Origin of the sequence: Pseudorhodoplanes sp. (assembly GCF_046289595.1) — a bacterium.
Classification (GTDB): domain Bacteria; phylum Pseudomonadota; class Alphaproteobacteria; order Rhizobiales; family Xanthobacteraceae; genus Pseudorhodoplanes.
In genome coordinates, this window is sequence record NZ_JBKBVB010000028.1 from 1 (window position 1) to 41,013 (window position 41,013).

Annotated in this window: 38 protein-coding genes; 26 read left to right on the plus strand and 12 right to left on the minus strand. The window is 63.0% G+C overall.

Annotated elements, in window-relative coordinates; genetic code table 11:
* Positions 1-127 precede the first annotated feature (127 nt).
* Positions 128-1,612 carry a SulP family inorganic anion transporter gene (locus tag ACK41X_RS08240; protein WP_409721189.1) on the minus strand — a complete coding sequence of 495 codons (1,485 nt, stop codon included), beginning with the start codon at positions 1,610-1,612 and terminating at the stop codon, positions 128-130.
* A gap of 305 nt (positions 1,613-1,917) precedes the next feature.
* The gene (locus ACK41X_RS08245; protein ID WP_409721190.1) at positions 1,918-2,388 is read right to left on the minus strand and encodes a GFA family protein; all 471 of its coding nucleotides are present in this window, start codon (positions 2,386-2,388) and stop codon (positions 1,918-1,920) included.
* Positions 2,389-2,508: 120 nt separating this feature from the next.
* On the opposite strand from ACK41X_RS08245, the gene ACK41X_RS08250 reads away from it, so the two are divergent.
* From ACK41X_RS08250 to ACK41X_RS08260, 3 genes are all read left to right on the plus strand, one after another.
* On the plus strand, positions 2,509-3,396 hold the full coding sequence (locus ACK41X_RS08250; RefSeq protein WP_409721192.1) for a polysaccharide deacetylase family protein: 888 nt from the start codon (positions 2,509-2,511) through the stop codon (positions 3,394-3,396).
* A 12-nt stretch (positions 3,397-3,408) separates the two neighbouring features.
* Positions 3,409-3,741, plus strand: a complete 333-nt coding sequence (locus ACK41X_RS08255) for an antibiotic biosynthesis monooxygenase family protein (protein WP_409721194.1) — start codon at positions 3,409-3,411, stop codon at positions 3,739-3,741.
* 330 nt (positions 3,742-4,071) lie between these two features.
* Positions 4,072-5,067: an aspartate carbamoyltransferase gene (locus ACK41X_RS08260; protein WP_409721196.1), complete on the plus strand. Its 996-nt coding sequence runs from the start codon at positions 4,072-4,074 to the stop codon at positions 5,065-5,067.
* Between the two features lie 177 nt (positions 5,068-5,244).
* On the opposite strand, the gene ACK41X_RS08265 is transcribed toward ACK41X_RS08260, so the two are convergent.
* Positions 5,245-7,233 (minus strand): putative bifunctional diguanylate cyclase/phosphodiesterase, encoded by a 1,989-nt coding sequence (locus ACK41X_RS08265; protein ID WP_409721198.1) that lies wholly within the window; start codon positions 7,231-7,233, stop codon positions 5,245-5,247.
* A 232-nt stretch (positions 7,234-7,465) separates the two neighbouring features.
* On the minus strand, positions 7,466-8,740 hold the full coding sequence (locus ACK41X_RS08270; protein ID WP_409721200.1) for an MFS transporter: 1,275 nt from the start codon (positions 8,738-8,740) through the stop codon (positions 7,466-7,468).
* Positions 8,741-8,966: 226 nt separating this feature from the next.
* On the opposite strand from ACK41X_RS08270, the gene ACK41X_RS08275 reads away from it, so the two are divergent.
* Complete coding sequence (locus tag ACK41X_RS08275; RefSeq protein WP_409721203.1) at positions 8,967-10,034, plus strand: maleylacetate reductase; 1,068 nt, start codon at positions 8,967-8,969, stop codon at positions 10,032-10,034.
* A gap of 30 nt (positions 10,035-10,064) precedes the next feature.
* On the opposite strand, the gene ACK41X_RS08280 is transcribed toward ACK41X_RS08275, so the two are convergent.
* From ACK41X_RS08280 to ACK41X_RS08300, 5 genes are all read right to left on the minus strand, one after another.
* On the minus strand, positions 10,065-10,574 hold the full coding sequence (locus ACK41X_RS08280) for a TIGR02444 family protein (protein ID WP_409721205.1): 510 nt from the start codon (positions 10,572-10,574) through the stop codon (positions 10,065-10,067).
* A gap of 9 nt (positions 10,575-10,583) precedes the next feature.
* Complete coding sequence (locus ACK41X_RS08285; protein ID WP_409721207.1) at positions 10,584-11,195, minus strand: UbiX family flavin prenyltransferase; 612 nt, start codon at positions 11,193-11,195, stop codon at positions 10,584-10,586.
* Positions 11,196-11,305: 110 nt separating this feature from the next.
* The gene (locus tag ACK41X_RS08290) at positions 11,306-11,437 is read right to left on the minus strand and encodes a hypothetical protein (RefSeq protein ID WP_409721209.1); all 132 of its coding nucleotides are present in this window, start codon (positions 11,435-11,437) and stop codon (positions 11,306-11,308) included.
* A 116-nt stretch (positions 11,438-11,553) separates the two neighbouring features.
* Positions 11,554-12,165 carry a response regulator FixJ gene (gene fixJ, locus ACK41X_RS08295; RefSeq protein WP_409721211.1) on the minus strand — a complete coding sequence of 204 codons (612 nt, stop codon included), beginning with the start codon at positions 12,163-12,165 and terminating at the stop codon, positions 11,554-11,556.
* Positions 12,158-13,552 (minus strand): PAS domain S-box protein, encoded by a 1,395-nt coding sequence (locus ACK41X_RS08300; protein WP_409721214.1) that lies wholly within the window; start codon positions 13,550-13,552, stop codon positions 12,158-12,160. Before ACK41X_RS08300 ends, fixJ begins: the two co-directional genes overlap by 8 nt.
* Positions 13,553-13,775: 223 nt before the next feature.
* On the opposite strand from ACK41X_RS08300, the gene ACK41X_RS08305 reads away from it, so the two are divergent.
* A complete protein-coding gene (locus tag ACK41X_RS08305; RefSeq protein ID WP_409721216.1) occupies positions 13,776-14,456 on the plus strand; it encodes a helix-turn-helix domain-containing protein in 681 nt (226 codons plus the stop codon).
* A 21-nt stretch (positions 14,457-14,477) separates the two neighbouring features.
* Positions 14,478-14,867 (plus strand): hypothetical protein, encoded by a 390-nt coding sequence (locus ACK41X_RS08310; protein WP_409721218.1) that lies wholly within the window; start codon positions 14,478-14,480, stop codon positions 14,865-14,867.
* Positions 14,868-14,940: 73 nt separating this feature from the next.
* On the opposite strand, the gene ACK41X_RS08315 is transcribed toward ACK41X_RS08310, so the two are convergent.
* Together ACK41X_RS08315 and ACK41X_RS08320 are read right to left on the minus strand one after the other, a co-directional pair.
* A complete protein-coding gene (locus tag ACK41X_RS08315; RefSeq protein ID WP_409721221.1) occupies positions 14,941-15,279 on the minus strand; it encodes a c-type cytochrome in 339 nt (112 codons plus the stop codon).
* The gene (locus ACK41X_RS08320) at positions 15,270-15,647 is read right to left on the minus strand and encodes a DUF6455 family protein (RefSeq protein ID WP_409721224.1); all 378 of its coding nucleotides are present in this window, start codon (positions 15,645-15,647) and stop codon (positions 15,270-15,272) included. Before ACK41X_RS08320 ends, ACK41X_RS08315 begins: the two co-directional genes overlap by 10 nt.
* A 205-nt stretch (positions 15,648-15,852) precedes the next feature.
* Between ACK41X_RS08320 and ccoN the strand changes: the two genes are divergently transcribed.
* From ccoN to ACK41X_RS08420, 20 genes are all read left to right on the plus strand, one after another.
* Positions 15,853-17,520, plus strand: coding sequence for a cytochrome-c oxidase, cbb3-type subunit I (gene ccoN, locus ACK41X_RS08325; RefSeq protein WP_409721227.1), 1,668 nt, complete (start codon positions 15,853-15,855; stop codon positions 17,518-17,520).
* Between the two features lie 6 nt (positions 17,521-17,526).
* Positions 17,527-18,261, plus strand: a complete 735-nt coding sequence (gene ccoO, locus ACK41X_RS08330; RefSeq protein WP_409721230.1) for a cytochrome-c oxidase, cbb3-type subunit II — start codon at positions 17,527-17,529, stop codon at positions 18,259-18,261.
* 8 nt (positions 18,262-18,269) lie between these two features.
* The gene (locus ACK41X_RS08335) at positions 18,270-18,425 is read left to right on the plus strand and encodes a cbb3-type cytochrome c oxidase subunit 3 (RefSeq protein ID WP_409721233.1); all 156 of its coding nucleotides are present in this window, start codon (positions 18,270-18,272) and stop codon (positions 18,423-18,425) included.
* 4 nt (positions 18,426-18,429) lie between these two features.
* The gene (gene ccoP, locus ACK41X_RS08340) at positions 18,430-19,305 is read left to right on the plus strand and encodes a cytochrome-c oxidase, cbb3-type subunit III (protein ID WP_409721236.1); all 876 of its coding nucleotides are present in this window, start codon (positions 18,430-18,432) and stop codon (positions 19,303-19,305) included.
* A 6-nt stretch (positions 19,306-19,311) separates the two neighbouring features.
* Positions 19,312-20,829: a cytochrome c oxidase accessory protein CcoG gene (ccoG, locus tag ACK41X_RS08345; RefSeq protein ID WP_409721238.1), complete on the plus strand. Its 1,518-nt coding sequence runs from the start codon at positions 19,312-19,314 to the stop codon at positions 20,827-20,829.
* Complete coding sequence (locus ACK41X_RS08350; protein ID WP_409721241.1) at positions 20,826-21,329, plus strand: FixH family protein; 504 nt, start codon at positions 20,826-20,828, stop codon at positions 21,327-21,329. The genes ccoG and ACK41X_RS08350 overlap by 4 nt, the downstream gene beginning before the upstream one ends.
* Positions 21,326-23,572 carry a heavy metal translocating P-type ATPase gene (locus ACK41X_RS08355; protein WP_409721244.1) on the plus strand — a complete coding sequence of 749 codons (2,247 nt, stop codon included), beginning with the start codon at positions 21,326-21,328 and terminating at the stop codon, positions 23,570-23,572. Before ACK41X_RS08350 ends, ACK41X_RS08355 begins: the two co-directional genes overlap by 4 nt.
* Entirely contained in the window at positions 23,569-23,739 is a 171-nt protein-coding gene (ccoS, locus tag ACK41X_RS08360; RefSeq protein ID WP_409721247.1) for a cbb3-type cytochrome oxidase assembly protein CcoS, read from the plus strand. Before ACK41X_RS08355 ends, ccoS begins: the two co-directional genes overlap by 4 nt.
* Before the next feature lie 73 nt (positions 23,740-23,812).
* Positions 23,813-24,646: a universal stress protein gene (locus tag ACK41X_RS08365; protein ID WP_409721250.1), complete on the plus strand. Its 834-nt coding sequence runs from the start codon at positions 23,813-23,815 to the stop codon at positions 24,644-24,646.
* A gap of 12 nt (positions 24,647-24,658) precedes the next feature.
* Positions 24,659-26,002, plus strand: a complete 1,344-nt coding sequence (gene hemN, locus ACK41X_RS08370; RefSeq protein ID WP_409721253.1) for an oxygen-independent coproporphyrinogen III oxidase — start codon at positions 24,659-24,661, stop codon at positions 26,000-26,002.
* A 330-nt stretch (positions 26,003-26,332) separates the two neighbouring features.
* On the plus strand, positions 26,333-30,112 hold the full coding sequence (locus tag ACK41X_RS08375; protein WP_409721255.1) for an Ig-like domain-containing protein: 3,780 nt from the start codon (positions 26,333-26,335) through the stop codon (positions 30,110-30,112).
* An 82-nt stretch (positions 30,113-30,194) separates the two neighbouring features.
* Positions 30,195-30,602, plus strand: coding sequence for a hypothetical protein (locus tag ACK41X_RS08380; RefSeq protein ID WP_409721257.1), 408 nt, complete (start codon positions 30,195-30,197; stop codon positions 30,600-30,602).
* 148 nt (positions 30,603-30,750) lie between these two features.
* On the plus strand, positions 30,751-32,535 hold the full coding sequence (locus ACK41X_RS08385; protein WP_409721260.1) for a type I secretion system permease/ATPase: 1,785 nt from the start codon (positions 30,751-30,753) through the stop codon (positions 32,533-32,535).
* Entirely contained in the window at positions 32,532-33,833 is a 1,302-nt protein-coding gene (locus ACK41X_RS08390) for an HlyD family type I secretion periplasmic adaptor subunit (protein ID WP_409721262.1), read from the plus strand. The genes ACK41X_RS08385 and ACK41X_RS08390 overlap by 4 nt, the downstream gene beginning before the upstream one ends.
* Before the next feature lie 55 nt (positions 33,834-33,888).
* Positions 33,889-35,028, plus strand: a complete 1,140-nt coding sequence (locus ACK41X_RS08395; RefSeq protein WP_409721281.1) for a glycosyltransferase — start codon at positions 33,889-33,891, stop codon at positions 35,026-35,028.
* A gap of 11 nt (positions 35,029-35,039) precedes the next feature.
* The gene (gene hpnC / locus ACK41X_RS08400) at positions 35,040-35,924 is read left to right on the plus strand and encodes a squalene synthase HpnC (protein ID WP_409721264.1); all 885 of its coding nucleotides are present in this window, start codon (positions 35,040-35,042) and stop codon (positions 35,922-35,924) included.
* Entirely contained in the window at positions 35,921-36,754 is an 834-nt protein-coding gene (gene hpnD / locus ACK41X_RS08405) for a presqualene diphosphate synthase HpnD (protein WP_409721267.1), read from the plus strand. Before hpnC ends, hpnD begins: the two co-directional genes overlap by 4 nt.
* Positions 36,754-37,989 carry a hydroxysqualene dehydroxylase HpnE gene (gene hpnE / locus ACK41X_RS08410; RefSeq protein WP_409721270.1) on the plus strand — a complete coding sequence of 412 codons (1,236 nt, stop codon included), beginning with the start codon at positions 36,754-36,756 and terminating at the stop codon, positions 37,987-37,989. The genes hpnD and hpnE overlap by 1 nt, the downstream gene beginning before the upstream one ends.
* Positions 37,990-37,997: 8 nt before the next feature.
* On the plus strand, positions 37,998-39,953 hold the full coding sequence (gene shc / locus ACK41X_RS08415) for a squalene--hopene cyclase (protein WP_409721272.1): 1,956 nt from the start codon (positions 37,998-38,000) through the stop codon (positions 39,951-39,953).
* 10 nt (positions 39,954-39,963) lie between these two features.
* Positions 39,964-40,671: a phosphorylase gene (locus ACK41X_RS08420; protein WP_409721275.1), complete on the plus strand. Its 708-nt coding sequence runs from the start codon at positions 39,964-39,966 to the stop codon at positions 40,669-40,671.
* Here ACK41X_RS08420 and ACK41X_RS08425 read toward each other — a convergent pair.
* Positions 40,609-41,013 (minus strand): DUF3463 domain-containing protein (locus ACK41X_RS08425; protein ID WP_409721278.1); only part of this gene is annotated, 405 nt, incomplete at its 5' end. The genes ACK41X_RS08420 and ACK41X_RS08425 overlap by 63 nt on opposite strands.

Below are 41,013 nucleotides of genomic sequence, written 5' to 3' on the forward strand. Positions count from 1 at the left end.
GCGCGATGATCCGCCACTCCGCATCACTGAGATCGAAACGGGCCATGATCTCCTCCGTCAGGAGGTTGAATCACTTTACACCCGCTTCGGGAATCCCCTTTATGGGTACAGAACCTAGCCCCGCCAGTCAGTGTCCGGGCCGCGCCAGCGACGCACCCGGCTTGTCATGGATCGCCAGCCGCTCGATCAGCGTCGCAGTGGCCTCGTTGATCCCGATGATTTCCACCGGAATAGCGTGATGCCGGAATTTCAGCATCACCCGGTCGAGCGCGTTGATGCTGGTGATGTCCCAGAAATGTGAGGCGGTCAGGTCGATTACCACGCCTTTCAGATTTTCCTCACGGAAATCGAAAGCAGCATGGAAAGCTTCGGCGGTGGCGAAGAAAATCTGTCCGGTGACGCGATAGGTGCGCACGCCCCGCGCGTCGTCGCGCACCGACTCCACGCTGAAGAAGCGCGTCACCTTGTGGGCAAAGAACACGCCACTGAGCAAGACCCCGAATACGACGCCCTTGGCGAGGTCATGAGTCAGCACCACAACAATAACCGTCCCCAGCATGACGATGCTGGAACTTTTGGGATGCAGCAGCAGGTCACGGAAGGAGCGCCACTGGAAAGTGCTGATCGAGACCATGAGCATGACGGCAACCAGTGCCGCCATCGGGATCTGCGCCACATAGGGGCCGAGCGCCACGATCAGGAACAGCAGGAACACGCCCGACCAGAGCGTGGACAATCGTCCCCTGCCCCCGGACGTAACGTTGATGACGGATTGTCCGATCATGGCACAGCCGGCCATGCCGCCGAAAAAGCCCGACACCACATTGGCGGCGCCCTGGCCTGCGCATTCGCGATTCTTGTTCGACGTCGTGTCGGTCATTTCGTCGACGATCGAAGCCGTCATCAGGCTTTCCAGCAGACCCACCATGGCCAGCGTCAGTGAGTAAGGCAGGATGATCTGCAGCGTCTCGAGGGTCAGCGGCACCTGCGGCAGCGCGACCCAGGGCAATTCGCCCGGCAGCGCGCCCATGTCCCCTACGGTCCTGACGCCGAAGCCGAAATACATCGAGAGCGCGGTCAGGATCACGATGCAGACCAGCGGCGACGGCACCGCCTTGGTCAGATACGGAAACAGGTAGATGATCGCAAGACCGGCGGCGGTCAGCGCATAGACCGTCATGCCCTGGCCGATCAGCTCCGGCATCTGCGCAAGAAAGATCAGGATCGCCAGCGCATTGACGAAGCCGGTGATCACCGAACGCGATACGAAGCGCATCAGGTCGCCGAGCCGCAAGACGCTGGCGAGGATTTGCAAGATTCCGGTCAGGATGGTGGCGGCAAACAGATAGGCGACGCCGTGTTCCTTGACGAGCGTGACCATCAAAAGCGCCATCGCGCCGGTCGCAGCCGAAATCATCGCAGGCCGCGCGCCGGCAAAGGCGGTGACGACAGCGATGCAGAAGGACGCGTAGAGACCGACCTTGGGGTCGACGCCGGCGATAATCGAGAACGCGACCGCTTCGGGGATCAGCGCCAGCGCGACCACCGTTCCCGCAAGCAGTTCACGGGTCACGTTGGGAGCCCATTCGCTCCGCAGATGAGATACGATCATTGACGAAAAAGCCTTTCGGTCTCCTCGCGCCGGGCGCGGGAGTTTCACAAGCAACGACGACAGCAAGGGATATGGAGCTGCGTGCGGGAATTCGGGCGAGCAGCCGCAGCTATGGCGGGGTCAGCCGGAAGAAGCCGTAAATCTGGAAAAACATCATAATGCAACGACTAACACATCAATGTTGCATTGCAATAACAAAAAATATGGCATCGCAGCATGTGTTTTGTGCGCATCGCGCATCCACCTTCGTGCAACGCGCGCCGAGCCTTCCCCCCCCACCGGTTGGTCAGGAACAGGGCGAAGCATCAACCCGCGCGCATCGTCTCCCGATACGCGCTCCACGCTGCAATCAGCGCGTTCATGTCCGCCGGATGGCCCTCATGGATCACGGCGTCATCGGGAAGAGGCACCCAGGGTTGCGCGCTTCTGGTCCAAATGTGGCCAACCGGATGCAGCCAACTGGTATCGTCGAGCGTGCCGGGCTTAAGGATCGACACCTTGTCGTTGGCCAGCGGATGATTGACCGGGCGCACCCCGCAGGTCTCGCACATGTCGCCGGCAATGATGCGTCCGCTATCGGCGACGCGTTCCCATCGCCGCGGCGTGCCCTTGATGTAATCCAGGGCAGAACGCGGCACCATCACCGACATGCTGAAAGCCGAGGCCGACTGCCGCTGGCATTCCGTGCAGTGGCAGACATAGACCGACAGCGGCTCGGCGTGGATTTCGTAGCGCAGCGCGCCGCACTGGCAGCCTCCAGTCAGCGGGATTTTCATGCTTGCCTCGCGACCTTTTTGCAACGGTGGGTCGGCGGAACTCTCTCCCATTCGCGATTCCAAGACAGAGAATGCCGCATTAGGATGCGCCGCCCGGAACGAAGCTCAATGACGGAAAGCATGATCCCAAGTCAACGCGCCGATTACTCCGCCATCGTCGACCGCCCGCCGCTGAAACTGCCCGGCGGCGCCCGCATGGTGGTCTGGACCATCGTGAATCTGGAGGTCTGGGATATCGCCCGGCCGATGGCGCGGCAGGTGCTGCCGGCCCCGACCGGCCTGCCGATGCTGCCGGACGTGCCTAACTGGAGCTGGCACGAATACGGCATGCGGGTCGGGGTGTGGCGCTTCTTTGACCTTTACAAGCGGCTCGGCATCCGCCCGACCGTCTCGATCAACGCGCGGGTCTGCGAGGATTATGTCCGCGTCGCACAGGAATGCAAAGATCTCGGCTGGGAGTTCATGGGCCATGCCTACGACCAAGGGCCGATCCACAAGGTCGAGGACCAGCGCGCCATGATCTTCCGGTCCTGCGACATCATCGAAAAATTCACCGGCAAACGTCCGGTCGGCTGGCTCGGCCCGGGACTGACGCAGACGCTGGATACGCCGGAGAACCTGGCCGAAGCCGGCATCCGTTATATCGGCGACTGGGTCTATGACGATGAACCGACGGTGATCCGCACCGCGAAGGGTCCGCTCGTTACCCTGCCCTACACTGTCGAACTGAACGACATCCCGATGATGCTGGTGCAGCACCACGAAAGCGACCACCTCTACAAGCGCGCCGTCGAGAGTTTCGAGCGGCTCTACGCTGAGAGCCGGCATCGTGCGAAATTCATGGCAATCGCCATTCATCCCTATATCAGCGGCCAGCCCTTTCGCATCGGTCCGCTGGAGCGCATCTACGAGCACATCGCAAAGTTCGACGGTGTCCTGCACTGGAACGGCGAACAGATGCTCGACTGGTACGTGAAAGAGGCGAATGTGACATTCGCAGCAGGATGAGGAGCCCGAGGCATGTTCATCGCTATGAATCGCTTTCAAGTCAAAAAGGGTTCGGAACAGGACTTCGAGAAAGTCTGGCTCACCCGGGACACCCATCTCGGCGACGTCCCCGGCTTTGTCGAGTTTCATCTTGTTCGGGGACCGGAAGCAGAGGATCACACGCTTTATGCCTCCCACACGGTCTGGCGCGATCGCGAAGCCTTCGAGGACTGGACCCGCTCGGAGGCCTTTCGCAAGGCGCATGCGCGCGCCGGCAACGAGAGCACCGGCTCGCTCTATTTGTCGCACCCGAAGTTCGAAGGCTTCGAGGTGCGCCAGACTGTCAAGCCAGAACAGCGCGGTTGATTTGCGATGGCTGGTTCGCGGGGGCGTTATCTTTTTACCGCCCCGTACTGCTGCAACGCGAACCGCACTGCACAAAGATGAGCGTACCAACGCCTGCGGCGTTAAAGTTTAAATCTTTGGTTAACCGCAGACGCCGTGTAAGCAGTCGTCTATGCCATCGGAGACACGCTTTAACTCTATGCATTTGTTGAAAAATCCATCCAGTTAAAGAAGGTCTGCCTGAAGCAGGCGGTACCATCCGCGCAAAGCCGCATTTCGGCGCGGGAAATTTACTTGGCGCAAAAGATCGTTTAACAAATCCTTACCTCAAATGCGGTGAGGCTCGTACCAATGGCGTATCTATCTGTTGCGTCGCCGGCTCTCGTCCAGGGCCGGCGTGAACGAACTCGCTCGGGCCAGCTCCGGCATCTTCTCAGCGCCCGCGACCTTACGCTCGACGACGTCGACGAATTCTGCCAGGCGGCGGACGACTTCGAATCCGGCCATGCGCCGCGCCAGCAATTGATCGGGCGCACCGTCGCGCTCCTCTTCTTCCAGTCCAGCACACGCACAAGGCTTGGTTTCGAATCTGCCGCGGTCGCGCTCGGCGCGCATTGCATCGGTATGGAGGACATGTCGGCCTCGCGCACCAATTCCAGCATCGGCGAATCCATTGAGGATTGTGCGGCAGTGGTGTCGCGCCTCGCCGACGCCATCGTCGTCCGGCATCATGAATGCTCGGCGGCGGCGCGGATGGCCGCCACATCGATTGTGCCGGTGATCAATGCGGGCGATGGATGGAACGAGCATCCAAGCCAGGCGCTGATCGACATTCACGCGATGCGGCGCGGCCTTGGGACATTGCGCGGCAAGAGCATCGCCTTCGGCGGCGATCCGCGCGGCCGGGTGGTCCGGTCACTGATCCAGTTGCTGCGCTTCGAGGGACCGCGCGAGGTCGTGTTCTGCCCCCCGCCGCATTACCAGGTGCCGGACGATGTGGCCGCGGCGCTTTCCGAACATCAGATCCGGCTGCGTATCGTCGCCGATATCGACACGGCGCTGGCCGAATGCGACGCGGTGATGATGGCGCCCTACGACATGTCAGCGATCGGGGAGCCGCCGGCATCGGGCTATGTCTCGCCCCATTTCACGCCGAAGCACTTTGCTGTAACGGCGGAGAAGATCGAGCGGCTCGGTTCCAAGGCCCTGCTCTACCATCCGCTGCCGCGCTTCGACGAAATCGATCCGTCCTGCGACGGGCTTCCGAATGCGATGTATTTCGAGCAGGTGCGCCTATCGAAATTCATGCGCATGGCAGTGCTGGAGCGGCTGCTGAACGCCAATTGATCGGGCGCTTTTCGGTGAAGCCTTTCGGTCGAGGCGGCTGGTGTCCGCGTTTATTGCGTTTTCGAGCGAAGTGGGCACCGGTTCGCGTGAAGAAAACGCGCCAACGCAACAACTTAGAGTCTTTTCGCGATTCGAAGAAAAGCGAAAAGACTCTAGAAGACGCATCAAGCCTCTGAATTAGAGGGCCAATTTGCGGCGCGTCGCCACTTTACCGGTCGCCCGCGCCGCAACCTTGTAGGATGCCGGGAAAATCGGTTCCTGGATCAGCTTGCGCAGCTTGTGAGCCGGCAGCGGCTTGCTGAACAAGTATCCTTGGATTGCATTGATCCCGTAGCTGCGCAGCCTTTCCAGCTGCACCTCTGATTCCACACCCTCGGCAATGCACTCCATGCGCAAGTCCCGCGCGATCTGCGCCGTACCGGCGACGATTGCCGATGTGCGCGAGGATTCGGAGACTTTCTGCGAAAATTTGCGGTCGATCTTGATCTTGGAAAACGGAAAATCGTTCAGATAACCGAGCGAGGCGAACCCGGTCCCGAAGTCGTCGAGCGAGATGCCAATCTTCATACTGCGCAGCTCTTCGAGAATGCCAAGGGTCGCAGCGTTGTCCTCGAACAGCACAGACTCGGTGATTTCGAGATCGAGCCGGCTCGGCGGCAACCCCGATTCGGCAAGCGCGGCCCTGACACGGCGCACAATCTCGCGGCCGTGGCGAAACTGCACGGCCGAGAGATTCACTGAGAGTTTGATATCGGCGCTCCAATGCGTCGCCTCTGTGCAGGCTTTGGTCAGCACCCAGGAGCCGATCGGCACAATGAGCCCTGTGGTCTCCGCGATCGGAATGAAAACGTCGGGTGCAATCGAACCGAGCTCGGGATGGTTCCAGCGCAGCAGCGCCTCACAGCAGATTGCGCGGCCGGATCGCGGGTCGACGATCGGCTGATACACGATGTCGAGTTCTCCCCGCCCCAGCGCGCGCTGAAGATCGTGCTCCAGCGCCACGCGGCTTTCGTATTCGAGAGACAACTCGACAGTAAATTCCACGACCTGGCTACGGCCGCGCCGCTTGGCCTCGTAAAGCGCAAGATCGGCGTTGCGGAGCAGCGCATCCATGCTGCATTCGCGCCCGGCGATCGCACATCCGATACTGGCTCCGCAAATGCTCCGCGTCATCTCGATCGCAAAGGGATCGGAGAATTTCGCAAGGATGCTGCGGGAGACCGCACCCATATCTTTGGCTCGCGGTCCTGCGAGCATGACCAGAAATTCGTCGCCGCCGACCCGCGACACTTCATCGCCCGGACACAGCGCCGAGCGGATCCGTTCGGCCGCCTCCTTTAATACGGCGTCGCCGATGGGATGGCCGAGCGTATCGTTGATGTCCTTGAAGCGGTCGAGATCGATGGCGATCAGGCCCACCTCGTCTCTTGCCGGAGATGCAAATTTGGCTTCAAGCAGACTAAGGAAGGCTGCACGGTTCCATAGCCCGGTTAGGACGTCGCGCTGCGCCAGCGTCTCAATACGACGGAAGGCCTGATGGCGCGAGACGAGATTCTCGAACACACTGCGACAGATGACGATCGTACCGACATAAAGAGTGCCGATGAATATCGCGAGAACAAGATGAGCGACATCGCCCCGAAGCAGCAACGCAACCGTGAACGGCAGGCAGGTGAAGCTGACCTGGCCGATCGTGACGAGCGGACGACTGGCATTGCGCGATGATACGCCGGCGACGTAGCCGATAACGCAACAGCTGATGAGTATCTCGACATCGGTACCGGGGTGATTGGACACAGCATACGCGCCGGCAACGCCGACCAGGCCGGAGAACGACCAGGCGCCGGCCAGCGCGATCATTTCCCAACGCCGCAGGTCGGCATTGTCAAAAGGGTCGTGCTCGACGCGGTGATACAAACTCGCCGCAACGCTGCGGGCGATGCCGGTCAGTAGGAACAGTACGGCGATCAATGCAAAGGCAAGATCGCTGCTGAGCAGAGCGGCGACCGCAGTCACAGCCGTCGCAGCCGCGGTCGCAATAAAAAGCGGCTTTGCCGTGCTGGTCGCGCCATACAGAGCGCGCACCAGTTCGAAATGCAGAACCGGATCGGGGACCGAACCGTTCAGCCGTTCAGCAAAGCGAGATATGGCTTTTGCGAGCCTCATCAGCGAGGTGTCCGGTCAGGTCGGTTGCCCAGCTTGAATGCCCGCATTATTCCGGCAATTTGTTAAGGAACAGCCCTTTACGAGAGGTAAAATCTCGCTTTATGGCGTGCCGCGATCGCAGCGCGACATCGAGGGCGCTGCGGCAAGCTGGCCGCGAAGCTCATGCTCAATCAACCACGCAGCCGCACGCCACGGTTCCGACAACAGTCGCTTGTCGAGTGGCGATGCAGGGCTAGCGGCTGCCGAGGCGCCGGGCTGCCGCAAGCGCGGAGAGACTGATAAACGCTGCAAGCATGAGGTAAAATGCTGGGGCAAGCTTGGTGCCAGTCATCTCGATCAACCAGGCGTTGATAAACGGTGCAAAGCCGCCAAAGATTGCAACGCCAAAAGCGTAACTGATTGACAGCCCGGTCGTGCGCATTCGCGCCGGAAACAGCTCCGACATCATTGCAGCCAACGGCCCCATATACGCGGCCATCAGTACACCGATGATGCCCTGCACGATCAGAAGCGTCTGCAAGGTGGGGTCGGCTGCAAGCCATGAGAATAGCGGATAGACCAGCACCAGCATGATCGCCGCCGCAACGAAAGCGATCGGCAGCCGGCCGGTGCGATCCGACAACGCGCCAAAGACCGGAATCAGCAAGACCTGGATCACGCCGGTCAGCAGCCCGCCAAGAAATCCGCCCGACGCCGTAAGGCCGAGCTGCCGCGTCGCATAAGTCGGCATGAACAGCACCGTGTACATCGCAACGGTGCAGAGCACGACCGCGCCGAACGAAACAAGCATTCGCGTCTTGCTGTCGGACAGTGCTTCGCGCAGCGGCGACCGGCTGACCTGCATGCGCTGAAATTCCATCGTCTCGTCGACGTGGCGGCGAATGTAATAGGCGACCGGACCGATCAGGAGGCCGAAGATGAAGGGGAGGCGCCAGCCCCAGCTTTCCATCTGCGCAGCCGTCAATGTCGATGTCAGGGTGACGCCAACACCGGTGGCAAGCACCGTGGTGATGCCCTGGCTTGCAAATTGCCAGCTTGCGAAGAAGCCGCGCCGGGCCGGATTCTGCTCCGCCAGAAACGCGGTGGCGCTGCCGAATTCGCCGCCCGCCGAAAAGCCCTGGATCATGCGCGCGGCGACGATCAGAAGCGGCGCGAATATCCCGACAGCGGCATAAGTCGGCGCAACGGCGATGATAGCGGTTCCGACCATCATCAGGACAATGGTGAGTGTGAAAGCCGCCTTGCGTCCATGACGATCCGCATAGTTGCCAATCACGATCGCACCGAGCGGCCGCATTAAAAAGGTCACCCCGAATGTGGCAAAGGCCAGGAGCAGGGACACGGTCTCGTTCCCGGTCGGGAAAAACAGCTTCGCCAAGGTCGCGGCGAAAAAGCCGTAGATGACGAAATCGAACCACTCGAGCGCATTGCCAATCGAGGCCGCCGCCACCGCCCGCGTACGGCTCGCTTCGCCGGCGACCGGCTTGCTGAAAGTCGCAGCAGTCATGCCCAAAGTTCCCGTGCGCCCCCGGGAGAGCGCCTTGGCTAACAACCCATTGGTCGGTCGTAGCGGTAATGCGTCAACATTCGGCAAATGCTGGACGTGGAATGCTTAAGGATTCGGATATGGTTGCGAAACGCAAAATTTGCCGAGAGCCGGCTCAACAGAGCTTTCCGATAAGGCTTGCGAGTTGGTAGACAGAGCCTTGTCAGAACCAAACCTCGGGTAGGTCATGCAGCCGTTCGTTTACAACTCTCTCCCCTCCCGCGTGATTTTCGGCAGCGGCACCATCTCACGGTTGAAAGGCGAGATCGAACGTGCGGGCTGCAGCCGGGCCCTGCTGCTCAGCACGCCGGAACAGGCGGACGATCTTGCGCGGATCGCCGGGACGCTCGGGCCGCTTTGCGCCGGCACCTTCGCGGGGGCTGCGATGCATACGCCGGCCGATGTGACCGAGCGTGCGCTGCAAAAGGTTCGGGAATGCCGCGCCGACTGCACCGTCTCCTTCGGCGGCGGATCGTCGACCGGCCTTGGCAAAGCCATCGCATTGCGCACCGACCTGATGCAATTCGCGGTGCCGACCACTTATGCCGGCTCGGAAGTGACCCCGATCATCGGCGAGACCAAGGACGGCGTGAAGGTGACGCAGCGAACGCTGAAAGTGCTGCCGGAAGTCGTGATCTACGATGTCGATTTCACGCTCACGCTGCCGCCGCGCCTGACCGTGACATCCGGCACCAACGCCATCGCCCATGCCGTTGAGGCGCTGTATGCGGAGGACCGCAATCCTGTGATCTCGCTGATGGCGGAGCAGGCGATCGGCGCATTGGGCCGCGCCTTGCCTGCGATCATAGCCGATCCGCACAACAGGGAGGCGCGCGCCGATGCGCTCTATGGCGCCTGGCTGTGCGGCGTGTGTCTCGGATCGGTCGGCATGGCGCTGCACCACAAGCTCTGCCATGTGATCGGCGGCGCATTCGATCTGCCGCATGCCGATACGCACACGGTGATCCTGCCCTATGCCATGGCGTATAACGCCAAGGCCGCACCCGAAGCCGATGCCGCGATCGCCCGCGCGCTCGGCGGAGAGGACGGCACATCGGCCTTGGTCAATCTGGCATCGCGGCTCGGCAGCCCGCAAAGCCTGAAATCGCTCGGCATGCCCGAATCCGGCATCGATCGCGCTGCCGATCTCGCAGTTCAAAACCCGTACTGGAATCCGCGGCCGATTGAGCGCGGCGCCGTGCGCGCGCTGATCGCTGCGGCCTGGGCCGGCGACACGCCGACGCCGCTGGACTGAGCCGCGCGGCGCAGGCCGCAAACGGCGCCGTCAATCGGTTGCGGGCGCCGCGCCGCATGCGGCCAGCAGCGCGCAAAACTGAAACTGAGCCGGATCCGCGCTGCGCGCCGCAACGACGACGGCCACATTTTTGCCTGTGGCCGCTACAGAGCCTGATGCGCATCCGAATTCATCCGAAAGTCGATACAACAACGCCTGTTCGATCTGCTCGGCGGACAGCTCAATCTGCGCGATGCGCTTGCGCAGCGCCTGGACCTGCGGCTCTTCGATCTCGGGCATCTGCTTCAGCCTGCGCCGGACTGCGCGCAACGGCGTGACGATGTCGTCTGCCCAGCCCGCGACCGCCGCCTCGACCCGGGCAAGCCCGGTGCGATCGAGGGCGATGCCGCGTTCCGTCCCGAGCCACGCAGCGAATAGCAGCACATTGACATCAACGCCGAGGTTATCCTGGGCGGCGAGGCATTCCTCCGCAACCCCCGGCTCGGCATAGACCCGCAACGAAAACCGCCAGAACGGATTGTCGGTCTCCAGCGCGGCCATGGCGCAAACTCAATCGACGGATTCGGGCGTCTTGGAGGTCTTGGGCGCCTTGGCTGTCTTGCCGGTCCAGCGGCGCACGGTCCCCAGATCGATGTCGAAAAGATCGAGCGCGCGCCCGAGCGTATGATCGATCATCTCTCCGACGGATTGCGGACGCGCGTAGAAAGCAGGCACCGGCGGATAGACGATCGCGCCAGCCTCAGTCACCGCCGCCATGCTGCGGATATGACCGAGATGCAGCGGCGTTTCGCGTAGCATCAAAACGAGACGGCGCCGCTCCTTGAGACAGACATCGGCGGCGCGCGATACCAGATTGCTGGTCGCGCCGCTTGCGATTTCGGCCATGGTCTTGACCGAGCAAGGCGCCACGATCATGCCGAGGGTCCTGAACGATCCGCTGGAACAGGCGGCGCCGAGATCCTGCTCGGGATAGGTCACAGTGGCCAGCGCTTCGACCTCATCGATCGACAGGTCGGTTTCATAGGAGAGCGTCATGCGTGCGGCGCGCGAAACAATCAGATGCGTCTCGACGCCGGCCTCCCTCAGCAGTTGCAGCAGACGCACACCGAAGATTGCCCCGGACGCGCCGCTGATGCCGACCAGTAACCGCCTGTCCGTCAAAGGAACTCCTCGGGCCTGCACATGATGCGCTGGCATCCTCATATCGGGAGCGGTCGCGGGACTCAAGGAGGGGCGATTTTCGCGCCTTTGCCAACTTGCGCCGTGTGCGGTCAGGGCAGTTCCCGCTGCGCCTTACGGGTACCGGCCGTCACCGGCGGACGCCGGTAGGTCAGGACAAGATCGCACCTCAGGCAGGTAAAGGTATCGTAGCCGGCCATCGCGTCGGAGCGATCGGCCTGCATGGTAATCCTGCAACGGGGGCAGGGTCTTAGCGGCGGCAATTCCTGATTCATTGGCAAAAACTGGACTGTTCTGGGGAGCAGGCCTTGATCAGGATCAACTCACGCCGCGCCGGCACTCACGCGGGCTGAACCAGCAACACCATCCGGATGAGTTCCGAGAGGCTGCCTGCCTGCATCTTCGTCATGACGTTGGCACGGTAAACCTCAACGGTGCGCGGGCTGATGCCAAGGTCATGGGCTATGATCTTATTTGGCAATCCGGCCACGAGACCGTCCAAGACCTGACGCTCCCTCTGCGACAGGCTGTCCAGCCGCTCCTCGATTTCGTGGCGCTGACCGAGCCGCTCGCTCTCGGCGCGCCGCGCCTCCAGCGCGGAGCGCACCGCCTGTATCACGCGCTCGTCGTCGAACGGCTTTTCGAGGAAATCGACAGCGCCAGCCTTCATCGCCTCAACCGCAAGCTGGATGTCGCCGTGTCCCGTCATCACGATCACCGGAATAGCGCTCGACATGGCACGCAGCCGTCGCAAGAGATCAAGCCCGCTCATGTCGGGCATCCGCACGTCCGTGATAACGCAGCCCGCGATTTCGCGCACCGGTTGCTCGAGAAACTGAGTTGCCGACGGATAGCTGACAACATTGAGATTGGCGGTTCGCAGAAGAAACGAGAGCGAATCGCGGACTGCTTCGTCGTCATCGATGACATGAACGAAATCGGTTTCAGGCATCGCGCATCTCCCCATGGCCCGCGAGCTTGAGCGTCAGATGAAAGACGGTGCCGCCGCCGGGATTGGGTTGCGCCCAAAGCCGGCCGCCATGCGCCTCAATGATGGTTTTCGAAATCGACAGTCCGACCCCCATGCCATGCTTCTTGGTCGTTATGAAGGGCTGAAACAACTGCGGCAATATCTCCGGCGCAAGCCCGCTGCCAGTGTCCGATACGCTGACGCGCACCATACGCCCGTCATCGGCGGTCGATGAAATGACCAATTCCCGTTTCGGGCTTTCCGACATTGCCTCGATCGCGTTGCGGATCAGGTTGAGCACCACCTGCTGCACCTGCACCTTGTCGGCGAATACGGTATCGTTTCCGGTATCGAGATCGAAGCGCACCTTGACGCCCTGGTCCTTGGCGCCGACCAGCGCCAGCGCGCTGGCTTCCTCCAGCAGCTTGGAGAGGCTTTCCGCCTTGCGTTCGGATTCGCCGCGGGCCACAAACGTACGAAGCCGCGAAATGATCTGGCCTGCGCGCAGCGATTGTTCGCTCGCCTTGTCGAGCGCCTCCGCGGCAAGCGCGGTCGCATTGTCGGTCTTGCTGTCGAGGACGCGCCGCGCGCCCTTGAGATAATTTGAGATCGCCGAGAGCGGTTGGTTCAACTCATGCGCCAGCGTCGACGCCATTTCGCCCATCGCAGTCAGGCGCGAGATATGCACGAGCTCTGCCTGCAACTCCTGGAGCCGGGTCTCGGTCCTCTGTCTCTCGGTGAGGTCGCGGATAAAGCCGGTGAAAAACAGCTTGTCGTTCGACTTCATCTCGCCGACCGCAAGCTCCATCGGGAATGTCGAACCGTCCCTTCGTTCCCCGACCACGACCCGGCCGACGCCGATGATCCGGCGTTCGCCTGTTCTTAGATAGCGCTCGATATAACCGTCGTGCCCTTCGCGATAGGGCGAGGGCATCAGCATACTCACATTCTTGCCTAGAACGTCGGCAGACTTGTAGCCGAACAGCCGCTCTGCGGCGGCGCTGAATGACTGGATGATTCCCTTGGGATCGATCACGATCATCGCGTCCGGAATGGTGTCCAGGATCGACTTGAGGTGCGCCTCGCGCGCGACCAGATCGAGATTGGTTGCCTCCACCGCCTCCCGCGCACGCTGGATTCGCCCGCCAAGCCAAGCGAGGCCAAACCCGATGGCAAGAAACGCGGCCGCATCGGCAATACCGGTCCGCGAAGGACCTTCCCTGGACAAGCCGACCTCGACAGCAACAACAAGACAGGTGGCGACGCATCCGGGCAATGGCCCGGCCAAAGCACTGATCACCAGCACGGCCGGCACGAGGAACAGATAGACCGAACCGTTCGACAGCTCGGGAAGCAGCAGGGCCCGCATCGCCAAAAAACCGGCAAGAAGCGCGATAGCGCCCCCATATACCAGCCAGCGGTAAGACCTGTCGGCCGCCATTCCGCAGAATTTCCTATCTATTTCAGACAGTTGCCTGTAGCGACGCGCCGCAGGCGACGCACCTCCGGGATATCCCTTAGGTGAAATATCCGAATTTTCGCAAGCGTCGGCGGACCTTACCAAAGAAACCATAATGAAAGAGGAGCTCGCCATGCACATCCAAGCAGCTATGCCGTCGCAAAAGCTCAATCGCGCTCCAGCCTGCCATTATGCGCCCGACCAGGCGCAGACGCTTTTCGGGTCGGTTGAATTGACCGGCGCGCGGATGTCCTTCGCCAAGGACGTGGAAATTTTCGGCGAGAACGAACCGGCCGACTACGTTTACAAGGTTCTGTCCGGCACGGTCCGAGTGTACAAAATTCTTCAGGATGGCCGGCGTCAGATCGAGGGGTTTTATTTCCCCGGAGACGTGTTCGGCATCGAGCTTGGCTCTCACCATGCTTCTTCGGCCGAGGCGGTGACAGCATCGGCGATCGCGGTTGTCCGCCGATCCACTCTACTCGCGACGGCGGCGAAAGACGCCGATGTGTCGAACCGGCTGTGGGCGCATACCGCTTCCGAGCTGGAACAGGCGCGCCGGCATGCAATGCTGCTGGTCAAGACCGCGCAGGAGCGTGTCGCCTCGTTCCTAATCGACATTTCGAACAAGCTGGCCGGAGAAGCGGTTGAACTGCCGATGTCGCGCCAGGATATCGCCGACTATCTCGGCTTGACGATCGAGACGGTGTCGCGCACGCTGACGCAGTTTCAACAGACGTCGGCGATCGAGCTTGCGACTTCGCGCCGCATGATCCTGCGCAACCGTCAGGCGCTAATCAATCTCGATTCCTGACACGACGCCAAGGGAGCGGTCATGACTTTGGGATCACAACTCCCGCGCAGTTTTCGCAAGATCAGGCTCGAATTGGCAAGAGAAAAGGGCCATCCAGCGGGCAGTGCGGGCCGCGGCTACATTATTGTCGCTCCGCTGGATGCGGAGCGGCGCTTCGACGCCAAAACCTGGAAAGAGCATCGCGACGCCTGCCGCGTGGTGCGGTTCCGTTCCGGCGAAGACGACGACATCGGGCATCTCGTGCACCGGCCGGGCGGCAGCTGGGCGTTCCGCTACGACATCCGCGGCGACGAAGACGACGAAGCCGGATACCACTTCGAGCAGGAGCGATTCGAGATCGGTGAGTATGTGTCCGTCCGCGAGGCCGACGCGACCCATACCTATCGGGTCGTTTCGGTCGAGCCGATCTGAATTCTGGAACGATTACGGTATAAAAAAGCAGCGGCTACGCGGCCGCTGCTTTTTGACAACCGTGCGCGGCGCCTCAGCGCAGCGTATTCAGGAAAACGATGAAGTCGTTGACTTGGGCCGCATCGAAACGAAATTCCGGCATGCCGGGATGGCCGGTCACGATACCTTCGGCCAGCGCCTCCTGCAGATTTTCGACCGGATACATCTTGTGCAGGTCGCGGAACGGCGGCGCATCCTTCAGCGCACTCGGGCTGAGCTTGTCGATGGCATGGCAATTGGCGCAATGCGCGCGCGCAATGGCGGCGCCACGCTGGGCATTCTGCGCCGGAGCACTTTGCACCGGCAAACCTGCGTAAAGCAAAATCGCCCCGGCGAGAAACGCCGGGGCGGCGGCACGCACTGTCAATGGCATTTCGCCGAACCCAGGGCCTCGATGGTCATGCGGTTCGGACAATAGGCCGGCCAGCTCGCCGTCTTGGGGGCGTCGTCAAGCTCATGCGTGCATTGAGCCTTGCTATCGCAGAACGAGCAGCAGCGCTGCATGTCGCGCAGCACAGCCGGTTCGATCGTTTTCATGTCGATCCCGGCCTGTTCGAGCCGGCGATACAGCAGAGCCGCCGAATCGCCGGACTGCCTGGCGAGTTCCAGAACGTCGCCGAAGGACAAGCCGGCATCGTGAACGACGCGCTCAAGCTCCGATGTGCCGAGCGACCGCAATTCGGCGACAGCGGCCCTGCGTTTGCGATAGCGGCTCCATGCCTCGGCTATCGCGTGGAACATTCCTGAGTTCCGGGTGACCGATTGCGTGGTCATAGGCGCCTCCTGATTATTTTTAATTCTTTGCAGACCTGACCGGTCACTGCCTTGCGCTGTATCAACAGCTCCGCGCTTTTTTCCGCGGCCGGTTGACTTCGATCAACATCGCCCGCGGCAGGACGCCCCATTCGTATTGCGCAACGATAACGACCTTCCAGCGCAGGTTTCCATGTCACAGACGACGGTCGGCTCCCCCAAAACGATGAGCCTCAGCGAAGGTGCGCTTGCGCTCACTTTCGCCGCCACGGCATTCGTGACCTTCTTCATCGCGGCGATGGCGCATACGCCGGAATTCGCCTTCCATGCCTCGCTGTTCGCGGCCGGCAGCGCCGCCGCGGTGTTCGCGATCGTCGAGCGCTATTTCAACCGCCCGGCGGCGCCGCCGCCGCTGACAATCGACGGCAAGCCGAACTACAATATGGGTCCGGTCAAGTTTGCCACCATCGCGGCGATGGTCTGGGGCATTGCAGGATTTGCCGTCGGCGTATTGGCGGCGCTTCAGCTTGCATACCCCGTTCTGAATTTCGACCTGCCCTGGCTCACTTTCGGCCGCATCCGGCCTCTGCACACCTCGGCGGTGATCTTTGCCTTCGGCGGCAACGTTCTGCTCGCCACCTCCTTCTATGTGGTGCAGCGCACCTGCCGCGCGCGGCTGGCGGGCGAGCTTGCGCCCTGGATCGTGGTGCTCGGCTACAATTTCTTCATTCTGATCGCCGGCACCGGCTATCTGCTCGGCATCACCCAGAGCAAGGAATATGCCGAGCCGGAATGGTACGCCGATCTGTGGCTCACCATCGTCTGGGTCGTGTATCTGATGGTGTTCCTGTTCACGCTGATGCGACGGCAGGAGCCGCACATCTATGTGGCGAACTGGTTCTACCTGGCCTTCATCGTCACCATCGCGGTTCTTCATCTCGGCAACAATGCCGCGATCCCGGTGTCGATCTTCTCGCCGAAATCCTACATCGTCTGGTCGGGCGTGCAGGATGCCATGGTGCAATGGTGGTACGGCCATAATGCGGTCGGCTTCTTCCTCACCGCCGGCTTCCTCGCCATCATGTATTACTTCATACCGAAACGCGCGGACCGGCCGATCTATTCCTACCGGCTCTCGATCATCCATTTCTGGTCGCTGATCTTTCTCTACATCTGGGCGGGTCCGCATCATCTGCACTACACCGCCCTCCCCGACTGGGCGCAGACGCTCGGCATGACCTTCTCGATCATGCTGTGGATGCCCTCATGGGGCGGCATGATCAACGGACTGATGACACTGTCGGGCGCCTGGGACAAGCTGCGCACCGATCCGGTGCTGCGCATGATGTTGGTGTCGGTCGCCTTCTACGGCATGTCGACCTTCGAAGGTCCGCTGATGTCGATCAAGGCGGTCAACTCGCTCTCGCATTACACGGACTGGACCATCGGACACGTGCATTCCGGTGCGCTCGGCTGGGTCGGCTATGTCTCCTTCGGCGCGATCTATTGCCTGGTGCCGTGGCTGTGGAACCGCAAGGAGCTGTACTCGCTCAAGCTCGTGAACTGGCACTTCTGGATCTCGACCATCGGCATCGTGCTCTACATCTCGGCAATGTGGGTGTCCGGCATCCTGCAGGGCCTGATGTGGCGTGCTTACACCAGCCTCGGCTTCCTCGAATATTCCTTCATCGAGACGGTCGAAGCGATGCATCCGTTCTACGTCATTCGCGCCATCGGCGGCATCCTGTTCCTCGCCGGCGCGCTGATCATGGCCTTCAATCTCTGGATGACGGTCAGAGCCGTCGAGGAAGAGCCGCAAACCCGGCGGACCGGTTCGGCCGCGCTCGTTCCGGCGGAGTAAGCACACATGTCCTTCTGGTCGAAACACGCCATCTTCGAAAAGAATTCGATCGTCCTGTTGATCGGCATTCTGCTCGTCATCTCGGTCGGTGGCCTGGTCGAGATCGTGCCGCTCTTCTATCTCAAGAGCACGATTGAGAAGGTGTCCGGCGTGCGGCCCTACACGCCGCTCGAACTTGCGGGCCGCAACATCTATGTGCGCGAAGGCTGCTACAATTGCCATTCGCAGATGATCCGGCCGCTGCGCGACGAGGTCGAACGCTACGGGCATTACTCGCTCGCCGCCGAAAGCATGTACGACCGGCCGTTCCAGTGGGGATCGAAGCGCACCGGTCCCGATCTTGCCCGCGTCGGCGGCAAATACTCCGACGAATGGCACAGAGATCATCTCAATGCGCCGCGGTCCGTGGTGCCCGGCACGGTAATGCCGGCCTATCCCTGGCTCGCGCGCACCGAACTGAACTTCCGGCACATCGCCGACGATCTGAAGGTCCAGGCGACGCTCGGCGTGCCCTATACGCCGGAGATGATCGCCAATGCCGCCGCCGATCTGCGCACGCAAGCAATCACCGATCATCCCGAAGCCGAGGCTCTGCAGAAGCGCTACCCCAACGCACAGGTGCGCGATTATGACGGCAACCCCGGCGTGATCACGGAAGCCGATGCGCTGATCGCCTACCTGCAGATGCTGGGCACGCAGGTCGATTTCAAACTCTACGACAACAAAGCCAATATCCGCTGAGGCGCCCCATGTCAGACACGTACAAGATGCTTGCCGAGTTCGCGCAGACCTGGGGGCTCATCTATTTCGTGACGGTGTTCCTCGCGGTTCTGGTCTACGCGCTCTGGCCCGCGAACAAGAAAAAATTCGACGAAGCCGCGCGCATGCCGCTGCGGGAGGACTAAGGCCATGGCCAAACGCGAAATCGACACCGTTACCGGCACCGAAACCACCGGCCATGAATGGGACGGCATCAAGGAATTGAACACGCCGCTGCCACGCTGGTGGCTATGGCTGTTCTACATCACGATCGTCTGGTCTATCGGCTATATGATTCTTTATCCGGCATGGCCGCTGCTCAGCACCCATACGCAGGGTGTCCTTGGCTGGAATTCGCGCTCAGCCGTCTCCGAGGATCTCGCGGCGCTGCGTGCCCAGCGCGCCGGCATGGCGGACAAGATCGCCGCATCCTCACTGGACGACATTCTCGGCGATCAGCAGATGCTCGATTTCGCCCGTGCGCAGGGACGCGCGGCCTTTGCTGACAATTGCGCCCCCTGTCATGGTGCGGGCGGTGGCGGCGCCCGGGGCTATCCAAACCTCAACGACGACGACTGGCTGTGGGGCGGCAAGCTTGCCGACATCGAACACACCATTCGGCATGGCGTGCGTTGGTCCTCGGACGAGAATACGCGCCAGGGTATGATGCCCGCTTTCGGCCGTGACAAGATCCTCTCGCAGGCCGATATTGCCGCTGTCGCTGATTTCACGCGCTCGCTATCCGGGCTGCCGGTCGCGGCCGGAACCGATCTTGCTCGTGGAAAGACAATTTTTGCGGACAACTGCGCGTCGTGTCACGGCGAAGCCGGCAAGGGTAACCGCGAGATCGGTGCCCCTGATTTGACCGATCAGATCTGGCTCTACGGCCCGAGTCGCGAAACCCTCATCGAAGGCATCTCGAACGGCCGCGGCGCGGCCATGCCGGCTTGGGCGCCGCGGCTCGACGACACGACGATCAAGTCGCTCACGGTCTATGTTCACACCCTAGGCGGCGGCGAGAAGTAGCGGGCCATGGTTGAAGTCGTCATCGATCACCGAAAGACGGTAACGGCCGATCCCGCGCCAGGCGGGACCGGTCAGCAGCCGCCTGTCGATGACGAGCCCACATTCGACGGACCACTCTATGCAGCACGCCGCAAAATCTATCCGCAAAGCGTGCGTGGTACATTCCGACGCATCAAATGGGCGGTGCTCGCTATCACGCTTGCGATCTACTATTTCCTGCCCTTCGTGCGTTGGAACAGAGGCCCCGGCGCGCCCGACCAGGCGGTTCTGATCGATTTTCCGGGCCGCCGCTTCTATTTCTTCTTCATCGAGATCTGGCCGCAGGAAGTCTATTTCTTCACCGGCCTTCTGATCATCGCGGCGATGACGCTGTTCCTGATGAACGCCGTCGCCGGCAGGGTCTGGTGCGGCTATCTGTGCCCGCAGACGGTCTGGACCGATCTGTTTCTTGCCATCGAGCGCTTCGTCGAGGGCGACCGCCGCCAGCAGATTCAGACCGATGCAGGCCCCTGGACCGCGCAGCGCATCGCCCGCAAGGGCGTGAAGCATTTTCTCTGGCTGATGGTGGCGTGGTGGACCGGCGGCGCCTGGGTTCTCTATTTTGCGGATGCGCCGACCCTGGTGTGGAACCTCGCCACCGGACAGGCGCCGCTGATCGCCTATGGCTGGATCGCACTCCTGACCTTCACGACCTATACGCTCGCCGGGCACATGCGCGAGCAGGTCTGCACCTATATGTGCCCCTGGCCGCGCATCCAGGCAGCTCTGACTGACGAATATGCGCTGAACGTTACCTATCGCTATGATCGCGGCGAGCCGCGCGCCTCGGTCAAGAAGAGCGAGCAGCTCAAGCTGGAAGGGCTTCCCGCCGGGGACTGCATCGACTGCCGGCAATGCGTGAATGTCTGCCCGACCGGCATCGACATACGCAACGGCTCGCAGCTCGAATGCATTCAATGCGGCCTGTGCATCGACGCCTGCGACAACATCATGGAGAAGATCGGCCGGCCCAAGCGGCTGATCGGCTACGACAGCGAAATCAATCTCAAGCGGCGGCTTGACGGCCAGGCGCCGGTTCAGAAAATCATCCGTGTCCGCACCGTGATGTATGCCGCGATCATCGCCCTGGTCGGCGCCATCATGCTGTACGCACTGCTGACCCGCCACGCCTTCGACATAAGTGTAATCCACGACCGCAACCCGATCTTCGTGCGCATGGCCGACGGCGCGATCCGCAACGGCTACACCATGCGCATCCTGAACAAGCGGCAGGAGCCCCGCCGTTTCGCCGTATCCGTGCAGGGCGTGCCCGCAACCGTCGTGGAGATCATGGGCCTGCCCCTCGGTTCGGCGAATATCGTCGAGGTCGGCCCCGACCAGTCGCGCGAGTTCCGCGTGCTGGTCAACAGTTACGAATTTGCCCCGCCCGCCTCCACGCCGATCGTGTTTCACATTCTCGATCTTGAGTCGCGCGAATGGGCGCAGACCAAGGATTATTTTCGTGCACCGGAGCGCAGCAGATGAATGCCAGGGCCACACCGCATAAATCGCGCGAGATCACCGGCCGGACCGTGCTGATTTGCTTTATGGGGTTTTTCGGCGTGGTTGCAGCGGTGAATGCGTTCATGATCCGCGCCGCGGTCACGACCTTCGCCGGGACCGAAACCGCATCCGCCTACCGGGCGGGTCTCGCCTACAAGGAGGAAGAGGCGGCCGCGGCCGCGCAAGCCGCGCTGAACTGGCAGGTCGAAGGCCGGATCGCGCGCAACACTGCAGGCGATGCGGTTCTCACCGTGCAGATAAAGGACAACAATGGTGTGCCGGTCCGTGGCATCGCCGTGGATGCACGGCTTGTCCATCCCGCCAGCGCGCGGCTCGATCAGGCTGTGCCGCTGACGCGCATGGCCGACGGCAGCTTCCGGGGGTCGGCCGAAATCGCGGCAGGCCAGTGGACCCTCAGTCTCGACATCGAACGTGACGGCGAGCGGGTCTACCGCACCAAGAGCCGGGTGATGCTGAAATGACCGCCGACGGCAGGCTTGATTTCTCCCACTATATGCGTCGCACGCCCGACGGCGTCGCCAGCATGGAGGTCGTGGTCGACGGCATTCATTGCGGCGGCTGCATCGGCCGGATCGAGCGCTCGCTGAAATCGGTGCCCGGCCTCGACGATGCGCGCCTGAACTTCACCAATCGCCGCCTGACGCTGACCTGGAAGGACAGCGGCTTCGATCCGGGCGACGCCATCCGCCTCCTTGAGCGGATGGGATATCAGGCCAATCCGTTCCGGCAGCAGACCGGCGAGGAAGAGGAGAGCAGGCAATTCAAGTCCCTGCTGCGCTGTCTTGCAGTGTCCGGCTTTGCCGCAATGAACATCATGCTGCTGTCGGTTTCCGTCTGGTCCGGCAACGTCACCGACATCACGCCGGAAACCCGCGACCTGTTCCACTGGCTGTCTGCGGCGATTGCACTGCCGGCTGCGGCCTATGCCGGACAGCCCTTCTTCCGCAGCGCCTGGAACGCGTTGAAGGCGCGCCACACCAATATGGACGTGCCGATTTCGCTCGGCATTCTGCTCGCGCTCGGGCTGTCGCTCTACGAGACGGCGCATTCAGCGACGCATGCCTATTTCGATTCTGCGATCATGCTGATCTTCTTCCTGCTGTGCGGTCGTGTGCTTGACCAGATGATGCGGCGCAAGACCCGCGCCGTGGCCGGAAATCTCGCGGCGATGAAATCGGAGATCGCCTATCGCCTGCGCGACAACGGAGAGCTGGTCCAGGTGCCGTCCGCGGCGCTCCGCACCGGCGACCGCATTCTGGTGCGGGCCGGCGAACGCGTTGCGGCGGACGGCATCGTGTTGTCCGGTCATGCGCATCTCGACGAAAGCCTCATCACCGGAGAGACCGCGCTGGCCAAAGCGCGCGAAGGCCGCGCCGTCTACGCGGGCAGCATCAATCTCGACGGTACCCTCACGGTCCGCGTCACCGCCGCCGGTGAGGACACATTTCTCGACGAGATCGACCGGCTGCTCGACAAGGCGGTGCATGCGCGCTCGCGCTATGTGCGGCTGAGCGACCGCATTGCGCGCTACTATGCGCCGGTGGTTCATCTCACTGCCGCATTGACCTTCGCGGGCTGGATGCTCGCAGGCGCGTCCGTCCACACCTCCGTGGTGGTGGCGATCACGGTGCTGATCATCACCTGTCCCTGCGCGCTGGCGCTCGCGATTCCTGTCGTGCAGGTGGTTGCCGCGAGCGCGCTGTTCCGCTCCGGAGTGTTTCTCAATGCCGGCGACGCCATCGAGCGGCTGGCGGAAGCCGATGTCGTCGTGTTCGACAAGACCGGCACGCTGACCCTGCCGGAGCCGCGCGTGGTCAATGGCGACGACGTCGATCCGGAAACACTGGCGCTCGCCGGAAGGCTCGCATTGTCGAGCCGCCACCCGCTTGCGGGCGCAATCGCACGCGGCCGGCAAGGGTTGCAGCCGCTCGAGAATGTCACCGAGGAATATGGCCGCGGTGTCCGCGCGATGGTCGACGGTATCGAAGCGCGGCTCGGCAGTTCTGTTTTCTGTTCGGTCGAGGTGCCGGATGCCCTGCGCGCGCGCCATCCCGGCGCCTCTCTGATCGCATTCCGCCATGGCAACCGCAGCGCCGTCTTCGCGGTCCATCAGGTGCTGCGCCCCGATGCCGCCGAAACCATGCGCGGGCTTGAAGGGATCGGCCTGGAAATTCGCATTCTCTCCGGCGACCGCACGGAAGCGGTCGAACCGGTCGCGCGTGCGCTCGGCCTCACGCAGTGGCAGGCGGAATTGACTCCGGCCGACAAGGTCGCGGCAATCGAAGCCTGGAAGACCGATGGCCGCAGCGTGCTGATGGTCGGCGACGGCCTGAACGACGCCCCCTCGCTCGCCGCGGCGAGCGTTTCGATGTCGCCGATCAGCGCCGCCGACCTGTCGCAGGCGCAGGCCGACGCAGTGTTTCTCGGACACAGCCTGAAGCCTGTTCTCTCGACAATCCGTTCCGCCCGTCGCGCCCGCGCCCTGATGCGGCAGAACCTCTGGCTGGCGCTTGTCTACAACGCCATTGCGGTGCCGGTCGCGGTCGCCGGTCTCGTAACCCCGCTGATCGCAGCCGTCGCGATTTCGTTCTTTGTGCGGGCTGTGATGTGGGATGTGTTGCGGGTGCGCGCCCGGAACGCTCAAGCGCCAGCCGAGGCCGAGGCCACCGCGGGACCTCCAGAAGCCGCGGTGCAGCCGACATGAATGTGCTGGTCTATCTTGTCCCGATGGCGCTTGGGCTCGGCCTCGCCGGGCTCGCCGCATTCCTGTGGTCGCTGCGCAGCGGACAATATGATGACCTCGAAGGCGCCGCATTGCGGGTGCTTGACGACGACGACCTGCCGGAAAAGGCCGACAAAACCCACCGTTGACCTGTGCTGTTGACTTGCGTCAACGCGCCATGAGCTTTCCGACGGATACGATTTGGCAGGTGAGGAAACCCGCATGCCAAAAGATATTCTCGTCGCTCTCAATCCCGGACGGACGCCAGACCCTGCCAGCGATTATGCAATCTCGCTGGCGAGCGATTTCTACGCACACCTTACCGGACTGGCATTCGCGCTCGAACCGATCATTCCCGCCGGCGTCATGGGCGGAGGTATTTCGGGCGACATCATCGACCGGGCCATTGCGGATTCCCAGGCCAAAGCCCGCGATGCGCTGGCCAATTTCGATGCAGCCGCGCAGAAGCAGGGGGTTCGTTCGGAAACCCGGATCATCACGGCGCAGATCGCCGATGCTGCCAGCCGCTTCGGCAAAATCGCGCGTCACTACGATGTGTCGGTGATGATGCAGCCCGATCCCGATGCCGATACGGCGACAGACCTGTTCGTGGAGTCGGCGCTGTTCGATTCCGGGCGGCCGGTCATCGTCGTACCCTACATCCAGAAAGAGCCGGTGAAGCTCGATCACATCGTTTGTTGCTGGGACGGCAGCAAGACTGCCGCCCGTGCGATCGGTGACGCCGCTCCCCTTCTCGCCCAAGCGAAGTCAGTCGAACTCCTCATCGTCAAAGACAATGGAGAGGATGGCGGAGAAGAAGTCGGCGCCGACATGGCGGCGCATCTCGCCCGCCACAAGCTGAACGTAACCCTGCAACGGATCACAGCGGCCGATATCGATGTCGGCAACGCCATCCTGTCCTATGTCGCGGACAGGAGCGCGGATTTTCTGGTGATGGGCGGCTACGGCCATTCGCGCTGGCGCGAATTCCTGCTCGGCGGCGCGACCCGGCAGATCCTGTCGAGCATGACGCTGCCGACACTGATGTCGCACTAGGCGCAACGCATCATGCAGGGCGAGCGGCCATCTTCGGTGTCGAGCTTCGCGGCGGTCAATGTTCCGCGCTACACGTCCTATCCGACCGCCCCAAATTTCAACGGATCGGTCGGCGCGGCCCGCTACGGAGACTGGGTTGCGAGACTGTCTCCCGACGCCACTTTGTCGCTCTATGTGCATGTACCGTTCTGCGCGGAACTTTGCCTCTATTGCGGATGCAACACCAAAGCGGTGCGCCGGCGCGATCCGGTGGACCGCTATGTCAAAACGCTGAGCGCCGAAATCGGGCTTGTCGCATCGCATCTCAAGGCGCGCCGCGTGTCGCACCTGCATTGGGGCGGCGGCACACCGTCCATACTCGGCGAAGCGGGACTTCAGACGGTGATGGAGCGCATCGCCGGCTTGTTCGACCTGTCGGCGCTGCGCGAACATGCTATCGAGATCGATCCGCGCCACGCCAGTCCTTCGCTTGCGACGGTGCTTGCGCGCATCGGGGTGAACCGCGTCAGCCTTGGCGCACAGGACTTTTCGCCGGAGGTCCAGAGTGCGATCGGGCGGGTCCAGCCGTTCGATCTCGTGCGGCGCAGCGCGCAGATGTTCCGGGAGGCCCGCATTCACGGCCTGAATCTCGATCTGATGTACGGCCTGCCGCGGCAGACCGCGGCCGGTGTCGCGCGCAATGCCGATCTTGCCGCCTCGCTGCAACCCGAACGGATCGCGCTATTCGGCTATGCGCATGTCCCCTGGATGAAGAAAAACCAGCGGCTGATCGACGCCGCGCAATTGCCGGGCCATCAGGAACGGCTGGCGCAGGCGCGCGTTGCAGCGACGGTGCTGACCGGTCACGGTTATCGCGCCATCGGCTTCGACCATTTCGCCGACCCGCGCGACGAACTCGCAATCGCCGCCCAACGCGGCACGTTGCGCCGGAATTTTCAGGGCTATACCACCGACCGGGCCTGCGCCCTGATCGGGTTCGGCGCGTCCTCGATCGGGAAAACGCCATTCGGTTATGCGCAGAATGCGGCCGATATCGCAGGCTACACCCGGGCGGTGCAGGCCGGCAGGTTGCCGGCCGTAAAAGGCATCGCACTTTCAGACGACGACATCGTACGCGCACGGATCATCGAGCGTCTGCTCTGCGATTTTTCGATCGATCTCGATCAGTTGGCGCGGGACCAGGACTTCCGCGAAGAACTCTCCGCACTTGCCCCCTTTGCCGACGCAGGTCTGATCCGAATCGACGGGCGTCGCATCCACATCCTGGAGCCGGGACGCAGCTTTGCGCGGCTGATCGCCGCCGCCTTCGATGCCTATCTGCCGGCGAGCCTGACGCGGCATTCGGCGGCGGTGTGAAGCGTCGCGGTCCGGCACCGCGACGGCCGGCAGTGGCTGGTCGAAAGGTTTGATGTTTGGAAAGTTGCGACGGCAGAAAATGCTGCGCTTCGGAGACCGCCATGCGACCGATTTTCCTCCGTGCCGTATACTTAGGTATTTAGACACCTCGCAGTAACCACATTTTTGAGGATTGTCCGTGCTTTCTTAATGATTTATTGACCCCCTTCCGGGCCGCCCCTAACATTTTGGCTCCGGGAAAGAGGTGGGCGTTCGCGGATAAAATACCGCCACGCATTGTGAATTCGGCTCTCCGGCGCCGCAGGGAAGTCCGTTTTGGGATTCGCCACGATGCTGAACGCGGTGCTGGCCCTGAACGCGCTAGACACGCAAGTGTTCGACAGCCCCGGCCTTGGTGCGGGCCCTCGCGTCTATGACGACTTTGTCGAAGTTCCCGACGCGCATTTGCTCTTCAATGGCGAGTTCCAGCGGGTCGGCATGAACGACCTGAAAATCGTCGGCGAGGACGGAGAATCATTCTTCATCGCCGACTATTTCGCGACCGACAAACGCCCGCATCTGATGTCGCGCGAGGGTGCAACGCTGAGCCCGGCGGTGGTCGAGGCCCTGGCCGGTCCGCTCGCACCGGGACAATTGGCGCAGGCGGGCGGACAGGCCGCATCTGCTCAGCCGGTCATCGGCCGCGTCGAAGCGGTGTCCGGCTCCGCAACGGTCGTGCGCAATGGCGTCACCGTCACGCTCAATGCCGGCGATACCGTCCGCAAGGGCGACGTGGTGCAGACCTCGGGCGGCTCGTCGGTCGCCATCGTGTTCTCCGACGGCACCACGTTCAGCCTCAGCGCCAATGCGCGCATGGTCCTGAACGACTTCGTCTATACCGACGGCGGCGCCGGCAATGCGGCGATGCTCAGCCTGGTGCAGGGCACCTTCAGCTTCGTCGCCGGACAGGTCGCCAAGACCGGCGACATGCGGGTCGAGACGCCGGTCGCCACCATGGGCATCCGCGGCACGGCAGTGCTCGTTGAGATTTCCGCAGCCGACGGACAGACCCGTTTCTCGGTGATGGTCGAACCGGACGGCACCACCGGCTCCTTCAGCCTCTACAACAAGACCACTGGCGCGCTGATCGCGACCGTGAACAATTCGCAGATCGGCTGGCTGGTGACGCCGGCCGGACCGTTGCAGGTGGTGGCGCAACAGGAGCAGAAGACCCCGGCGCAGCTGCAGGAAGAACTCAATATCGTCCAGCAGATCTTCACCATCTTCAACAACAACCAGCAAAATCCGTTCGTCCCGCAGCAGGATTCGCCCGAGCGCCGCGGCGACAATCCGAACGATCCCAACCCGCAGACCGCGGGCGGCAGCGGCTCGGGCGAGCCGCTGAACGCGCCGCAGCAGCAGCCGACGCTGGTCGAAGCCATCAACAATGCAAGCGGCAATCCCACTCAGGCGCCCGTCGTCCTGCAGCCCCCGCTCGACCCGGCGCTGCCGCCGCCGATCGTCCCCCCGCCCCCGCCGCCCTTCACCGTGGTCGTGACGCCGAACCAGCCGCCGATCGCGGTCGACGATTCCGGCGGCGGCTCGGACGGCGGCAATGTCATCACCCCGAACAACCCGGAAACGCCCGGGCAGGACACCGATCCGGAGGGCGGCATCCTCACTGTGGTCCGCGTCCAGCGCGTCGAGGGCGGGCAATTGCAGGGCGAGCCGGTGACGGTCGGCCCGGAGGGCGCCACGATTGCCGGGGCGTTCGGGACATTGTCGATCGCGCAGGACGGCACTTACACCTTCGAGCCGAACGACGCCTTCGCCGCGCTCGCCGAGGGCGAGGCAGCCGCCGACCAGTTCCAGTACACCATCAGCGATCCGTTCGGCGCGACCGCCTCGGCGGTGCTCACGATCAACCTCACAGGCGTGAACGACGCGCCGGCCGCCGAGCCCGACACGGGCAGCGTGCAGGCAGCGGGCCTCGTCAACGGCGCCCCGACCATTGGCGATCCGATCGCCACCGGCAACGCTCTCGGAAACGATAGCGACGTCGATGGCGACCCGATCAAACTGATCGCAGTCGGCGCGGGGGAGAATTCCCAGAATTTCGGCAACAGCCTCGTCAAGGCCGTCACCGGGACATACGGAACGCTTCTCCTCTTCAAGAACGGTTCGTATGTCTACACGCTCAACAATTTCGATCCCGACACGATCGGCCTTGGCGAAGGCGAGACCGGGTTCGACATCTTCACTTACACCACCGAGGATTCTGGCGGGCTGCAGACGTCGAGCACCTTGTCCATCGCGGTCACGGGCGCCAACAACGCGCCGACCATCACCGGCACTCTCGCGAACCGCACCGGCTCGGTCACGGAAGACGATGAGCAAGATACCGTATCGCGGACGCTGGGCATCAACGACCGCGACATCAACGACACGCACGAATGGTCGATTGCTTATGGTGAAGCGGCGTTTTCAGAGACAGCGCAGGGCCTGTACGGCACCCTGACGATCAACCAGAACGGCCAGTGGACCTATACGCTCGACAATTCGCGGGAAGCGACGCAGGCACTTTATACAGGCGACAGTCCGGAAGAAATCTTTGTCGTCAAAGTCACCGATTCCAGCGGCGCGTCGGCGACGCGCGAGATCAAGATTACGGTGAATGGCGTCGACGACATTGAGAATGCCGCACCGGTGGCGGTGAGCGACAGCGCGTTCGTTATGGCCGGCGATTCGGTCGTGATCGATGTTGCCTCCAATGACAGCGATCCGGATGGAGATACGATTTCAGTTTCTACTGTCGGGCCAGCGGCGAATGGCACGGTAGAAATTAACGGGGACGGCAAAGTCGTTTACGTACCAAACGAAGGCTTCTCCGGCACCGACAGCTTTACCTATACAATAACGGATCCGCACGGCGCGCAGGCGACCGGGGATGTCTCGGTTGTTGTCGGAACGGCAAATCACGTACAGGTCGGCGGCGACGTCTTCCTGCAGGGCAATTACATGGAGATCGGCGTATCGGCGTCCGGCTCCTTGGGGACAGCGAACCCAGCGCCCTCGAGCTATCACCCGCAAGGCTTTGCGGGCATCTCGTACGTTGTCGACATCGATGGCTGGGATACCGGCGCGGCACCAACCGCGGGCGACTTCACTCTTCCCGGCTCCCCCGTCGACACGATTGTCATTGGTCACAACGGCAGCAGCTTTGCCAACGACGAACGCTCAATCTCTTCCCAGATTTCAACCTCGACGTTGGACACCTCGGCCAACGGAAGGCTGCAAGCGACCACATTGGGATCAACCAGCACGGGGTTGAGCTTCACCCAAATCATCGACCTCGATCCCAGCGCCACCTACTACAAGACGACAATCATCCTGACGAACACAACGGAATCGATCATGACCGACGTGCGCTTCATGCGCAGCTTCGATCCGGATCAGGATGTTGCGAGATATGGAACCTATCACACCAACAACGACGTGCTGGCGAATCCCGACCAAACAAGCGATATCGCCATAGCTCAGGCTTACGGCCAGTATTCTGGCGTGTCGGTGAACCTGATCGCTTTCGATAGCAATGCACGCGCGTCGAATTTCGGCTTCTCGAATTATAACGTCTATGCGTCCGCCGCATTCAACAACCCGGTCGACTTGAACGGCGCCTATGTGGACGAAGCGATTACGCTGACCTTCAACGCGGGCGACTTGGCGGCTGGAGAAACTGCGCAGTTCGTATTCTTCACATCGCTAAACGGTGACCAGGGCGCCAATGACATGCTAGTCGGCACCGGTGGCAACGACGTGCTCAACGGACGCGGCGGCGATGACATCATCATTGCCCTGGGCGGAAACGACACCATAACTGGCGGCACGGGCAACGACAGGTTCATATTCAGCCCCGGCTCCGGACAAGACACAATTACGGATTTCACTGCCGGAATCGGCACGGACGACGTCATCGAATTGCGCGGGTTCAATATCAGCTTCGAGACACTCATCGCGACCGCCACCGTTGACGACGGTGACACCATTCTGCACCTAACGGAGATGGATAATATCCGCCTTGTTGACGTCAGCGTCGGACTGCTTCACAGGGACGACTTCTCGTTCGTTTGAGCCCCGCACGGTCTTCCGAACTGTTCCGGGCTTGCAGGGTTTTTGCCGGACGGTTTGGTGCGCCGCCGTTATATGATAAGCCATGCACCAAGCCGGCTGCCCATGGGCTATCGACAACAGATGCACGCTAGTCGGCGGCGACCTTTCCGACATCATCGCCGGTGGCGCGGGCAACGATGTTCTGATCCCGTGGAGCGGCGACGACATCCTGACCGGCGGCGCGGGTCACGATACGTTCGTGTTCGGACCAGGGTCCGGCCGCAACATCGTCACCGACATGACGCTTGGAAGCTGGGAGCAGAATTCGAATGCCGATCTGATCGTGGTGGAGGGTTACAGCTTCGAACAAGCCACTTTCGGCCAGAACGAGGACGGTTACCTGCGAATTATTCTAGGCGAGAGCGACTGGATCGACCTTACCGGGATTTCACACACGACCCAGCTCACTAACCATAATCTGATCTTTACGGGCGGCGTTATCGGGGTCTAACAAAACGCCCGGCCCGGCTGCCGGCGCCAATGCCCGAAGCTGAGAGCGCCCCACTTCCCCTGCGACATTTTCCCGTAAAACTGGCATGATGGTAGTGACCGGCGCCCCCCGGCGAATCGGGGACTGACAAGGCCAACACTAAGCACCCATGCAACAACGTCCCGCCGCCCCAGGCAGCCCGAAGTCCGAACTCGCAGCGGCGCTCGCCGCCTGCCGCAGTGCGCTGATCGCCAGCGGCGCGTTCTCGGCCGTCAGCAATGTGCTGATGCTGACCGGCTCGATCTTCATGCTGGAAATCTACGATCGCGTGCTGCCCAGCCGCTCGGTGCCGACCCTGATCGGGCTGTGCGTGATCGCCGCCTTCCTGTTCGGCATGCTGGCGATCATCGATATCATCCGCTCGCGCATCATGGTGCGGATCGGTGCGAGTCTCGACGAGGCGCTGAGCGGACGGGTCTACGAGACGCTGGTGAAAATCCCGCTGCGCGCCGGCAACCGCAGCGACGGCCTGCAGCCGCTGCGCGACCTCGACAATGTCCGCTCGTTCCTGTCCGGCTCCGGCCCGATCGCGTTTTTCGACCTGCCCTGGCTGCCGATCTATATCGCGATCTGCTTCGTGTTCTTCCATTTCTGGATCGGCATGGCGGCCCTGTTCGGCGCCATTCTGCTCATCACGCTGACGGTGCTGACCGAAGTGTGGACCAAGAAGCCGATGATGGATGCCTCGCAGGCGGCGCTCGCCCGCAACGGGCTCGCGGAAATATCGATCCGCAATGCCGAGGCGATCTCGGCCATGGGCATGCTCGGCCGCATCGCGGCGCGCTGGGCCGAAGCGAACCGCCGCTATATGTCGAGCCATCGCAAGTCGAGCGACGTGTCGGGCGGGCTTGGCGCGCTGTCCAAATCGCTGCGCATGATGATCCAGTCAGGGGTGCTGGCGGTCGGCGCCTGGCTTGTCATCAACCAGCAGGCCTCCGCCGGTATCATCATCGCGGGTTCAATCCTGTCGGCGCGCGCACTCGCCCCGGTCGATCTTGCGATCGCCAACTGGAAGGGCTTCCAGGCGGCGCGGCAAAGCTGGGAGCGGCTGAACCGGCTGCTCTCGATGTTCCCGGCGCAGAAGGACGTGCTGCCGCTGCAGGCGCCGAAGGCGAGCCTCGCGGTGGAGAATGTCGCGGCGGCCCCGCCCGGCGTCCAGAAGGTCATCGTCCAGGACGTGAGCTTCGTGCTGCGCGCCGGCAACGGCCTCGGCATCATCGGCCCAAGCGCCTCCGGAAAATCCTCGCTCGCCCGCCTGATCGTCGGCCTCTGGCAGCCGGTTCGCGGCCATGTCCGGCTCGATGGCGCCGCACTCGATCAATGGAATCCCGAAGCGCTGGGCAAGCATGTCGGCTATCTGCCGCAGAATGTCGAATTGCTGGCCGGCACCGTGGCGCAGAACATCTCCCGCTTCGAACGCGAACCGAGCCCCGAGGCGATCATCAGCGCCGCCAAGACCGCCGGCGTCCACGACCTGATCGTGAAGCTGCCGGAGGGCTATGACACCGACGTCGGCGAGCAGGGCAGCGCGCTCTCCGCCGGTCAGGCCCAGCGCATCGCGCTCGCCCGCGCGCTGTATGGCGATCCGTTCCTTGTCGTGCTCGACGAACCCAATTCCAACCTCGATTACGAGGGCGACGAGGCGCTGGCGCGGGCCGTCATGAGCGTGCGCAAGCGGGGCGGCATCGCCGTCATCGTCGCGCACCGGCCGAGCGCACTCGAAGCCGTGGACCTCATCCTTGTCATGGGCGGCGGCCGCATGCAGCACCCGGTCGGACCGAAGGATCAGGTGCTGGCCAAGGTTCTGCAGCGGCCGGCGGCGCAGGCCCAGCCGCAGGCGGCGCCCGCCGCCCCGCAACCCCTTCAAGTCGTACCCGGGAGAGCTCCCGCATGACCGCAAAATCCGCAGCTCAACCCTCGATCCGCCGGCATATTTTCGCCGGCAGCGTCGTCGTCGCCATTCTGGTGCTCGGCTTCGGCGGCTGGGCCGCCACCGCGCAGATATCCGGCGCGCTGATCGCGCCGGGACAGATCGTGGTCGACACCAACGTCAAGAAGGTGCAGCACCCGACCGGCGGGATCGTCGGCGAGGTTCGTGTGCGCGACGGCGACAGCGTCAAGGAAGGCGACATCGTGGTGCGCCTCGACGAGACCGTCACGCGCGCCAATCTCGCCATCGTGACCAAGGGGCTGAACGAATTGACCGCACGCAAGGCGCGGCTCGAAGCGGAGCGCGACAATGCCGATGTGCTCAGCTTCCCTCCGCATCTGTCCGACTCGGCCGATCCGGACGTCCGCAACATCATGAACAGCGAGCAGAAGCTGTTCGAATTGCGCCGCACCGCCCGCGCCGGCCAGAAATCCCAGTTGCGCCAGCGCATCGGCCAGCTCCAGGAGGAAATTGCCGGACTGACCGCGCAGCAAAACGCCAAGACCAAGGAGATCGAGCTGATCGACCGCGAACTCGCGGGCGTGCGCGACCTGTTCAGCAAGAACCTGATCCAGATGAACCGCCTGACCCAGCTCGAGCGCGAAGCCACGCGCCTGCAGGGCGAGCGCGGCCAGCTGATCGCCACCACCGCCCAGGCCAAGGGCAAAATCAACGAACTGGAATTGCAGATCATCCAGATCGATCAGGAATTGTCGAGCGAGGTGGCCAAGGAAATGCGCGATGTCGACGCCCGGATCGGCGAATTCGTCGAGCGCAAGGTCACGGCGGAAGACCAGTTGCGCCGCATCGACATCCGCGCGCCGCAGGATGGCATTGTCTTTCAGTCGACCGTGCATACCGTCGGCGGCGTGATTGCGGCGGGCGATGCGATCATGCTGATCGTTCCCGCCACCGACAATCTGACGGTCGAGGCCAAGGTCAATCCGCAGGATATCAACCAGCTTCAGATCGGCCAGAAGGCGATCATGCGCTTCACCGCCTTCAACCAGCAGACCACGCCGGAAATCGACGGCACGGTATCGCGCATTTCCGCCGATATAACCACCGACCAGCGCACCGGGCTTGGCTATTACACCATCCGCATCGCGCTGCCGCCGGACCAGGTGGCGCGGCTCGGCGACGTGAAGCTTGTGCCCGGCATGCCGGTCGAGGCCTTCGTGCAGACCGGCGAGCGCACCATGCTGTCCTATCTCGCAAAGCCGCTGTCGGACCATTTTAACCGCGCCTTCCGCGAGAAATAATCAGGAGACGCTCCGCGCCCGGCTGCACGGGAGCGCAGGCTTTCATGGCTGCATGATGATATCGATCGCCGCCATTTCGCTCGCGATATGGATCTTTTGTGTTTTTCTCCGCGGCGGCTACTGGCGTGCGGACGTGCTGGGGGACGACGCACTGCCGCCGCCAGCCGCGTGGCCGCATATCGTGGCGATCGTCCCCGCGCGCAACGAGGCAGAGTCGATCGCAGACAGCCTGACCTCACTTCTCATCCAGGATTATCCCGGCCGCTTCTCCGTCGTCCTGGTCGACGACAATAGCGAGGACGCGACCGCCTCGATCGCGCAAGCGCTGCCGCAGCGGACCGGCTCGTCCGTGCCGCTGACCGTGTTGCGCGGTCAGCCCCTCGCGGAGGGCTGGACCGGCAAACTCTGGGCCCTGCAGCAGGGCATCGCCGAGGCCGGCAAGGCCGCGCCCGACTATCTGCTCCTGACCGATGCCGATATCGTCTACGAGCCGGGCGCCTTGCGAAATCTTGCCGCACGCGCCGTTTCCGGGCGCTATGTCCTCACCTCGCTGATGGTGAAACTCCGTTGCGAAAGCCTCGCCGAACGCGCCTTCATCCCGGCCTTCGTCTATTTTTTCCAGATGCTTTACCCGTTCGCGTGGGTCAACGATCCGCGTAGCCGGACCGCGGCAGCAGCCGGCGGGTGCATGCTGGTCAAGGCCGATGCGCTGGCGCGGGCCGGCGGGATCGCGGTCATCCGCGAGGCCTTGATCGACGACTGCTCGCTGGCGCGGGTCATGAAGGCGCGGGGGCCGATCTGGCTCGGTCTCACCCGGCGGGTGCGCAGCATCCGCGCATCCGACGCATTCGGCGACATCCATACGATGGTCTCGCGGTCGGCCTTTGCCCAGCTCCGCTATTCGCCCGTCTTGCTGGCGCTGACGCTCGTCGGGATGGCCCTGACCTACTGGGCACCGCCCCTGATCGCACTTTTCGGACACGGAACCGCGCGGGCGCTCGCCCTGGCCGCCTGGGCCTTGATGGCGGTCTCGTTTTGGCCAATCTTGCGATTTTATGGTCTAAGCCCTCTCTGGGCACCCGCCCTGCCGGTCATCGCGACCGGTTACATGGCGTTTACCTTCAGCTCGGCGCTCCAGCACATGCTGGGACGCGGCGGCCGCTGGAAGGGCCGCTACCAGGCAAAGAAGCCCTGAAGAAAGCTCTGATGGTTCAATCGGTCGACTACCGGTCCGGCAAGGGGCATCGCGACGAGAATTTTCCGGTGGCCTCGCGGCTCGTGAGCGCCCGGCACCGCCCGGTCATCATGGCGTTCTACGATTTCGCGCGCGCCGCCGACGACATTGCCGACCACCCGCTCCTCCCCCCGGGCGAGAAGCTGCGCGGACTGGATCGCATGGAAGCCTCGCTGACCGGCGCCCGTTCGGACGACGTCGTTTCGGTGCGCCTGCGCGAACAGATCGCCGCCCGGAAACTGTCGCCGGTCCACGCGCTGGACCTGCTCAAGGCCTTCCGCCAGGACGTAACCAAGCTCCGTTACGACGACTGGGACGACCTGATCGGCTATTGCACCTATTCGGCGATGCCGGTCGGCCGCTTCGTGCTGGATGTACACGGCGAGGATCGCGCGACCTGGGCGGCGTCCGACGTACTCTGCACGGTCCTGCAGATCGTCAATCATCTGCAGGATTGCGGTAAGGACTACCAAAACCTCGACCGGGTCTATCTCCCGCAGGATCGTCTTCGGGCGCATGGCGCGGCCACGCCGGAACTCGGCAAGGACAGGGCCTCTCCGGCCCTCCTCGCCTGCCTTCACGAGCTGGCGCGCCGTACATCCTCCTATTTCGATACCCAGCCGGCGCTGTCCGACGGCATCCGCGATACCCGCCTCGCCTGCGAAGTGGCCGCGATCGCGGCGCTCGCCCGCAAGCTTCTGACCGTACTGGAGCACGCCGATCCGCTGGCCGACAAGGTTCATCTTGGCCGTGCCACCCTCGTCGCCACGATGGCGGGATCCACGATCAGAATCCTGGCGCGGCGGCTGTTGCCGGGCGGCGCCGCGTATCGCAGCACGCAGGATATCCGGCCGTGACGACACCCACCGTATCGGCCGATGCCGCGCAGCATGCCGGCGGCTCCTCGTTTTACCTGGCGATGCGCATCCTGCCGCGCCAAAAACGCGAAGCCATGTTCGAAATCTACAAGTTCTGCCGCAAGGTGGACGATGTCGCGGATTCGCACGGTCCGCGCAACGCGCGGCTCGCCGAGCTGAACCGCTATCGCGAGGATGTCGCCGCGCTCTATCAGGGACGTGTTTCGGAGCGCATGGGCGGTTTCCTCGGTCCGGTGCGCGACTTTGGACTTCGGCGCGAGGACTTTCTTGCCGTCATCGACGGCATGGAAATGGACGTGCTGGCCGATATCCGCGCGCCCGACCTTGCGACGCTCGATCTCTATTGCGATCGCGTGGCGAGCGCGGTCGGACGGCTTTCGGTGCGCGTCTTCGGCGTGCCGAACGATGACGGCGTCAGCCTTTCGTACCATCTTGGTCGCGCGTTGCAGCTCACCAATATCCTGCGCGACGTGGACGAGGACGCGGATATTGGCAGGCTCTATCTGCCGCGTGAATGTCTCATAGCCGCCGGCATCGACAGCGAAGACCCCCATCTTGTGCTCGCCCATCCCAATCTCGGCCGGGCCTGTGCGCCGTTGATCGGGAAGGCGCGCGATCATTTCATGCAGGCACGCACCATCATGGACCGGCAGCCCAGGGCCAGCGTCAAGGCGCCGCGCATCATGGCCGAGGCCTATGCGCCGATGCTCGACACGTTGCAGCGGCGCGGTTTCGCCGCCCCGCGCGATCGCGTGCGGGTCGACCGGCTGCGTTTAATCTTTGCGGTTCTGCGCTACGGCATCCTTTGATGAATAAGCATGTCCACATCGTCGGCGCCGGACTGGCCGGCCTGTCCGCGGCCGTGCGGCTCGCCGAAGCAGGTATTGCCGTCACGCTGCACGAGGCGACCAGACAAGCCGGCGGCCGCTGCCGCTCCTACGACGATGCGGCGACCGGCATGCATATCGACAATGGCACGCATCTCTTGTTGTCCGGCAATCATGCGGCGGTCGATTACTTGAGAGCGATCGGCGTCACGCCGGACTTCGCGCCCGCCAATTTCCGCTTCGTCGATGGCGCGACCGGGGGGAGTTGGATTCTGCGGCTCGGCGACGGCCGTTTTCCAGCCTGGATTTTCGATGCCGGCAGCCGTGTGCCGCGCACCTCGCTGCTCGATTATCTCAAACTCGCACCGATGCTGATCGGCGGCGCGGACCGGCCGCTGCGCGAAGTGCTGGACCGCGACAGCGAGCTTTACCGGCGCCTGCTCGATCCGCTGATGGTGGCGGCGCTGAATATCGACACGCCGAACGGCTCGTCCAAGCTTGCCGCACAGATCGCGCGCGAAACCCTCCTGCGCGGCGGCCAGGCTTGCCGTCCGCTGGTTTTCGAGAGCGGGCTGAGCACGGCTTTTGTCGCGCCGGCGCTCGACCGTCTTCAGCGCTGGGGCGTTGCCATCAAGTTGGAGCATGAGCTGGAGGCAATAACGAGATCGGACGACCGCATTGTCGCCCTGCGCTTCAAGGACGGCGAGATCGCGATCGGACCGGACGACGCGGTGATCCTTGCGGTGCCGGCCTATGCGGCAACGTCCCTGGTGCCTGACCTGACCGCACCGGACGAGTTCCGCGCCATCGTCAACGTCCACTACGACATCGCGCCTCCCCAGGGGACGCCGTTCATGACCGGGGTCATCGGTCAGACCGTGGAGTGGATTTTCGCCTTCAAAAGCCGTATTTCGGCGACCATCAGCCATGCCGACCGGCTGCTGACGCTGCCGCGGCAGGAACTGGCCCAGACGGTCTGGCGCGAGATTTCAGACATATTGGAGATGGATGCCCCGCTTCCGAAATGGCAATTGGTCCGTGAACGGCGCGCCACATTTGCGGCAACCCCCGATCAGAATGCCCGTCGCCCAAGCGCGCGAACCCGCTGGCGCAATCTCATTCTCGCCGGCGACTGGACCGACACCGGCCTGCCCGCGACCATCGAGGGCGCGATCCGGTCCGGACGCAATGCCGCCGGGCTGATCCGTCAAACGTGATACCCAGGATGCAAGACGCCACCGCCCCCCTCGCCCGCAACCTTCTGGAGCGTTCCGTCACCCGCGCAGCCGATGCGTTGCTGCAGGCCCGCCAGCCGGACGGGCATTTTGTGTTCGAGCTTGAGGCGGACGCGACGATCCCGGCCGAATATGTGCTGCTGCGCCACCATCTCGGCGAGCCGGTCGATGCCGAACTCGAGCGCAAGATCGCGGTCTATCTGCGCCGCATCCAGGGCAGGCATGGCGGCTGGCCGCTGTTCCACGAGGGCGACTTCGACATGAGCGCCAGCGTCAAGGCCTATTTCGCGCTGAAGATGATCGGCGATTCGCCCGATGCCGATCACATGCGGCGGGCGCGCGAGGCGATTCTGGCGCGCGGCGGCGCGTCGCGCAGCAATGTGTTCACCCGCGCATTGCTGGCGCTTTACGGCGTCGTGACCTGGCGGGCGGTCCCGGTGATGCCGGTTGAGATCATGCTGCTGCCGCGCTGGTTTCCGTTCCATCTGTCGAAGGTGTCGTACTGGGCGCGCACGGTGATCGTGCCGCTGCTCGTTCTGGGCGCCCTGAAGCCGCTGGCGCGCAATCCGAAACGCGTTGGCATCGACGAGTTGTTTCTTGAGCCGCCGCACACGGTCGGGGGAGTGAAGAAAGCGCCGCATCAGAAATGGTCGTGGTTCCTGTTCTTCCGCGGCATAGACATCCTGCTGCGCGCCGCCGAACCGCTCTTTCCGAAATCGACTCGCAAGAAGGCGATCGATGCCGCAGTCGCCTTCGTCAAGGAGCGGCTGAACGGCGAGGACGGGCTCGGCGCGATCTATCCGGCGATGGCCAACAGCGTGATGATGTATGATGTGCTCGGCTACCCGGAGGACCATCCAGACCGCGCCATTGCGAGGCTTTCGATCGACAAGCTCCTGGTCGTCAAGGACGACGAGGCTTATTGCCAGCCCTGCGTCTCGCCGGTCTGGGATACGGCGCTCGTCGCGCACAGCCTGCTTGAAACCGGCAACGACAAGGCAAAGGCAGCGGCCAAGGCCGGGCTCGACTGGCTGGTGCCGCGGCAGGTTCTCGACCTCAAGGGCGACTGGGCCGAGCAGCGGCCGGGCGTGCGGCCCGGCGGATGGGCCTTTCAGTACAACAACGCACATTATCCCGATCTCGACGATACCGCGGTCGTAGCCATGGCGATGCATCGTGCCGAAGCCAATTCGAGCGCGCAGACCTACGACCCGGCAATCGCACGGGCGCGCGAATGGGTGCTCGGTTTGCAAAGCGAGAATGGCGGCTGGGCCGCGTTCGATGCCGACAACACCTACGGCTATCTCAACAATATTCCATTCTCGGACCATGGCGCGCTGCTCGATCCGCCAACCGAGGATGTTACCGCGCGCTGCATCTCGATGCTGGCGCAGCTTCCGGCGGACGACGACGGCAAGCGCGCCATCGCCCGCGGCATCGACTATCTGCGGACCACGCAGCTTGCCGACGGCTCGTGGTATGGCCGCTGGGGCATGAACTATATCTACGGCACGTGGTCGTGCCTGTGCGCGCTCAATGCCGCGGGCCTTGAGCCGGATGACGAGATGGTGGCGCGCGCAGCCGACTGGCTGCTGTCTATCCAGAACGACGATGGAGGCTGGGGCGAGGACGGCGCGAGCTACAAGCTCGATTACAAGGGTTACGAGCCCGCCCCGAGCACAGCCTCGCAAACCGCCTGGGCGCTTCTCGGCCTGATGGCCGCGGGCAAGGCCGATCATCCGCAAGTCCGGCGCGGCATCGAGTATCTCATCGCCAGCCAGAATAACGAAGGCCTCTGGGATGAGGAACGCTTCACCGCAACCGGGTTCCCGCGCGTGTTCTATCTGCGTTATCACGGCTATCGGAAATTCTTCCCGCTCTGGGCGGTGGCGCGCTATCGCAATCTCACCGCGGCGAACGACCGCCGCGTCGCCTTCGGGATGTAACGGCCGACCGATGACTGCCAGCCCGCCCGCCTTGCTGGTCGTGACCGGACTGAAGCGCGAGGCGCAGGTCGCGGCCGGTGACGGTGTGGTGACGCTGTGCAGCGGCGGGCGGCCGGACCTGCTGCGCCGGCGGATGGGGGACCTCTTCAGCGATAGAAACCATGCGATCCGCGGCATTCTCAGCTTCGGCCTGTGCGGCGGCCTTGCGCCGCATCTGAAGCCGGGAGACATCGCGCTGGCGACACACGTGATCGCGAATTCGGCACACCGTCGCCTGCCGCTCGACTGGCAGGATGCCGTTGCCTCCAAGCTGGAAGGCGCGATGCGCCTCCATCGCGGCGGGTTCGCCGGCGTGAATACCGTGGTGTCGAAATCGGCGGACAAGGCGGCGCTGCATGCGCGCAATAGCGCCATTGCTGTCGATATGGAATCGCACGTGGCTGCCGAATTTGCCGAGCGGCACCGTCTGCCCTTCGCCGTCATTCGCGCGGTCAGCGACCCTGCGACACGCAGTCTGCCCGATCTTGCATCAGGCGCGCTGACGCCGGACGGCGGTGTCGCCATCGGCACGGTGCTTGGCGGGTTGTTGCGAAAACCCCATCATCTGCCGGCGCTTGTCGCCGCCGGCATCGATTCCGAACGCGCCTTTGCGTCGTTAGGCCGCTGTCGCCGGCTTCTTGGCCCGCTCTTCGGCCTCGGCCGCGCGGATCTCCGATAGCTTCATCTGTACCTGCGAGGAAAACACGTATTGCGCCGGCCGCTGCTGGTCGAGCGCGATCTCCGGCGCCATCGGACCCGATGTGCGGATGCCGCGCAGCGACACCCACAGCGCCTTGAACGGATTGCTGATGGCAACATTGGCCGCGGTCGGCTCATAGCCGCAATGGGCCATGCAATTCGCGCACTTCTCGTATTTGCCGGTGCCGTAGGAGTCCCAGTCGGTGGTCTCCATCAGTTCCTTGAAGGTCTTGGCGTAACCTTCGCCCAGAAGATAGCAGGGCTTCTGCCAGCCGAAGATGTTGCGCGCGGGCATGCCCCAAGGGGTGCAGCCGAATTCCTG

What these genes read in the sequence shown, in the direction of transcription:
- ACK41X_RS08290 (WP_409721209.1), bottom strand. Translation starts at nt 11,437, where the DNA reads ATGCAGGCCGATCGCTCCGACGCGATGGCCGGCTACGATACCTTTACC.
- hemN (WP_409721253.1), top strand. Translation starts at nt 24,659, where the DNA reads ATGCAGGGCGAGCGGCCATCTTCGGTGTCGAGCTTCGCGGCGGTCAAT.
- ACK41X_RS08265 (WP_409721198.1), bottom strand. Translation starts at nt 7,233, where the DNA reads ATGAGGCTCGCAAAAGCCATATCTCGCTTTGCTGAACGGCTGAACGGT.
- ACK41X_RS08380 (WP_409721257.1), top strand. Translation starts at nt 30,195, where the DNA reads ATGCACCAAGCCGGCTGCCCATGGGCTATCGACAACAGATGCACGCTA.
- shc (WP_409721272.1), top strand. Translation starts at nt 37,998, where the DNA reads ATGCAAGACGCCACCGCCCCCCTCGCCCGCAACCTTCTGGAGCGTTCC.
- ACK41X_RS08270 (WP_409721200.1), bottom strand. Translation starts at nt 8,740, where the DNA reads ATGACTGCTGCGACTTTCAGCAAGCCGGTCGCCGGCGAAGCGAGCCGT.
- hpnC (WP_409721264.1), top strand. Translation starts at nt 35,040, where the DNA reads ATGGTTCAATCGGTCGACTACCGGTCCGGCAAGGGGCATCGCGACGAG.
- ACK41X_RS08420 (WP_409721275.1), top strand. Translation starts at nt 39,964, where the DNA reads ATGACTGCCAGCCCGCCCGCCTTGCTGGTCGTGACCGGACTGAAGCGC.
- ACK41X_RS08385 (WP_409721260.1), top strand. Translation starts at nt 30,751, where the DNA reads ATGCAACAACGTCCCGCCGCCCCAGGCAGCCCGAAGTCCGAACTCGCA.
- ccoN (WP_409721227.1), top strand. Translation starts at nt 15,853, where the DNA reads ATGTCACAGACGACGGTCGGCTCCCCCAAAACGATGAGCCTCAGCGAA.
- ccoP (WP_409721236.1), top strand. Translation starts at nt 18,430, where the DNA reads ATGGCCAAACGCGAAATCGACACCGTTACCGGCACCGAAACCACCGGC.
- ACK41X_RS08300 (WP_409721214.1), bottom strand. Translation starts at nt 13,552, where the DNA reads ATGCGGGCCCTGCTGCTTCCCGAGCTGTCGAACGGTTCGGTCTATCTG.
- ACK41X_RS08255 (WP_409721194.1), top strand. Translation starts at nt 3,409, where the DNA reads ATGTTCATCGCTATGAATCGCTTTCAAGTCAAAAAGGGTTCGGAACAG.
- ACK41X_RS08275 (WP_409721203.1), top strand. Translation starts at nt 8,967, where the DNA reads ATGCAGCCGTTCGTTTACAACTCTCTCCCCTCCCGCGTGATTTTCGGC.
- ACK41X_RS08260 (WP_409721196.1), top strand. Translation starts at nt 4,072, where the DNA reads ATGGCGTATCTATCTGTTGCGTCGCCGGCTCTCGTCCAGGGCCGGCGT.
- ccoO (WP_409721230.1), top strand. Translation starts at nt 17,527, where the DNA reads ATGTCCTTCTGGTCGAAACACGCCATCTTCGAAAAGAATTCGATCGTC.
- ACK41X_RS08315 (WP_409721221.1), bottom strand. Translation starts at nt 15,279, where the DNA reads ATGCCATTGACAGTGCGTGCCGCCGCCCCGGCGTTTCTCGCCGGGGCG.
- ACK41X_RS08320 (WP_409721224.1), bottom strand. Translation starts at nt 15,647, where the DNA reads ATGTTCCACGCGATAGCCGAGGCATGGAGCCGCTATCGCAAACGCAGG.
- hpnE (WP_409721270.1), top strand. Translation starts at nt 36,754, where the DNA reads ATGAATAAGCATGTCCACATCGTCGGCGCCGGACTGGCCGGCCTGTCC.
- ACK41X_RS08375 (WP_409721255.1), top strand. Translation starts at nt 26,333, where the DNA reads ATGCTGAACGCGGTGCTGGCCCTGAACGCGCTAGACACGCAAGTGTTC.
- ccoS (WP_409721247.1), top strand. Translation starts at nt 23,569, where the DNA reads ATGAATGTGCTGGTCTATCTTGTCCCGATGGCGCTTGGGCTCGGCCTC.
- ACK41X_RS08250 (WP_409721192.1), top strand. Translation starts at nt 2,509, where the DNA reads ATGATCCCAAGTCAACGCGCCGATTACTCCGCCATCGTCGACCGCCCG.
- ACK41X_RS08240 (WP_409721189.1), bottom strand. Translation starts at nt 1,612, where the DNA reads ATGATCGTATCTCATCTGCGGAGCGAATGGGCTCCCAACGTGACCCGT.
- ACK41X_RS08350 (WP_409721241.1), top strand. Translation starts at nt 20,826, where the DNA reads ATGAATGCCAGGGCCACACCGCATAAATCGCGCGAGATCACCGGCCGG.
- ACK41X_RS08335 (WP_409721233.1), top strand. Translation starts at nt 18,270, where the DNA reads ATGTCAGACACGTACAAGATGCTTGCCGAGTTCGCGCAGACCTGGGGG.
- ACK41X_RS08395 (WP_409721281.1), top strand. Translation starts at nt 33,889, where the DNA reads ATGATATCGATCGCCGCCATTTCGCTCGCGATATGGATCTTTTGTGTT.
- fixJ (WP_409721211.1), bottom strand. Translation starts at nt 12,165, where the DNA reads ATGCCTGAAACCGATTTCGTTCATGTCATCGATGACGACGAAGCAGTC.
- ACK41X_RS08280 (WP_409721205.1), bottom strand. Translation starts at nt 10,574, where the DNA reads ATGGCCGCGCTGGAGACCGACAATCCGTTCTGGCGGTTTTCGTTGCGG.
- ccoG (WP_409721238.1), top strand. Translation starts at nt 19,312, where the DNA reads ATGGTTGAAGTCGTCATCGATCACCGAAAGACGGTAACGGCCGATCCC.
- ACK41X_RS08245 (WP_409721190.1), bottom strand. Translation starts at nt 2,388, where the DNA reads ATGAAAATCCCGCTGACTGGAGGCTGCCAGTGCGGCGCGCTGCGCTAC.
- ACK41X_RS08305 (WP_409721216.1), top strand. Translation starts at nt 13,776, where the DNA reads ATGCACATCCAAGCAGCTATGCCGTCGCAAAAGCTCAATCGCGCTCCA.
- ACK41X_RS08310 (WP_409721218.1), top strand. Translation starts at nt 14,478, where the DNA reads ATGACTTTGGGATCACAACTCCCGCGCAGTTTTCGCAAGATCAGGCTC.
- ACK41X_RS08365 (WP_409721250.1), top strand. Translation starts at nt 23,813, where the DNA reads ATGCCAAAAGATATTCTCGTCGCTCTCAATCCCGGACGGACGCCAGAC.
- ACK41X_RS08390 (WP_409721262.1), top strand. Translation starts at nt 32,532, where the DNA reads ATGACCGCAAAATCCGCAGCTCAACCCTCGATCCGCCGGCATATTTTC.
- ACK41X_RS08355 (WP_409721244.1), top strand. Translation starts at nt 21,326, where the DNA reads ATGACCGCCGACGGCAGGCTTGATTTCTCCCACTATATGCGTCGCACG.